We start from the raw sequence: 55,411 nt of genomic DNA, 5'->3' as shown, positions 1-55,411 counted from the left end.
AGCCCGTCGACACCGGCGTCGACGGCCTTCTTCGCGTGCTCGGTTCCGGCGACCACGTGCAGGCAGGTCGTCCCGGCGTCGTGGAAGCGCTCGAGGTAGCGTCGCGGACCGCCCTGCGAGGCGATCAGCACCGGCGGGCGGCGCGTGAGCAGCAACTCGATCACGTCATCGGCGCCCGCCCGGTAGAGCGGCAGGTTCACCGCCCACGGCGACTCGGTGCCGCCGGCCATTTCGTCGAGGGTGCGGGCCAGGTCCGGCAGCCGCATCGGCCCGGCGGCGACCACCCCGAGCCCACCGGCGTTGCTCACCGCGAGCGGCAGGGCCGAGCACGACGAGGCCCACGACATCCCCGCCTGCACGATCGGCAGCGCGATGTCCAGCAGTTCGGTGACCGGGGTGCGGATCCGCCTCATCGGACGGGTCCGAGCAGGGTGCGGGCATGCTCCGCGAGCTGGTTCTTCCGCACCTTCGAACTCGCGGTCATGCCGATTCCCTCGAAGCCATCGACGATCCGAAGATGGTGCGGCACCTTGAAACCCGCCATGTTCGCCTTCGCCCAGCGCAAGAGTTCCTCTTCGGTGACCGCGCCGGGTTCGCGGAGCACGACGAACGCGAACGGGACCTCGATCAGCCGCTCGTGCGGCACTCCGACCACCGAGGCCTGCCGGACCGCGGCATGACGGTGCAGGACGTCCTCGACGTCGGCCGGGGCGACGTTCTCACCCCCGACTCGGATGATGTCCTTGGTGCGCCCGGAGAAATGGAGCCTGCCGGAGTGGTCGAGCAGGCCGACGTCCCCGGTGGACAACCAGCCGCCGGCGTCGATCGCGGCGGCGGTCTGGCCGGGGTCGTCGAGGTAACCCCGCATGACGTTCCAGCCACGGACGAGGATCGCGCCCGGGGTGCCCGGCGCGCAGTCGTGGTCCCCGTCGAGCGCGCGGATGCGGACCTCCACCCCGGGTTCGACGGCCATCGCGCCGGAAGCCCGGAGCTCCTCGGGCTCCCACCAACACGACTGCGCGACGTTCGGCGACGCCTCGGACAGGCCGTATCCAGCGACGCATTCACGGGCGCCGAGTTCGTCGATCACCCGCCGGATCACCGTCGGCGACGCCGCGACCCAGGCACCGCGCAGGTGGAGTTTCCGCGCCGCGCGGTCCGGATGGTTGAGCAACATCATCGCGATGGTGTCGTTGCCCGAAAAATGGGTACAGCGCTCCTCTTCCAGCAGGCGCAAGGCCTCTGCCGCCTCGAATTTGGCCATGGCCACCAAGGTGACGGCGTGCTGCAGGCTGGCGAGCACCGAAAGCGTGCTTCCGGCGACATGGAAGAAGGGGCGGGCGCTGAGGAAGCGGTCGGCGGGACGGAACCCGAGCCGGGCGCCCGAAAAGTACGCGTTGGCGCACATGCTCCGATGGGTGAGCAGGACGCCTTTGGGCCGGGATGTCGTGCCCGAGGTGTACTGCACGAGCAGCACGTCGTCCGGTTCCGCGGTGGCCGGGGTGTCGCCGCCGGCCGCGGCGAGGAACGCCTTCCAGGACGTCACCCCCTCCGGCACCTCCGTGCCCAGGACGACCACGGAGGTCAGGTCGGGCAACGTGGCGCAGCGCCCGTCGGTCCCGAGGCCCAGCTCGCGCAGCATCGCGACGAAGTCGACACGCAGCAAGCGGTTCGCGACGAAGAGGGTGGACACCTTCGCCTTGGCGAGCATGTACCGCACCTCGTCGGCGGTGCACCGGGTGTTGACGGGCACGGTGACGGCGCCGAGCGAGCCGATCGCGACGAACAACGCGACCCAGCCGGGCCCGTTGCCGAGGCAGACGCCGACGCGGTCACCCCGCCCGACGCCGTGTGCCGCGAGCGCGGACCGGATCCGCGCGACGTTCGCGGCGAGTTCGCCGTAGGTGACGCGGGATTCGGCGGTGACGACGGCCTCGACGTCCGGCGCGGTCAGCGCGGCGCGCTCCAGCGCCTCGTGCGCGGTGAGCGGGCAGACGGTGCGCAGGTCCATCACTCTGCCTCCTTGGATGTCGCGGTGGCCGAGAAGCGCTCGACGCCGTCACGCCAGTCGCCAGTCTGCAGATTCTGCTCGATCGCGGCCATTTCAATGCGGATGCCGCGGTCGAGGTCGGTTTCGGTGCCGAGATCCACCGCGCGTTTGGTCAGCGCGAGGGCACCCGGTGGTGCCTTGGCGATCGACCGTGCCGTCTCGTCGCCGACGTCGGCCAGCTCTGCCAGGGGAACGACGCGGACGACGAGCCCGAGATCGCGGGCCTCTTCCGCTCCGACGGGGCGATTGGTGAACAGCAGTTCCTTGGCGCGGCGTGGCCCGATCGCCCTCGGCAGCCGTTGGGTGGCGCCGATCGTGCCCCAGTGCGGTTCGGGGAACCGGAACGTGGTGCCCTCGGCCGCGATGGCGAAATCGGCGGCGAGGGCGATCTCGCCGCCCGAGCCGACGACGGCCCCGTGCACCAGCGCGATCACCGGACGGCGGCACGCCGCGATCGCGGCGTAGGCGGCGAACGAGGCCGCGCGACGGCGGCGTACCCACGACGCGTCCTTGCCGGTGCGCTCCTTGAGGTCGGCGCCCGCGCAGAAGACCGGACCCTGCCCGGACAGCAGGACGACGCGGACCGACTCGTCGGCATCGATCTCGTCGAACGCCGCGCGCAGCTGAAGGCACAGCGGCAGGTCCACGGCGTTGCGGGCGGCCGGGCGGGCCAGTTGCAGCCGGGCGATCCCGGCGGTGACGTCGAGCAGGATCCGCTCGTCCACTCAGATCACTCCTTCGTCGCGCAGAGCGGCGATCTCGGCCGAGCCGAAGCCCGCTTCCGCGAGCACGGTCTCGGTGTCGGCGCCCAGCAACGGCGGGCTTTCCAGGTCTTCTGGCCGTGCCCCGGTTTCCCGCAGGGGAGTGCGGATCGCCGGGAACGTGCCCTCGGTGGGATGCGCGAAGGTGCCGACGACGCCGCGCGCCCGCGCGTGCGGATCGTCCAGTGCCTCTCGGACGCCGCGGACCTCGCCCACCGGCACGTCGGCCGCACGCAGTTCCTCGACCAGCTCGCCGCTTTCGCGGTCGGCGATCGCCGTGCGCAGCGCGGTCATCACCCGGTCCCGGTGGGCGACCCGCCCGGCGTTGTGCCGGAGTTCGCCGTCGGAGCCGAGGTCGTCGAGGCCGAGCACCCGGCACAGCGGCGCCCAGTGCTGGTCGCTGCAGCTGATGTGCACCCAGCGGCCGTCCGCGGCCTCGAAGGCGGCGGACGGGACGCGCCCGGGGTGCTGGCTGCCGGTCCGCGCCGGATCCTCGTCGAGGGCGAACAACCGGGCGGCGTTCAGCGCGTGCAGGCTGAGCTGGACGTCCATCATCGACACGTCCAGGTGGCGGCCGCGGCCGGTGGAGCCCCGGCCCGCCAGCCCGGTCAGCGCCGCGATGACCACCCAGAGCCCGGAGGTCAGGTCCGCCGCCGGGATCCCGGTCTTGACCGGCGGGCCATCCGGTTCACCGGTCATCGCCATGACTCCGGACAGGGCCTGGAAGACGGTGTCGTACCCCTTGCGGGCACGGTCCGGGCCGGTCTGCCCGAACCCGGTGGCGGACACGTACACGAGGCCGGGGTTGCCCGCGGCCAGCTCCTCGTAGCCGAGGCCGAGCCGGTCCATCGTGCCGGGCAGGAAGTTCTCCACGACGACGTCGGCGTCGGCGGCGAGGCGGCGGGCGACGTCGCGGCCGCGGGTGTCCTTCAGGTCGAGGGTCACCGAGCGTTTGCCCCGGTTGACGGCGAAGAAGTAGGCGCTTTCCCCGGCGGGGAGCCGGGGTTCGAAGCCCCGGGTCTCGTCGCCGGAGCCCGGGCGTTCGACCTTGATCACCGTCGCGCCCAGCTCGCCGAGGACCTGCGTGGCCATCGGGGCGGCCAGCACCCGGGAGAAGTCGAGCACGGTGATGCCTTCGAGTGGCGGAGTCACCGGCGGAACCCCCGCATCAGGGCGTTCACGTCCTGCCCGGCGCGCACGGCGGCGTCGGTCGGCAGGTCGGCGACCCGGTAGAACAGGTCCTTGGCGGCGCTCAGGGCGCGCGGCTCCACCGCCGCCCAGCCCGCGGCGATCTCCATCGCGGCGGAGAGGACGTTCTCCGGCTCGACGACGCTGTTGACCAGGCCGTGTTCGAACGCTTCGGCCGCCGTGAGCAGCCTGCCGGTGCTGATCAGCTCGAAGGCGAGTTTGCGGCCCAGGTGCCGCACCAGACCGGTCATCACCAGGGCCGGGACGAGGGAGTGCCGCAGTTCCGGGTAGCCGAAGCGCAGGTCGGTGCCCGCGACGACCATGTCGGCGCCGATCGCGAGGCCCGCGCCGCCGCCGACCGCCGCGCCGCGGACCGCGGTGACGACCGGGGTGCCCATCCGCTGCATCCGCGTCTGGAGCCCGGCGGTCAGCGCCGCTCGCTCCAGTACGGCGTCGGGCTGCTCCGGAGTGAGCGCGGAGAACTCGGAAAGGTCCGCGCCCGCACAGAATCCGCGGCCGTTGCCGGTCAGCACCACCGCGCGGACGCCGGGGTCGAGGTCTGCGTCATCGAGCGCGTCCCGCAGTGTGCGGGTGAGGGCGGTGTCGAGCGCGTTGAGCTTGTCCGGCCGGTTGAGGGTGAGGACGCGGACCCGGTCGTGGTCCTCGGTGAGCAGGATCATCGTCGGCTTTCTCCTTGCGTGCGGGCGAAACCGGCTCGCGCGACCATGCTGTGCAGCGGGCGGCCGAGTGCTTTCTCGCAGGCGGCGGACGACTCGGCGAGCGCGTCGGGGTCCAGTCCGGTTCGGACACCCATCGCGTGGAAGAGGTCGACGAGGTCTTCGGTGCAGACGTTCCCGGTGAGCCCGGCGCCGTAGCCGATCGACGCCGGGTGGCCGCCGACCCCGCCCATCGCGCTGTCGAAGTGGCGGCAGCCCGCGTCCAGCGCGGCCACCGCGTTGGCGATGCCCGCGCCCCGCGAGTTGTGGAAGTGCGCGATCAGCGGCAGTCCGGGATGGGCCCGGCCGAGTCGCTCGAACAGGGCGGTGACGGTCTTCGGCGTCGCCACCCCGGTGGTGTCGCCCAGGGTGACCGCGTCGGCGCCGAGGTCGGCGAACCGGGCGACGTCCTCGGCGACCCGGCCCGGGTCGACAGCGCCTTCGAACGGGCAGCCGAAGGCGACGGACACGACGCCGATCAGGCGGAAACGCTTGTCCGCCAACCGGATCATCTCCGCGACCCGCTCCCACTGGGCGGCGCGGGTGGTGCGCAGGTTCCGTTCGGTGTGGCTCTCACTGGCCGAGACCAGCAGGCTCAGCTCTTGGGCCCCGGCCCCGCGATCCAGGTCTTCCAGTGCACGCGTCACCGCGCGGGGATTGGGGCACGTCGCCTTGAACGCCACGCCCGGCCGGTGGGCGAGGGAGGCGAGCACCTCGCTCGCGTCGGCGAACGCCGGGACGCGCTCCGGGTGGCTGTAGCTCGTGGCTTCGATACGGGTGAACCCCGCGCGGGCGAAACCTTCCAGCAGGGCGACCTTCGTCGCGGTGGGGACGAACGCGGGCTCGTGCTGCAGCCCGTCCCTGGCGAAGCACTCACAAATCGTGACCCCGTCGGTCATCGAGTCACCTCCTACGGTGACTCCAGAACTACCCGCCGCGAGTTGATAATGTCAACACTTAGGGTTTCGTGTCACGCTCGCGCTCTTCCTGTTCGATGACGAGCGCGGCGTCGGCGAGCTTGTCGAGGGCGCGTTCGAGGATCTCGGCTTCGGTGGAGGTCAGGATGCCGAGGAAAGCGGCGTCGCGCTCGTTCGCCGCGACGATGAGACCCCGGTACACGGTGAGCCCGTCCTCGGTCAGCGCCAGGCGGGAAGTGCGGCCGGACGAGGCCGTGCGGTTCACCAAACCGCGCTCGACCAGCTTCGCCACCACCCTGCTCATCTGCGCTTTGTCCAAGCCTGCCCGCCGTGCCAGCCGGTTGAGCGTGAGTGTCGGGTCCGCGGCGATGAGGGCGATCGCCCGCCATTCGCCGAGGCTCACGTCGAACTCCCGGCGGTAGCGCAACGCCGCTGAGCGCGACAAGGCGGCCGACGTGCGGGAGAGTCGGTAGGACAGCAGCTGGGAGATCGGGACGAGCTCGTGTCCGTCCGGACGTTCGGTCATGCCGGGCATCCTACCCATCGGACACCGGGTGTTGACAGTATCAACACTTGCGGCGCATGCTCGCGTCGTCCCCGCCGCCGACAAGGGAGTCGAAGACCGTGGCCGATCCCAGTCCAGCCACCGAACAGTCCGCCGTGCCGGTCGACCGTCCCGCCACCTACCGGGCGATCGCGCTGCGGATCATGCCCTTGCTCGTGATCTGCTACATCGTCAGCTTCATCGACCGGACGAACATCGGGATCGCGCAGGAGGGCCTCAAACGCGATCTCGGTTTCGGCCCCGCGGTCTACGGCCTCGGCGTGACGGTGTTCTTCGTCGGGTTCATCCTCTTCGAGGTGCCGAGCAACGCTCTGATGGCACGGATCGGGGCGCGCAAGTCCCTGGTGCGCATCATGGCCTCCTGGGGGGTCGTGACCGTGGCGACGATGTTCGTCCAGGACGAGTACACGTTCTATGTGGCGAGGTTCCTGCTCGGCGTCGCCGAAGCGGGGTTCTTCCCGGGGGCGCTGTTCTATCTGTCCCGCTGGTTCCCGTCGGCGCGCCGGACCCGGATGACCGCGATCTTCTTCATCGGGGTACCGGTTTCCGGGATCGTGGGTTCGGTGATCTCCGGCGGCATCATGCACAGCCTCGGCGGTGTCGCGGGACTCGCGGACTGGCAATGGCTTTTCCTCGTCGAAGGGATCCCGCCGATCCTGCTCGCCCTCGCCGTGCTGTTCTGGCTCGCCGACGAGCCGGAACAGGTCCGCTGGCTCACTCCGGCGCAGAAGGCCGCGGTCCGCGCCGACCTCGACGCCGATCAGCGCCTCAAGGGAGGGGCGGGCGGCACGCGAACCCATGCCGGTCTCCGCGCGGCGCTGAGCGACCCCAAGGTCTGGATCCTCGGGCTGTGCGCGTGCGGCGCGTACACCCTCGCGAACGCGGTTTCCTTCTGGGCGCCCAGGATCATCGCCGACGCCGGCGTGGGCGACGTGCTGGACCTCGGCCTGTTCTCCGCCGTGCCGCCGCTGGCCGGGATCGTCGCCATGCTGATCGTCGGGCGGCATTCCGACCGCACCCTCGAGCGGCGCCGGCACGCCGCCACGGCCTGGATCGTCGCGGCGCTCGCGATGTTCGCGATTTCCCTTTTCCACGGCAACGTCTTCGCGGTCGTGGTGCTGCTCGCCGTCCTCGCGGCGGCGCACTACTCGGGTCTGACGGTGTTCTACTCGATCCCGTCGATCTATCTTTCCGACCGCGCGGCCGCGACCGGGATCGCCGTCGTGACCTCGATGGGCTCCTTCGCGGCGGCCGCGTCGCCTTCCCTGCTCGGGTTCATCCAATCAGCGACCGGGAGTCTCGGCCTCGGACTGCAGATCAGCAGCGGGATGGTGCTGATCGCGGTGATCGTCCTGCTCGTCGGCGTGAAGGCGGCCGACCTCAAGGAGAAGAAGTGAAGATCCTCGACACTTGATTCACGATCTGGATATGATCAGCTCGTGGTGCGATTCCACGGTGTGGCCGTATAGTCGGCCGGTTCTGCCGATGGGGCGGAACGACCCGGTGCGATTCCGGGGCCAGGCGGTGAGACCCCGCGTCCCCTGCGTCCGGCAATGACCGGGCTTTACTGGGGTACGCCGTCAAAACGGGGTGTCAATTCATGTTCACTGGACGAATCGGCGAGCTGGGTGCCGTCGAACAGATCAAGGCCGACGTGCTGCGTGTGCGCGCGCCGAAGAGCGCGGACCGCGTCAGCGAGGGCGGTTCCGTGTGTGTCAACGGCGTACGGCTCACCGTGCGGCCCCACGACGGCGTCCTGGAGGCGGTGATCACCGCCGAGACCCGTCGCCGGTCGACGTTCGACACGCTCGCCACCGGGGACGCGGTGAACGTCGAGACGCCGCTTCAGGTCGGCGACGCGCTGGACGGTCACCTGGTCCAGGGTTACGTCGACGCGGTCGGCAAGGTGATCCGGATAGATGACGAAGGCGGTGCCCGCCGGATCTGGCTCCGGCCTCCGGCACGGATGCTGGACAGGGTGCTCGCGAAGTCCCCGATCGCCCTCGACGGTGTCAGCGTGACCATCGCCGAAGTGCTGCGCGATCGGATCTCGGTCGTGCTGCTCCCGATGACCCGCTCGGCCACCACGCTCGGTGCGCTGAAGGCCGGTGACCGGGTCAACCTGGAACTCGACCTGGTCGGCCGTTTGGTGGAGAAAGCCCCTGTTTCGGCGGTGGGAAGAGCGTTGCCGCAGCTGCCGTGGGCCGGTCATGTCGACGGGCGCGCCGGTGTCGAGAAGGTGCTGCGCCAGCTCGCCGCGGGTGGCGGTGTCATCGTCTGGGACCCGGAAACCGAGGGCGAGGGCGACGTGATCTTCGCCGGGGCCCGGCTCCGGCCCGAGTCGTTCACCTTCCTGCTGACCCAGGTCTGCGGTTTTCCCGCAGTGCCCTGCGCGCCGGAAGTGTTGCAGCGACTGGAAATCGCGCCGATGCCCGGTGAGGGCGACCGGCAGGGAACGGCATGGTCGATACCGGTCGATCTGGCCGCGGGAACGGGGACCGGCGTGTCCGCGGCCGAACGTGCCGCCACCGTACGGAAACTGGCCGACCCGGCCGCGACGTCCCAGGACTTTCTGCGCCCCGGACACGTTTTCCCGCTCGCCGCACGGCCGGGCCTGCTCGCCGAGCGGTCCGGGCACACCGAAGCGACGGTCGCGCTGTGCGTCGCCGCGGGTCTCCCGCCGGTCGGCGTGTGCTGCGAGGTGATGAACCCCGACGGCACGATGGCGGGCAGTGCCGACCTCGAAGTCGCGGCGCTGCGCTGGGGGATGCCCGTGGTGGACCTGGCCGATCTGAAAGCGTGGCTCTGACGGTCGCGGCTCGTCGCGAGTGACTCCGACTTCGGTCTTGCAAGTTCTACTATGTGGAAGCTAACCTCCGCAGACTGAAATTGCCCGGAATCGCTCGCTGGTGCCGAGAGGCGGATCCATGGTGAAGAGGACGCAGGCCGAAGAGGGCGTCAGGCCCGAGGACGAACGGCTGGGGATCGGCAAGAGCTTCACGTACGGCATCCAGCACGTTCTGACGATGTACGGCGGGATCATCGCGCCGCCCTTGATCATCGGCGGCGTCGCGGGCGTTTCGCCCACCGAAATCGGGCTGCTCGTCGCGTCGTGCCTGTTCATCGGCGGGCTGGCGACGATCCTGCAGTCGTTCGGCGTGCCCTTCTTCGGCTCCCGGCTGCCGCTGGTCCAGGGCACTTCCTTCGCCGGCGTGGCGACGATGACGGCGATCGTGGCCGATGGCGGGCTACCCGCGGTGTTCGGGGCGGTGATCGCGTCCACGCTGCTCGGGTTGCTCATCACGCCGGTGTTCTCGCGGCTGGTGAAGTACTTCCCGCCGGTCGTCACCGGGACGGTGATCACGGTGATCGGGCTCAGCCTGATGCCGGTCGCGGCGCAATGGGCGATGGGCAACAACACCAAGGCCGCGGACTTCGGCTCGGTCTCCAACATCGGCCTGGCCGCCCTGACCCTGATGTTCGTGCTGGCGCTCAGCAAGGTCGCCGTCCCGGCGATCTCCCGGCTCTCGATCCTCCTGGCGATCGTGGTGGGCACCCTGCTGGCCGCCGTGCTCGGCAAGGCCGATTTCTCCCACGTCGGAGACGGCCCGATCTTCGCGGTACCGACACCGTTCGCTTTCGGGGTGCCGACCTTCGACATCGCCGCGATCCTGTCGATGTTCATCGTCGTGCTGGTGACCCTCACCGAGACCACGGCCGACATCCTCGCGGTGGGGGAGATCGTCGGGACACGGGTCAGCAAGCGCCGGATCGGCGACGGGCTGCGCGCCGACATGGCGTCCTCGGCGATCGCGCCGATCTTCAACGGGTTCACCCAGAGCGCGTTCGCGCAGAACGTCGGCCTCGTCGCGATCACCGGGGTCAAGAGCAGGTTCGTGGTGACCGCCGGGGGAGCGGTCCTGCTGGTGCTCGGGATGCTCCCGGTACTCGGCCGGGTGGTCGCGGCGATCCCGTACCCGGTCCTCGGCGGCGCCGGTCTCGTGCTGTTCGGCACGGTCGCGGCGTCCGGAATCAAGACGCTGTCCAAAGTGGACTACAACGGCAACCTGAATCTGGTCATCGTCGCGGCCTCCATCGGTTTCGGCATGATCCCGATCGCCGCGCCGGACTTCTACCACCATTTCCCGACGTGGGTCGGGACGATCTTCCACTCGGGCATCAGTTCCGCCGCGCTCATGGCCGTCGTGCTGAACCTGGTGTTCAACCATCTGAAACCGGGCAAGGCGGGCACCGACCCGTCGGTGTTCGCGACGGCGACCCGCGTGATCGACTACTCCGACCTCAAAGCCTTCTCCCAGCTGGAGGACGGCGACAGGATCGTCGACGGCAAGATCGTGGACGCAGACGGCAAACCGGTCCCGGTGCGGGGCGCGGACGGCCGCCCGGTGCAGTACCGGATCGGCGCCGAACCGGAAACGCACTGAGGCGGCACGTTTCGCTCAAGGCGGCGAAAAAATCCGTCCGGTGACCCCTTCATTCGCGGGAGGCGGGCGGCCGCAGCCCGACCAGGACGAGGGTGATGACACCGTCGGCCTCGGCCCGCCAATCGGGGCGGTCATGAGCCGCGCCGATGCCGTGCAGCGCCATCATGATCGTGCCGGGACCCACGTCGTCGCGGATGGCACCGTCCCGCACGGCGGCGGCCACCAGGTCGGTGACAGCCTGCTCCAGCGCCCGGCTGCCCTCGGCGAGGGCACCCGAGCGATCGGCCATGAGCGTGGCCAGTGTCCGGGCCAGGCCCTCGTGGGCGGCTATGTGGTCGACCATGTCGCGGAGGAAGGTCGCCAAGGCCTCCGCCGCGGGCAGCGTGTCCTGGAGCAGGCGGGCGCGGTCGCACAGTGCGGCGACTTCCCCGTGGTAGACCGCCTCGGCCAGTGCCTCCCTGGTGGGGAAGTGGCGGTAAAGCGTGCCGGTGCCCACGCCTGCCAGGCAGGCGAAGTCATCGAAGCGCAGCTCGAAGAAGCAACCGGCCTGGAAGATCTCTCTGGCCTTGGCGAGCAGGGCCTCGCGCTTGCGCCGGGCGTCGGCCCGCAGCGGCTTGTCGGCGGTCATACGCTCCCTTACGTTGACAAATGGAGATGACCTCCATATTTTCGAAAGTGGAGATGATCTCCAGATCGATCATACCTCGCGAGGTGCAGCGTGAAGATCCTGATGTTCGGCCGAGGCGTGATCGCCACCATTTATGGCCGGGTCCTGGAACGGGCCGGGCACGAGGTCGAGTTCTACGTCCGGCCGGGCCGTGCCGCGGCGTACGGGGACGCGATCGACCTCGACCTGTTCGATGCGCGGCGCCGCGTGTGGGGGCGGCGCGTCGCCGAGAAGTGGCCGGTGCGCTACCACGAGACGCTGGAGCCGGACCACGACTTCGACCTGATCGTGCTCAGCTTGCCGCACCATCGCCTCGCGGAGGCGTCGGCCTTCCTGGCTCCGCGCATCGGCGAGGCGACGGTGCTGGTGTTCGGCAACATCTGGACCGAGCCGCAGGCCGCGGTCGACCCCCTTCCCCTCGACCGGATCGCCTGGGGCTTTCCCCAGGCCGGTGGCGGTTTCGACGCGGACGGCGTGCTCCGTGGGGTGCTGCTGCCGTCGGTCTTCTTCGGGACCCTCGGCAGGCCTCCGACCGACCGGGAGCGCGCCGTGCGCCAGGCGTTCCGCGAGGCCGGGCTCCGGATCAAGGAGCGGCCCGACTTCCGCGGCTGGCTGTGGGTCCACTTCGTGTCGGATGCCGGCCTCCTCTCGCAGGGCCTGCGGCTGGGTTCCCTGTCCGAGCTGGCCGGGTCGGCGGGCGACCTGCGCGCGGGCTTGCTGACCGGCCGCGAGTTGCTGCCGCTCCTCGAGGCGCGTGGTATCGACCTGCGACGTCACCGGGTCGCTTTGCTGCCGTTCCGGGCGCCCACCTGGCTGACGGCCTCCGCTCTCGCCTGGCTGACCGCTCATGTCGCGCCGGCGCGCCTGAGTCTCACGGCGCACTCCGACCCCGACGCCGAGGAGCCTCGTGAGGTCTGCCGGGACACCCTGGCCGAAGCACGACGGTTGGGCATCCCGGTACCACGGCTGGAAGCGGCGGAACCGCACTTCGGTGCACGCGCGTATTAACGGAAGCGGGTCCGATAATACGACTTTCCGCGCACGCCGGATTTTTCAACGACAAGAACCAATCCTCAAGGAACCTTGACCGTATCCCTGTTCCGCCGTCCGGCCCAAATCCGGCCACCTCGTACGCGACTTTTCTTCCTTGTCACCCGATTGCGGGTCCTCACCCGCGAGGAGAAGCGGGAAGATCCATGCCGGACCGCGACGAAAGAGGATTCGGCGGAAAATGAGTACCGACGTCGCCGCGGCGGTCGGTTTGACGGATCGCCCGAGCGAGCGAAGCTGTTCTCGGCGAATGCGGGCGCCGCCCGGACCGGAGCGACCGCACGGCCCGGGTCGTCCTGGGCAACCGTCAAGCACCCCAAGGGGAACCATGAACCGCGTCACCACGCTCGTAGTAGACGATCAGCCTCTCATCAGATACGCGCTCAGCAGGCTGTTGCGGGATTCGGCGGGGGTGGGGGCGGTGGCCGAGGCCGCGAGCGAGCCGGAAGCGTTGTGGCAGTGCGAAAAACGTCATCCGGACATGGTCATCACCGAACTGTCGATCTGGGGTGAGCCTGCCGGGACCGCGATCTGCCGGTTCGTCAAGGAACATTTCGAGCGCGTGACCGTCCTGGTCTTCGCCGGTGACGCCTCGCCCTCGGCCATCGCCACGGCGCTGAACGCGGGCGCGGACAGCTTCGTGCACAAGTCGGCCAACGGCGGCCAGGTGATGTCGGCGGTACGCTCCACGCTCGCCGGGCAGCGGGTGTGCCTGCAGGCGGGCGGATCCCCGCCGGTGGTCGGCGAAGCCGTGCGGTACGCGAGCGCGATGACCAGGCGGGAGGAGGAGATCCTCGCGCTGATCCTCTACCGGTGGTCCAACGACGAGATCGCCGAAGAACTGCACCTCGCGACGCAGACGGTGAAGAACTACGTCAGCCGGATCCTGCAGAAGCTGGGCTTCGGCAGCAGGCGTGACCTGTTCCGGGCACTGCGGTTCCGGCCGGGCGGCAACCCGCTGCCCCGGTTGGAAACGACCCCGCACGAAGGCGAGCCGTTCGCCGCGGACCGGCTGGCCGGGTACCGCGGATAGGCCGGTCGGGTGGGCGGCGTACCGGAAGTACCGAGACCGGACCAGGTTCGGTACCCGCCGTATCCTGTGTCGCCGAGATCGTTTTCCTAGCGTTGCAGGCATGACGAAGTCGGGTTCCCTGTTCCTGATCCTCGCGCTCGCCGGAATCCCCGCTCCGGACGTGGTCCGGTCTTCGTCGGTCAAGATCCATGAGGTGCTCGGCGGCCCGGCGGGCTACATCGACCTGCGCAACACCGGCGCCACCACCCTCGACATCGGTGGCTGGGCCGTTCAGGCGTGCACCGGCGGAGCGGTGCCCCTCGAACTGGCCACCCTGCCCGCCGGGAGCGAGATCCCCGCCGGTGACCACTTCCTCATCACCGGACAGGGCTTCGGCGGGACCGTGCAGCACTTGGTCGTCGAGGCGATCGTCGGGGACGGCGAGATGCTGCTGGACCGGCGCGGAACCCGGGTCGACAGCGTCGGATGGGCGCCGTCGTCACCCTGCCGCGAGAACCAGGCCGCCGTCGGCTGTCCCGGTCTCGCCCAGGCAAGGGACGCCGTCAGCCGCGACACCGACAACAACAAGGCCGACTTCGGCTGTGTGCCACCGCTCGGCTGAGAGCCGGTTTGTCAGTCCGTTTTGGAATCCGTGTGCCTGTACCAGAAAGGTGCGGTCGTGGCCGCGAACGGCGAAGGCGGGGACGTGACCCCGCTGTCCGAACTGCTCACCGAACAGCGAATCGCGAGAGGCTGGTCGCAGGGTGACCTGGTCGCGAAGTTGCATACCCACTCCGGCAACGACAGCGTCACCCGAGTGGAGATTTCCCGCTGGGAAAGGGGAAAACGTATTCCCGGTCCGTATTGGCGGCAGTGGCTCGGCGACGTGCTGGACACGTCCTGCCGGGAACTCGAGGTCGCCGCCGCGGTTGCGAGAAGACGGCGGCGTAAAGACGCGCCCGGGCAGCGATGGACCCTTATCGACTGATGGGAAAGTACCGCAAAACTGGCCACTTCCCGGCGGTGCCCCGGTTCTCGGATACTTATCTGGTCGCCACCGGCCGAAAGGATTCCGGTCCGGCGAACAAAACCCCGGTAATCAAGCTGAAAGGATTTTCTCGTGCGACGAATTCTGGGCGTTTCGGCGGTACTGGCGATGCTCGCGATGGGAACGGCGGGCGGTGTCGCGAATGCGGCCGGTGAAGGCCACGAAACCGAGGCCGCGCCGCTTGTCTCGGGCTCCGTGGTCATCAACGAGGTTTCGACCCGCGGCGTGAACGGTCTGCTCGACGAGTACGTCGAGCTGCGCAACGTCTCGAACCAGCAGCAGGACGTAAGCGGCCACGTGGTCCGCATCTACTCGCCGTCGAACGTCGTGGTCGACACGATCGTCCTGCCCGCGGGCACGATCCTGCAGCCGAAGGGCAACGCAGGCCAGTTCGCGGTGCTGGTCGGGCAGAACTTCTCCGGCACCATCGCCGACCAGACGTACGTCATCCCGTTCACGCTGACCAGCGTCGAGGGCATCCCGACCCTCGGTGGCCTCTCGGTGCAGAACCTGGCCGGCGCGAAGATCGACGGTGTCGCCTTCAGCAACTCGGTGATGACCCCGCGTGAAGGCCAGGCGGCGACTCCGGAGAGCACCACCACCGATCAGCTCGACGCGGCGAACACCCGCAACATCCTGAGCACCGACACCGACAACAACCGGCAGGACTTCTCGCTGCAGCTGCGTTCCCCGGGTCTGTAGAACCGAAGAACCGACCCGTTCAGACCGGGCCCGGGCCGCCGTCGGCGGTCCGGGCCCTTCCATGGCGGTATCTCGCCAACGGCGACATACCGCCACCGAGAGTTATTTTCTTCCAGTAACTCCTGCCTCATCCTCGGGAAACTCCAACTTCGCGGCGGCCGTGACCACGGCCGCTTCTCACTATCCGAGGAGAGTCACTTGACGAGACGCCCACGGCACCCCTCGGCGATTCTGGCGGCCTCCGTACTGGTCGCCCTTTTCCCGTTGCCGGTGACCGCGACCGCTGCGACCGCTGCCCTGTCCGGACCCGCACCCGCCGCCGGGCGGCCGGACGTCCATCGCGTCACGTTGCTCACCGGCGACGTGGTGACCTACGAACGAGACGGCGCCGGGCACGACACGGCTCAAGTCGAACCGGCGGTAAGGCCGGACCGGCCGAGCCCGGCGTTCCAGATCACGACCACGGCGGACGGACTGATGGTGTATCCGTCGGACGCGCTTCCGTTCGTGGGCAAGGGATTGCTCGGCCGGGAGCTGTTCAACGTCACCGCGCTCGTCGGAGACCGGCGTGACGACGCGGCGAGCGCCACGATCCCGGTCATCGTGCGTTACGCCGACCGGTCGGGTCTGTCCGCGCGGTCCTTGGACGCGAAGGCGAAGGCACTCCCGCAGACCCAGCGGCCCACTCCGCTCGTCACGGCCAACGGGGTGGGAGTGCAGGTCAAGAAGGCGGGGACGGCCGAGTTCTGGCGTTCGCTCGTCGCGTTCGACCCGGGCGGGAAACCCGTGCTGAACCAAGGGATCTCGCAGGTCCGGCTGGACAGGAAGGTCCGGGTGACGCTGGACAAGAGCACGGGCCAGGTCGGTGCGCCGTCGGCGTGGAGCGGCGGGTGGACCGGGAAGGGGACCACGGTCGCGGTGGTGGACACCGGGATCGACGAGAAACATCCCGATCTGGCGGGCAAGACGATCGCTTCGGCGGATTTCAGCGGAGAAGGCGACGTCGTGGACCGCCATGGCCACGGCACCCACTGCGCGTCGATCGTCGCCGGCACCGGCGCGGCCTCGGGCGGCCGGTACAAGGGCGTGGCACCGGACGCGAAACTGGTGGTGGCCAAGGTCTTCGACGCCTCGGGTGAGGGTGACACCGCACAGGTCATGGCCGGGATCGACTGGGCCGTCGCGCAGGGCGCGAAGATCGTGAACCTCAGCCTCGGCGCCGGCGTCAGCGACGGAGCCGACCCGTTGAGCGAACAGATCGACACGCTTTCGGCGAAGTCGGGCACGCTGTTCGTGGTCGCGGCCGGGAACTCCGGGCCGGGTGACCGGACCGTCACGACGCCGGGGGCGGCGACGTCCGCGCTCACGGTCGGGGCGGTCGGCAGGGACAACGCGATCGCATGGTTCAGCAGCCGCGGCCCGCGACTGCGGGACGCCGCGGTCAAACCGGAGATCACCGCGCCGGGCGTCGGGATCGTCGCCGCCCGGGCCGCGGACACGGCGATGGGCGAGCCGGTGGACGACTCCTACACCGCCGCGTCGGGTACTTCGATGGCGACACCGCACGTCGCGGGCGCCGCGGCGATCCTGCTGCAGCAGCAGCCGGGGATCACCTGGCAGGAACTGAAGAACACGCTCGTCACCACGGCCAAGGACGTCGGCCTCCGGTGGTACGAGCAGGGAGCCGGAGTCCTCGACGTCGCGCGGGCCGTCTCGCAGAAGGTGACCGGCACCGCGGTCGCGAGCTTCGGCCGCAACGAGCGGACGGCGAACAGCGCGGCTCAGGTCGTCCGGCAGCTGTCCTACACCAACGCCGGGGACCGGCCGCTGGCACTGAACCTGAAGCTGACCGTGCAGCCCTGGGACGGCGGCGCCAAGCCCGTCACCGGGATGCGGCTGGCGAAGACGGATCTGTCGATCCCGCCGAAGTCCAGCATCACCGTCGACCTCGTCGTGGACCCGAGCGAAGGGGTGGCGGGCGTCTACGGCGGCGCCGTGGTGGCCACGACCGCGGATGGGACAAGCTCCGTGCGGACGGCCGTGAGTACCTACAACGCGGCCCAGTTGTTCCCGGTGACGATCCGGGTGCGGGACTCGGCGGGTGGTCCGGCTCAGGTCGCGTCGGCCCAGCTGATCGACGACGCGGCCGGTGCCGGCAACCGCAACGACCCGTTCCTCGACCAGGTCAGCCAGCAGATCGGCCTGGTCGACGGGGTCGGCCGGGTGCTCGTGCCCGCCGGGCGCTATTCGGCACTCGGCTGGGTGATGGAGCGCGGGCTGGCGGTGCGTCGCTGGTCGGCGATGAGCGCGACCCAGGTCTCGGTCACGGCTCCGGCCGAGATCGCGCTGAACGCGGCGAGCGCCGTTCCGGCGGGGCTGGTCACGCCCACCCCCACCGACCTGCGGGACCGCACGGTGATGCTGCGGCGCGTGATCCCCGGCGGAGCGGGAGTGAACGGCTTCGTCGGCGAAGCCGGGCTGACCGCGGGCTCGGGCTGGGACGTGCGCGTGACACCCGCGGCGGCCACCTCGGCAGGCGCGATTTCGTTGCAGGACAGCGCGACGCTGTCCCAGACCGCGGTCGAGATGCGGGTCACCGGCGGCTCGGTCGCGTTGAATCCCGCGTACGACGTGCCGACGTTGACGGCGAGGTCACCCGGTGAACGGACGCTGCCGGTCGTGTTCGGCGGCGCGGGTGGCGCGAGTGACCTCGCCGGTCTCGACGTCCGCGGAAAGGCGGTCCTGGTGCGGATCCCGGTCCAACCCGGTTCGCCGGACCCGGTCGGCGGCGTCACCACCGGCATCGCCAACGCGGCACGCGAGGTGGCCGCCGCGGGTGGGGCGGCGATGATCCCGTACGCCGGTTCACCGGGTTCGCTGAGCATTCCGGGGCTCAGCAGTGCGGTGGTGCCGACCCTGTCCCTCGGCTGGGACGAAGGTGAGGCGCTGCGGACCGCGGGTGCGGTTTCGGTGCGGTTGCTGGTGCGCGCGGCTCCGGACGCGATGTACAACCTCAGCTACCTCGACGCCAACGGGGTGCCGAAGGATCTCGTCCGGCGTGTCGACCCGAAGTCGCTGGTCGCCACGAAGACCGGCTACCAGGCCGAAAAGCCGGGGCTGACCGGGCAGAAGAACTGGTACGCCTTCCCGACCGGCCTGTGGAAGACGCAGGCGGTGCAGGGCACCAAGATCCCGGTGCCGGGCACGTGGACCGAGTACACCGGCCCGGCGAACGATCGGCTGGTCTGGAAACGGGTGGTCACCCTGTCCGGCGCCGACACCGCGGGCCGTCGCGCGGCGCTGAGCATGAACGCGCAGAACATCTACCGCGCGGGCGAGCGGTCGAGGCCGGACGAGTACTGGTTCCGCGCACCGATGCACAGCGGGTCGGTCGAACTGCCGTCCGACCATCCGGCTCGCTACCCGGCGACGGCCACCGGCTGGGCGGCGCTGTGCTCGATGTGCCGCGGCGGCGCGGACCCCGACCTGTTCGTCCCCGCGGTGCAGTGGATGGACGGCTCGGCCGGTGCCGGTTCGGGCGGGCACTACACGAATCCCTACGAGAACGCGCGGTACTTCGCGACGACCACGGTGCGGTTGTACCGGGACGGGACCGAGATCCCACGCTCCAATGTGGACGATCCGCTCGCGCTCGTCCCGGTGTTCCGGCTCGCGCCCGCACCCGCCACGTACCGGCTGGACGTGACCGACGTGATGCCCGGCCAGGCACAGGTCGGTGCCGCGAGTGGAGTGCTGTTCCAGAACGCGCCGCGGACCGACGCGTCGTGGACGTTCGCCTCGGCACGGTCCACTGCCGCGTCACCGCTCGGGTTCAACTGCTACGAATCGGGCAGCGCGTGTTCCTTCCAGCCGCTCATCCAGCTGGACCACCGGCTGCCGCTGGATCTCGGCGGCCGGGCACCGGCGGGACGCCCGTTCACCTTCGACGTGTTCGCCGGGTCGCACAGCGGCGCACGGGGCGGCGGGCCGGTGACGCAGCTGCGGGTCTCGGCGTCGACGGACGGCGGCCGAACCTGGACGGCGGCGGCCGCCCGGCCGAACGGAACCGGGCTGTGGTCGGTGACGGTGGCGCACCCGCAGCTCGCGGCGACCGACGGGTTCGTCTGGCTGCGTGCGGACGCGCGGGACGGTTCCGGAAACACCGTGACGCAGACGGTCCAGCGGGCCTACGCGCTCACGGAGGTGGCGAAGGTGAATCCGCGCCTTCGGTGACGTCCTCCTCGCGCGGGGGTTGGGTCGCGGGCAGGGTGACCCAACCCCGGGTGGCGACCTGAAGCCCGGCCTGGAACCGGGTGGTCGCACCGAGCGCGGTCATGAGGTCGCGGAGGCGTCGCTGGAAGGTCCGGTAGCTCATGCCGAGCTGTTTGGCGATGCTCCGGTCGGGCAGCCCGGTGGTGAGCAAGGCGAGCAGGCGGGCGTCGTCGGAAGGCGCGACGTCCGCCTGCTCGGCCGACCCGGGCAGGTACAGCGGAAGTCCTTTCTGCCAAAGGAAAGTGAAGACGGCGCTGAGCGCGTCGAGCAGGGCGCACGGATGGATCACCAGTGCCGTGTCGACTTCGGGGAGATCGGAACGCAGCGGCACCAGTCCGATGCGCTGGTCGATCACGATCATCTTCAGCGGGGCGGCGGTGACCACGCGGGCCTCCTCGCCGAGGGCGAGGCCCGCCTCGAGATCGGAAGACAGGTCGTGCAGTTCCAGCGCGCTGCGCTCGTAAACCCCGCGAAACCGCACACCCCGGCCGAGGAGATCACGTTCGGCGGGGTGCAGCACACTCGGCGTTCGCGCGTAAGGCGGTTTGTCGACGAAGGCGACCTCTTGCTCGGCCGAACGCAGTAGTTGATCGGTCCGGTCGGCGATGAGCGCGTTCCCGTGGATCACCTCGATGAGGTCGACCGGGCGCTGACCGGACGTCGCCCGGTACCGCTCGCGCAGTCTGTCGGCGACCAGCCGCGCACTCGCGAGTTCCTGCTCCTTTTGCCGGAGCATCGCTTCCAGCGCGATCTCCGGTCGCACCGCCGAATATGCCTCCGCCGGGCCGGGAAGCCTGGTGAGCAATCCTTTTCCGGTCAGCACGCGCAGAACCGGGAGCAGCCGCTGGTGAGGCACTCCGGTTCGTTGCCGGATTTCGGCGACGGTCATCGAACCGGTGCCGGCGAAAGCATCGTAGACGTCGACGTCGATTTCACTCAGGCCGATGATGTCCAGCATTTGCTCTCCCGCCGCAGGCGCGGTCGCTTTCACCCGACCCTACCGGCTTCGGCCGGTAAAAGGGACCGCGCCTCATCGCGGGATTTTCCTCACGTTTGTGCGGCGAGGGGAATGGTGATGCTGGAGGGCTGATCCGCCGTGCTCGAGATGGTGAGCGTGGTGGTGTCCGTGTTGGCGTCGGCGAGGAATTTGTCCTTGGTGTCCACGACGAGTCGCAGGAATCGCCCGGCGCGGATGAGGTAATTGGTCAGTTGGAAAGGTACGTCGATCGTCACCGGAACGCCTGCTTCACCGTCCAGGACGGTATAGGCGGCGCTGGTGATGATGCGGTCGAAGTTCTTGCTCGGGGGGATGGTGAAGGGTTCCGCGGTCGCGTCGAACAGGTACGCGACGATGGTCGCGTCCTTGTTCTGCGGTGTCACCGTGAGCCTCAACCGCACTTCGCCGCTGATGCGCTGGTTCTCGCCGAAGGGCGGGCAACTCCAGATCGCGGCGTTCTTCCTGGAGATGTTCCTGGTGCTGTAGCGATGGAACTGGGCGAGGCGTTCGCTGATTCCTCTCTGTATCAAGGTGTCGGCTATCTCGGCCGAGGTCTCCTCGACCTGGACGGTGTGGCTCCAGGAGGATCCGGTCTCTTGGGGGTCGAGGCTGCCGTCGGCATCGAGGCTGGGTGCGTGGAGGTGGAACCGCACCGGCGCGTTGGTGAAGTCCTCCCAGGTGCGGTAGCGACGCGCGTCGGCGTAGGGATAGGGCATCGTCTCCACGACGACGGGATCGGTCTCCTGTTCGCCCTCGTCCCGCAGGTGCAGGTCGAACCAGTTCATGGCGGCGACGGTGGGCCTGCTGTACTCGCCGGCGAGGCCGGTGCCCTCGGCGTTGCCGTGGTCGCCGACCTGGACGATGAGTTTCTTGGCGTCGATGGTCAGGCCGTTGAAGAGATCCACCACGCTGTTGTTCGAGAAAATGGTCTCGTGCCAGTAGGTGCAGAGCAGGATCGCCAGATCCGGCCGGTTCAGTTCGTCGAGGAACTCGGGCTGGATCGGCGAGCGCTGGTCGGCGAACGCCCGCAGTCGTCCGATCTCGACGTTGTCGACGATGTGCTGGAAGACCTCTTCGGTTTCGGCATTCAGCCTGCTCACCCCCGGCATCGGATCGGGCTGCGGCTGAGGTGGGAAGGAGGGGAGGGAGGGTGGGCCCGGCCAGGTCTGGAACAGGCCTCGGAGCGCGTGGAAGGCTTTGATGTGCCTGGTCTCGTTCTCGTAGAGCGATTTGAACAGGTCACCCCACGCGCTCATGGCGACGACCGCCTTCACGCGCTTGTCCTTGGCGGCGATCAGAAGACTCTGCCCCGCTCCATAGGAGGCGCCCGCCAAGCCGATGCGACTCAGGTCGGCTGCCTGGATGTGCTCGGAGACCCAGTCGATCACCGCCGTCCCATCCGCCTGATCACGCGGGCCGGCGACGTCGATCTTCCCGCCGGAGTGGGAAAGACCGCGCTCGCTGTAGGCGACGACGACGTATCCTTTCGCCGCGAGATTGGCCATGAAGCCTTTCTTCAGCAGAGGATAGAATACGGCATAAGCCCGCCAGCCGATCGGCGCCAAGGGCGCGGGCAGGACGATCAAAGGATATTCGGCGGGCTGGGCATTTTCCGGTAAGGCGACGCAGGCATCGAGTTCCACGGCCCTTCCGGGGAATTCGGGGTCTTCGGCTACTTCGATCTTGACGGGATGGAAAGAAACCGGGATATCAGCCGTGGGTATTGTGCCGAACACCGCATCGAAATCGGACAAGAGTTTCCCCTTCGCTTCGTCACGCCCGTTCGAACCGAGAACTCCCATACTGGTCGGTGCTCGTCACGACGGGCAAGGAACCGTTCGGGTGGCTTGCCCGTCGACGGCCATTAATCGGCGTCGCCCGCTCCTGAAATAGATCGAGGCGTGGATGTGGCCGTAGTGGCGGCCGGAGGCGGGATCGGCCAGACGTCGCGCGAAACAACGACAGCGAGGTCGAGGATCTTGCCGTTCTTGTCGAAGAGTTCGTTTCAGACAGGTCGAACTCGCCTTCGAGAACGAGACGCGACACATCGCGGTCGGTTTTCGAATCGCGCGAGCGCCTATTTACCAACGGACGACCAGATCGGCAAGCGACGATGTTCGTGTCACCGATCCCGCCCATTCCGTTGCAGGTAACCGTGTGAATGTGAGAATTTCCGTTTTCTTAAGGTTTGGAAAGATCGAAAGTCCACCACACCGGCGACCTGCTGCGCTGGACCGCCGATGGCGAACTGGACTATCGCGGCCGGGCCGATCACCAGGTCAAGATCCGCGGGTTCCGCAGCGAACCCGGCGAGATGGAAGCGGCCCTGATCGCCCACCCCGACCTCGAGACGGTACTGGTCGCAGGTCCGGGGCGTCGACCGGGTCGGCGTCGAGGACAACTTCTTCGGCCTCGGCGGCGATTCGATCCTCGGCATCCAGGTCGTCGCGGCGGCCCGGCAGGCCGGGCTGACGTTGTCGTCGAAGGACCTGTTCCGGAACCAGACCATCGCCGAACTCGCCCACGTCGCCCAGCCCGAGGCGCCTGCCGAGCACGTCGAAGAGGCAGACCGCGGCCCCGCCTCGCTCGGCCCGATCCAGTCCTGGCTGTTCGAGCGGATGGACGATCCGTGGCGGCGGACGCGGACAGCATCCTCGGGCAGGTCGATCTGTCCGAAGTGGACGATGCGGCGGCGGCCATGCACACCGAGGCGGTGCGGGCGCAGACCTCGAACGCGCGTACCTCGGCGAATCCCTCGACCAGGTGCGGACATCGTTCACCCATTGGGCTCATTCTCTGGCCGAGAACGTGAAAATGGGACGCCTCGACAAGGAAACCGCGTACTGGGAAAGTTCTCTGCGTGGTGCGCGGGCGGAGATTCCGGTTGACCGTCCGGGCCGTAACGCCGCGAAGTCGGAGCGCGGTGTCTCGGTGTCACTTGGCCGGGCCGAGACCACCGCGCTCCTCGTCGACGTTCCCGGTGCGTACCGCGCGGAGGTCAACGACGTCCTGATGAGCGTGCTCGGCCGCGTGCTGACCGCTGGGCGGGGTCGCGGGTCGTGATCGCGATGGAAGGCCACGGCCGTGAGGAAATCGCCGGGCCGCTCGACCTTTCGCGGACGATCGGCTGGTTCACCGCGCAGTACGCGATCGCGCCCGTAGTGTCCGAAGGCGACTGGGGCGACGTGCTCAAGTCCGTCAAGGAACAACTGCGCGCGGTTCCGAACAAAGGCGCCGGTTACGAAGCGTTGCGGTATCTGGGGGCCGAAGATACGCCGGGTTCCGCAATGCGCGAGATACCCACGCCCGGATCTCCTTCAATCACCACGGCCGCTGGGACATGGGCGGTCACACCCCGTCCGAACCACTCGAAGCGGAAATCACCGGAAAATAAGGAGGGAAACCCGATGGGCGACAACACCACGTTCCAGGTCCTGATCGACGACGAAGAGCAGTACTCCCTGTGGCCGTCGGACAAGGAGGTCCCGGAAGGCCGGGGACGGTGGCCCACCGTCCCCGGGAGCCCGGCTTCTCACCCTTCGGCAGCGGGATGGGCATCGCTGATCGCGTTGGCCCGGTCGATCCCGGCCATGTTCTCCTCGGCCCAGGTCCGGAGCGCCGCCAACGGGACTTCGAGGGACAGGCCCAGTTCGGTGAGCCGGTAGTGCACGCGCGGCGGCACGGTGGGCTCCACCCGGCGGGCGACCAGGCCGTCGCGGACCAGGCTGTGCAGGGTCACGGACAGCATTTTCTGGGAAACGCCGGGAATCCGGCGCCGCAACTCGGCGAAACGCACCTCGTGCGGGGCCGCCTCCGCGAGCACCTTGACCGCCATCGACGTCCATTTCGTGCCGATGCGGTCCAGAAGCCGCCGGGTCGGGCACTCGGGGTCGAACAGATCGCCTTTCTTGGGGGTCACCTGGAGCTCACCACCTGAGGGGAAAGTGCCGTCTTGGCGGCATCGCGGAAGTTACCTACGGTTTTCTGGTAACCAATGGTAACCACCGCGGAGGCGACGTGCCCGGCACACTGCGACAGATCACCGTCAACGGCATCCAGGTCAACCTGGCCATCGCCGGCTCCGGACCCGCGGTGCTGCTGCTGCACGGGTTTCCGCACACCTGGCGGCTCTGGACCGAGATCATCGGGCCGCTGGCCGAGCATCACCGGGTCATCGTCCCGGACCTGCGCGGACTCGGCGCCAGCACCCGCGCCGCGGAAGGCTATGACGCGGGCACGCTGGCCGCAGACGCCGAAGGCATCCTCGACGCCCTCGACGAACCCACCGCGGCCGTGGTCGCGATCGACGCCGGCACCCCGGCCGCGTTCCTGCTCGCCATGCGGCGGCCGGAGCGGGTGCGGCGACTCGTGGTGATGGAGTCGCTGCTGGGGTCACTGCCCGGCGCCGAGGACTTCCTCGGCGCCGGCCCGCCGTGGTGGTTCGGGTTCCACGCCGTGCCCGGCCTCGCCGAAACGGTCCTGCTCGGACACGAGGCGGAGTACCTCGACTGGTTTCTCGCCGCGGGCACCCTCGGTCGCGGTGTGCCCACGGAGATCCGCGGCGCCTTCGTCGACGCCTACACCGGACAGGACGCCCTGCGCTGCGCTTTCTCCTACTACCGCGCCATGCCGGCCACGGCCCGCCAGATCGGCGAGGCCGTGGCGGCGGGCAGGCTCACCATGCCCACGATGGCGATCGGCGCCCATCCGGTCGGCCGCGCGCTGGAACGGCAGCTGCGTCCCGTCGCCGACGACCTCACGGGTCACCTCGTGGAGGACTGCGGTCACATCATTCCGCTGGACCGGCCCGCGGAACTGCTTCGTCTCCTCACCCCGTTCCTCGACGCCGACCTCAGCAGAAGACTTCGGTGAGCAGCTTGCGGTACGCATCGCCGGGGTCGCCCGCGGTCGGCGCGCTCGTGGCCGAGAGCTCCAGCCGCTTCGTGGTGTCGGGCGTGGTCAGCAGTTGCGAGGAGTAGCCGGGAATGCCGCCGCCGTGGCCCCACACCTTGGTGCCGCACGGCAAGGTCTCCACCTGCAGGCCCAGGCCGTACTGGGGGCTGACCGCGGTCGTCTTGCTGATCTCCTGCTGCTGCGCGGGCCTGAGCAGCTTGCCGCTCGCCAGCGCCACGCCGAACGTGTCCAGGTCGCGGGTCGTGGAGATCACCTCGCCCGCGGCCCAGGCGACCGACGGGTTGATGCGGGTGACGTCGTTCGGCTTGCCCGCCACGGTCACGTAGCCGTGGGCGTGCGGGCCCCTGATGTCGACGTTGTCGCCGGGAACCTCGGTGTCGTCGAGGCGCAAGGGCTTGAGGATCCGCTGCTCGACCGCCTTCGCGTACGGCCTGCCGGTCAGCTTCTCCACCAGCAATCCCACGACCACGTAGTTGGTGTTGGAGTAGCTCCACCGAGTGCCGGGGTCGAAGTCGAGCGGCTTGTCGGTGGAGATCTTGAGCAGTTCCCGGGGCGTCCAGTGCTTGTAGCGGATCTTCTCGAACTCGTCCGGGTCGAGCGGCAACCCGTCGGTGTAGTTGTAGAGGCCGCTGGTGTGCTGAAGGACCTGGCGCACCGTGACGCGGCTGTCGATCAGACCGGGCAGGTAGCGGACGACCGGCGCGTCCAGGGCGACCTTGCCTTCGCCCGAAAGCTGCAGCAGGACCGTCGACACGAACGTCTTGGTGATGCTGCCGACGCGGAACCGGCCGTTCTCCGGCACCGGGCGGTTCGAACCCAGCTCCGCCTTGCCGGAGCGCGCGGTGAAGCGCTGATGGCCGTCGGTCACCCTGGCCTGCGCGCCGAGCGCCGCGCCGCTCGTGGTGAACTGGTCCAGCGCCTCCTGCACGACCTTGCGGTCGGCGCTGGTGTCGGCGAGCGCGGTGCCCGTGGTGGCGAGCAGTCCGGCCGCGGTGAGCGCGGCCGCGAGTCGAATCCTCTTCAAAGGCCGAGGCAAGGTTCTTTGCATAATCGGAAAAACTCCCCTCGAAGCCCGAAGGCTCTCCCCAGGCGGCGGTCCACCGCCGGCCCGACCGACGCTAGCGTCCGGTGATCAGCACCCCCAGCACCGGAAATCACAACCACTCGAACAGAGCAGAACACCCGGCACCGGATGATCCAGCCGGCGCGTCCTTCTGCCTTGGCCGCGTCCGCCGGCGACGCGTAGGCCACCAGGGTGGTTTCGATCGGACTTGTCGTGGCGTCGGGTGGGCGGCGGCAGACTGGCGCGAGGATGCGTACGCCAGCGGGCTGTGCGGAGGGGACGACGGGGATGAACGCGGAGAACATCAAGATCCAGGTGTACCTGGCCGACAACGATGGGATCGGATCGCTGCAGTCATGGCTGCAGGATGTGCCCGGAGTCTCGGCCGAGCCGGTGGCGGGCGCGTCGCGGACAGGCGAACAGGGTGACGCGTGGGACTTCCTGAGTGTGCTGTGCGGCACCGGCGGCGCGGTGACCGTCATGGTGAACGCCTTGACCACGTGGATCGAGTCGAAGGTGACCCACGCGCGAGTGGTGGTCGGCCAGACCGAGGTGGAGTTGCGCGGACCTGATCCCGAGGCCCTGGCGCGGCTGGTGCAGGCGGCCGGTGAGATCGAGGCTCGTGGCGGGCATGAGCGCGATTGACTTCTCCCGGTCACGGGTGATCCTGGTCGGCACCTCTCACTACACCGCAGGGCTCGAGCAGATGCAGGCCGCGGCCAACAGCCTGGCGGAGATGCACGCCTTGTTGAGCGGCCCGCTGTGCAACTGGCCGAAATCCCGCATCACGTCACTGCTGAACAAGAGCACCCGCGATGGTGTGGACCAGCAGATCGCCACGCTCATCCACGACACGGCCGATGTACTGCTGTTCTACTACGTCGGCCACGGCCAACTCCTGGACGGCGAGGACCTCGGGATGGCCCTGGTCGACACTCACCGAGACCCCCGTATGCGCTACACCACCTCGCTCCGGCTGAGCCACCTGCGCCACGAGCTGAAGTACCGCTGCACCGCACGGGTCCAGGTCGTGATCCTGGACTGCTGCTTCGCGGGTCTGGCCACCCGCAACAGCCAAGGCGACGACTTGGCCGAACAGGTCCACCAGATCACCAAGATCGAGGGCGCCTACACACTGGCCGCCTCCCGGGCTTCCCAGAAGGCCCTGCACCAGGACGGCCCGGACGGGCTGACTTACTTCACCAAGATCCTCACCGAGGTCGTCCACGACGGCATCCCCGGCGCGGGCCCGCACCTGGCCCTCAACGACCTGCACACCGAGATCAGTATCCGCTTCCGGCACCTGGAGCTACCCGAAGAGCACCTGCGGCCAGAACCGACGACGCTCGCCGTGGACACCGCCGAAAAACTCCTCGTTGCTCGCAACGCCGCCTGGACCCAGCCGCGCCCGAGGCCCGCCACACCAGGACCGCATTCCCTCGGCTCGCGCCACCGGCCACCCCAGCCCCAGGAACACGCCAAACCCCGGCCCGCCGACATACACGCGGCTCCCGTGACGCTCACGCGCTCCAGATCGGATAACGTAGGAACCGGCGCCAAAATCGGCTTCTTTACAGCCTTGCTGTTCCTCGGGATCATGATCGGCTTCATGGCTCTGAGCTCCGAAATCTTGTGGGGGCCTCGGTATACGGATCAGGAGTGGCGAAGCTTGCCCGCGATCATCGCTGGTTTCGCATTCGGATCCGCCCTCATCGGGATGGTGTTGGGGTCCTGCCATCACCGTGTCGTCCTGACGATCGACCCGGACAAGCTGGCTATCGAGAAAAGGACGATGCGACGGTCCACGAGCACCACCATGGCAATCCGCTGGAACAGCGTGCACCACGTCAGCCTCCTGGGTGGCGGCCGCGGCTCGATCCTCGTGGCCTGGACCGAAAACGGCCATCCGCCCCACCCGGCTATCCTCCTGAACCACCGTGTCGAAGGCGGATGGTTGCTCTGCGCCATGTCTGCGGTGACCGTCAGCGGCGGGGGCGACAAGCAACTCGCTTATATCCGTGATGCGCTTTCCTACTTTGGCGGAGACAAATACACGCAGCCGTAATCGCCTCGGACTCCCTGCATGAATGAGGGGGACGTTCAGTCGTTGCGGTGGCGTGTCACGAGGTCGATCAAGTCTTGGTGGGTGTCGGGTCGGAGGCGGCGACCAGCCCCTGGACGCCGGAGTGCACCGCTCGCCCGGCGAGGTTGGTCACCACGCAGCCGGCTGCCTGGCACAAGGCGATGCCGCTGGTGAAATGGACGCTGTCCCGCAAGTGCCCGTCGGTGATGTAGGCGGCCCGACGTCCGGCGGCGACCCAGACCAACGCCAGTGTCGTGGACATCACGCGGGGACGGAAGTGACCGGTGAAGGCATCGTCCAACAGCATCCGTGCTGTGCGGAACGACGCGGCGTTGGGGAATGGCGGGGCGAGATTGACATCTACGAGGTGGTCGCCCGCCCCGGGCAGCAGGGGCTCGTCGCGGCCTTCGCGGCGGAGGAACGCGCCATCGCCACCGGTCCAGAAAACCTCACCGGACAAAGGATCCGCCGACACCGCCGCAGTCACGCCGCTCCCAGCCCGCAGCGCGACGTTGACCGCGACCAATGGCGTCTGTGCCGCGTAGTTCACGGTGCCGCACAGCGGGTCGACCAGCCAGGTCCGCGACCCGTCCCCGGTGTCCGCGCCGTACTCCTCACCGAGGATCACATCGTGCGGGTACGCCTCTCGGAGAACTCTCCGGATCACGCGCTCCGCGGCGAGATCCACCCCAGTGGCGAAGTCTCTGTGGCCCTTCTCGAACCGCTCGAGAGGGCCGCCATAAGAACGCCGGATCACCTCGCACGCTGCGTTGACCGCGCGGATCGCCACCTCCACGTCGGAGCCAGCCCTCATCGTCGTGACCGTTTCAACCAAAAATCAGATTCTTCCATCTGCGGATATCACCTCGTCGGTACGAGCGCGCAGTCAACAGGACGTCCGTCGCCAGTATGTCCGATCACGCTTTACCGATCGGAATGGATCTCGCGTCGAAGATGCATGGTGAAGGTCTGGAGAGCCTTCACGACATCCGCCTGCTTCGGCACGTTCTCGGTGTCCTTCGCGCGCCATCCCGTGCTCGCGAATTTGTCGGCGGATTCGCGTGTCTCCGCTGCACTCTTCAGCTTCTGATCCCGCAGCCAGCTCCGGTGTTCGTCGCGCCCTTTGACCCAAGTGCCGAGCAACACACCCGCCAATCCGACCACCGCTCCCACAGCACCCGCCAAGACGTTTCCCACCTGAACCACCCACTTCGCAAGGTTCCAGGAACCCAATCTTCCTACCTCATCCTGGACACCGTCCGCGCGCTCATCGGATGACCGCGCGCCTGGTCGCTGCATATCGACCGCCTCGCGGTATGAGCGGTCGCTCACTCTCACGCGAATTGCAAGCGTCCTGCTTCAGACAGGCTTCGCAGGTCATGGCTTGTCGATGAAGTTCCCGACGTCGAAACACTGTGGCAGGCGAAAGTGACTTCTCGGCGGAGTGGTGTCATTGGGTTCCGCGCGACGCGGGCCTGCCGATAGCTACCGCCGCGGTGACCGTGGCTGGCATCCGCAGTACGTATCGTTGGCAGGAAAACTGGATCTCTCACAGCTGGGCTCGCTACGCCGTCGAACGCCAGATCGCCCACTTCAAGCACCGCGTCCCGCCCTACGACGCCACTGCCGTTCTGGTCAAGGTGGTAGAGGCCATCGCGGAGGCCGAAGGGCACGCCTGGGAAAACAACCGGCGCTCACTTCCTTCACGTCGATCTGCCAACGCTTGCGTTGCCCGGCTGGTGGAGTTGCCGCTCCGTGGTTGGCGTGGGTTCCCGTCAGGGTGCCGGCGCGGTGGGGTTTGTCTGCTCCGTGGGCCAGGTTCGCCTCAGGCTGTCGATCACGTTGGTGAACAAGGCGAAGGTGTTGTCGATGCGTTCGCGGTCGTTGGTGGTGAGCAGGTCGAGTTGCAGGCCGCGGGCTTGGGCCACGATCATCGATGCCACCAGAGGTGCCTGTTCCTCAGGACAGCCGTCCGCTGTGACCAAACGTTGCATCAGGGCCAGTGAGTCGTGCACGACCTGCCGCAGGAAGCGTTCGTAGCGTTCCGGTTGTCGTGCGGCCTGAGCGAAGACCTCGAACAGCAACCGGTAGACGGGCAGGCGTTCCGTGGTCGTCGAGTTCCGCCACCAGGTCGGAAGGTCGGCCGGCTGGGTGGTCGAGTCGGCCACGCCGGCCACGTTGGCCAGTCGACGGCGCAGCAGGTCGATGACCTCGGTGACCAGATTCTCCTTCGAGCCGAAGTGGTGCAGCAGCGTCCCATGGCTGACGTTCACCGCCGCGGCCAGCGGCCGCATCGCCAGACCGGCCAGACCGTGTGTCAAGACGTAGTCGGTCACCGCGTCGAGCAGTTCGGGCCGCCGGTGCTGATAACGGACGCTGCGGCCGTCGGTGTGCTCCTCCATCGGCCGGACGATACGGCAACACCAGATAGATTGACCGATTGGTCGAACTACTTTTAGGGTGGCTGCATGGCTTCCGAGATCACTCGCCTGCACCACGTCGGCCACGTCGTCCGGGACATGTCGGCCGCGCTCGACCTCTACCGGCGTCTGGGCTTTGTCGTGCCGGCACCCGGTTATCCCGCGATGCCACCCCGAGAGGGTGCCGAGCCGGAGCCGTTCGGTGCGGCCAACACCCACGCCGACTTCTCGTGCGACTTCCTTGAACTGGCCACCGTGGTTCAGGCCAAGGGTCGCGTGCCGGCGAACGCGCGGCTCGTCCCGCTGCAGGCCCCGCCCGACGTGCTGCCGACATTGCTGGAGCGGATCCACGCCACCAGCGTGAACCTGGCGGAATGTCTGGACCGCTTCGAGGGCCTGCACATCCTGATGTTCTCCTCGGCCGACATCGACGCCACCGCCGCACGGTTGACCACCGCCGCGGTACGGCACGGCGGGGTGAACACCGTGCGGCGACCTGCCGGCACCCACGTCGAGACCGTCCGCTACCTGGAGATCGACGGAGTACGGCCAAGCGTGGAGGCGGAAGGCAGAATCGGCGTCGTCGCGGAGCTGGACCCGCGGATCCAGGCCGCCCGGCTGGCCGACCACCCCAACGGCGCCGTCGGCCTCCTTGATGCCACGCTCTGCGTCGCCGACACCGAGTTGGACGCCGCCCAGTCGCGCTACGAGCGTTACCTCGGCCGGACACCTCGCACTGAAGGATCCACCCGGATCTTCGATCTCGACGGCGCGACCCTCACCCTGCTGACCACCTCCGGTCTCGCCACACTGTTCCCCGGCGAGCAACCCCCCGCGCTGCCCGCTCTCATCGCTTGCACGATCGCCGTCGACGACCTGACCGCAACGAAGAATCTGCTCCGGGACAACGAGGTCCCGCTGCGTCAGACCCCGCTCGGAGATGTCTTCGTGCCGGCCACCACCGCCCTCGGCGCCATCATCGCCTTCCGGCAAGCGAACCAACCCGCCACCATGACGACCACGAACTGAACAAGCCGAACAGACCACCACGGACGGACCGCGATCGGTCAACCGCACATCGGCATGTGCGGACCACGTGTCCGGAAAACCGTTGGCACCACCCGACAGCGGTCGTACCCTGGCCTGTTCCGCGCCAGGCGGACCCGCGATCGCGGCGAGCGGACCGGAGTGTGGAGTGGACGAACGAACCCGAGGCATCGTGCTCGGCCTGAGGGCGAATCCGGCTTTGCCCGATCACCTGCGTGCCCGCCTGCCCACCCGGCCCGCGGTACCACCGCGCGACACCACCTGGCACGTCGACAGTGCCATCGAGCGCGCCGCTGATCCGGTCACCTCGCTGGACGAGGTGACCGCCCTGCTGGACCACGACGACATGGCGATTCGATGGACACTCGCCGACCGGCCGGATCTGCCTCCCGACGCCCAACAACGGCTGGCGGTCGACCACATTCCCGGTGTCCGTGCAGGCCTGGCCGCCAACCCCGTGGTGACAGAAACGATCCTGCGCAAACTGGCGAACGACGAGTCTGCGGACGTACGGCGAGGCGTGGCGCACAACCCGTCTGTCCCGCTGGACGTGCTCACGCACCTGGTCGAGTCGACCAGGGTCGGGCCAGTCCGTTGGCCCCGCGTCATGGCGGCGACAGACGGGGAGTTGCGTCTTCTCGCGGCATCACCGTCTCCACGAACCCGGATGCCGGCCGTCCAGCGCACCGCGCTGCCCGCGGACGTCTTCGAACCGCTCGTCGCAGACGACGACATCCATGTCCTCAAAGGGATCGCCCCGCATCCCGCCCTGTCCGAAGTTGGCCCGGTAGCCGCTCATTGTGGGACGCTGGCCATCAGGGGCCGGGTTGCAGCCAGCCGTCCCACCCGCAAGGCGATGGGTTCGTGAACGATCTGCAGGAGGACGCATGCGCGGGCCGGAACGTTCCAGGAACGCTGCTTACCTGGCCCGAAATGATCCGCGGACCTACGTGGCCCATGTGGGCCAGCACTACGCCGAATGGCTACTCAGCCTGGACGAGCCATCGGGCATTACCCGTGAAGGCAAGGCGGCGGTAACCCTCACCGCCGCCGCTGTGGCGTACATGCAGCAACGCCCGTATCTACACGATTGCCACATCATTGCCGCCATCACACAGATTTTCTTCGAAGGTGAGCCGTATCCCGTGAGCCAATGCTGACACTTCGTTGATGTGACCGAGTCAGCCGTGATCCACGATCACCCGGCGGTAACGATAGTGGATGCTGATCGCGCCTGACGCATTCAGCGGTTTCTCCACCCCAACACAGGCGATTTCCGGCGCCTTCGATTTCCCGGTTCGACCGGGGCAACGGCAAAGCTGAACACCCGCTCTGCGGCAGTTGGGTACGTCCTGCTTCGATTGCGGCCTTGGGGAACATGGGTACAGTCGTTGGCGCTGAGATTGATCATGGTCGTACAGCACGCCGGCCGGCGGTTCCACCAGGGTTCGTCGAAGGTCGATGCTCGCGGGCGTGATCACACCGGGCCGTGGTGATTGGCGTGCTGCCCGTACGGAATGTCCCTCTGGCCCCGAAATGTCAAGCCGTGGAGCTCGGCAGCGGCGAGAACTTGGTGTGTGCCCACTGATCGTCGGCATGACCGTCCCGATCGTGCGGGCGTGGCCGAGTGCCAGTGATCGCCTGCAGCACCCGCTGGAGGCTTCCATTTTGCCTTTTCGGCAAGGAAGTTTGCGGTCGGCGACTGGCCCCTGCACCGTTGCCAGCATGAGCACCCACGACGTAGTCATCATCGGTGGTGGACCAGCGGGCCTGGCGGCGGCTGTGACGTTGGGCCGTGCCCGGCGTGACGTACTGGTCATCGACGCAGGCACGCCCCGCAACGCGCCCGCCGCCCAGGTTCACAGCTATCTCGGACGCGAAGGTGTCGATCCGCGCGAATTGCTGGCCATCGGCCGATCGGAGGTCGGGCAGTACGGCGGCATCGTCCGCGACGACACCGTGATCGGCGTGGAGCGTGTCAGCGAGGATGCCCTGCGGGTCACTCTTGCCGACGAGAGCACTGTTGACGCAAGGCGGGTACTGGTGGCCACTGGTGTCGTCGACGAGCTGCCCGACATTCCCGGCGTTGCCGACCGCTGGGGCGTGGACGTGCTGCACTGCGCCTACTGCCACGGCTATGAGTTCCGCGACAAGGCAATCGGGCTGATCGCCAGCGGCGTCGCCTCCCTCCACCAGGTACAGCTGTGGCGTCAGTGGAGTGAGAAGGTCACCCTGTTCACCAACGAGTCCGTGGAATTGACCGCGTCGCAACGCACCGAGCTCGCAGCGCGCCAGATCACCGTGGTGCCCGGCCGGGTCACCGGCGTCGAGGTCACCGACGACGCACTCAGCGGCGTCCGGGTCGGTGACAGCGTGACCGAAGTCCAGGCCGCCGTGGTCTTCCCCGTATCGGTGGCCAAGGTCGACACTCTGCTCGCAGACCTGGGCCTGACGGCCGAGGTCAAGGATATGGACGGCCAGCTCATCGGCGCGACGCTGCCCGCTGACCCCCAGATGGGTGCGACCTCTGTTCCCGGGGTGTGGGCGGCCGGCAACGTGCGAGGCCACCGGGCGCAGGTCATCGACGCTGCCGCACAGGGTGGGCTGGCCGGGGCGATGATGAACATCGACCTGGTCACCGAGGACGTGCGCCGCGCCGTCGCGGCACATCCCGCCACGCTCTGAACTTCTCGTGAGTCCAGCGCGCAGGAGCTCGCTTCGACAGCCGGCCACAGGCAAAGGGAAGGCGTTTGAGATGACAGAACACCGGCCGCTCAGCGACGAGGAGACGGCCGCCATGTTCGAGCCGCACGGCTGGGACGAGCGTTACGCCGGCCAGGAGCAGGTCTTCAGCGGACAGCCCAATGTGCAGCTCGTAGCCGAGGCGGCCGGGCTGACACCGGGTAGCGCTCTCGACGTCGGCTGCGGCGAAGGAGGCGATGTGATCTGGCTGGCCCGGCAGGGCTGGACGGTCATCGGCGCTGACTTCTCCGCAGCCGGCCTGGCACGCGCTGCCCGGCGCGCCGAGCAGGACGGCGTCGCCGACCATGTCGACTGGTGGCAGATCGACGCTCGCGTCTTCACCGCAGGCGGCCGATCCTACGACCTGGTCACCAGTCACTACCTGCAGCCGCCGGACGGCGGGATGACACAGGTGACCCGCCGGCTCGCCGATGCCGTCGCCCCCGGTGGCCACCTCCTGATCGTGGGCCATGCCCCGATGGGGTCGTCCGCCCCACTGACCGTCGGCCAGCGCGCGGCGATGTTCTCTGCCAAGGACCTGCTGCCCGGCCTGCCGGACGATTTCGACGTCCTCGCGGTCGAACAGCGGCCACGGACCTTGATCCGCGCCGGAACGCCGATCCACGCCGCCGACTCCACCCTGCTTGCCTGCCGCCGTCACAAGAACGGTCGGTAGGCTGAAACGGCCTCATGCTCCTGGGGTGACTGCTGGTCTGCAACCTTCTTGCGGTCAGCCACAGCAGAACAGGTTGTCGCAGGGGGTGCCGACTTCGCTGCCGTAGGCCTTGAAGTTCCGAAGAGGCGCGAGCGCCTGCTGGACGATCTCGGCTTCCATCAGCGGTTGCCCGAAAGGTCGGCTCCAACTGGACGGGGTGTCGTCGAGGTCTGTTGAGCTGACCTGCGCGATCTTGTTCGTCAGCAGCCTTGGAAGTGCTTGTCGGCCGACCAGCCCGCATTGGCCCAGCTTTCCGCCGCCGGGGGAGCGAAGCCCGGGATCACCGCAGCCAAGCCGGTGAGCAGCCAGCTGGTGAAGCGCGCGGCTCCTTGAGGACAGGTATGGATGCCGTCGGCGCTGCGATCGGCTTTGCCGTCCTTCGTCTGCTCGTAGGCGCTGCCCCACACTTCGGCGGCGTCGAGCACGACGGCCTTGCCGCCGGATCCGGCCGCCACCGCGCGGGCGACGTCCGGGGTGCGCTCGAGTTCTGCCATGTGCGGCTTGTAGAAGTCGTCCGGGTTCAGCGGGGGCATGGTGACGAAGACCAGTTTCGCGCCGGCGCCCGTCGTGGTGCTCAGCAGTTTCTCGTAGGCGGTCTGCTGCTCTTGCTGGGTTCCCCAGTCGTAGGTGGCTATCTGGTAGACGACCACGGTGGGCTTGGCGGAGGTGATCTGTTCCGGCAGTTTCTTCCAGTTTTCGTCGGCGAACGGGCCGACGACATTCCCGCCGCCCTCCGCGGCTATGGAGGTGAAACCGGTTCCACCGGCTTTGAACGCGGCGGCCAGCGGCAAGGCCTCGCCGACGGCGATGGAGTCGCCGAGGAAGAGCACCTTGGCCTGTTCCGAACTGGCCGCTGGGGTCGGGCCTGGGGCGGCCTGGGTCGAGCAGGCCGAGGTCGCCAGGACCAAACCGGCCAGGCCGAGCATGATTTTTCGGTTCTTGGTCATGTCTTCGACCGTGCCGTCGCCGCGTCCCGGGCGTTCCGCGATCGTGTCCCGGTTGTGTCGCAGAAGATCGCTTGACCGATGAGACGGCCCGGGGGAGTCCATAATGGACACGTGGTGGCGATATTGCTCATCGAGGACGATCCGCTGGTCAGGCGCGGCCTTCAGCTGGCGTTGTCCAGACACGGACACGATGTGCGGACCGCGGAGACCGGTGAGGACGGGCTGGAGCAGTTCCACGTGTCCGCGCCGGACCTGGTCGTGCTCGACCTGATGTTGCCGGGGATCGACGGATTCGAGGTGTGCCGCCGGATCCGGGCGGCGGGCGAGGTGCCGGTGATCATGCTGACCGCGCGGGGTGACGACTTCGATGTCGTCGGCGGCTTGGAGGCGGGCGCGGACGACTATGTGATCAAACCGGCGAGGCCCTCCGTGCTGGACGCGCGGATTCGTGCGGTACTCCGCCGTGGAGCCGTTCCGGCCGATGGCGTGCGGGTGCACCGCGACCTGCGGATCGACACCGCCGCGCTCGCCGTGTCCGTGCGCGGTGAGCCGGTTTCGCTGACGCCGACGGAAATGCGGCTGCTGTTGACGTTGTCCCGGTCGCCCGGCCGGGTGTTCAGCCGTAGCCAGTTGCTGGAAGAGGTGTGGGAGCACGACTACCTCGGTGATTCCAGGCTGGTCGACAACTGTGTGCAGCGGCTGCGGGCGAAGGTCGAGAACGACCAGGCGAGTCCGGTGTACGTGCAGACCGTCCGAGGGTTCGGCTACCGGTTCGGGCCGGTATGAGTGCCGGTCGGCTGTTGCCGCGGGGGCTTCGCGCCCGCTTGCTGGTCGCTTTTGTGCTGGTCGCCGTGCTCGCGGCGGCCGCGGTCGCCTGGTCGAGCGCCCGGTCGGCGAGCGCCGCGCTGGTCGCGACCACCCAGCAGCGGCTCGCCGGCACCCTCACCGGGCAGATCACCGCGGTCGCGCCCCAGCTGACCTACCCGCCGACTCAGGACTCGCTCGACCGGCTGCGCGCGGCCCTCGGCGCGAACACGCTGGTCACCTACGGGGATCTGCGCTCCGCGGACGGGGCCGACCTCGGCACGGACTCGCTGCGAGCGGCCGTGCGCGGCGAGAAACGGCTGGTCACGCAGCGGCTCATCGCGGGTGAGACCCCGTGGTTGCTGATCGGCACGCCGGTCATGCTCACCGCCCCGGACGGCGCCCGTGCCCCGTCCGGTATCGAGGTGTACTCGGCGCACGATCTCACCGGAGTCGAGGAGCAGATCGATCGCCTCACCCGCTCCGCGGCGATCACCGCCGCGATGGCGTTGCCTCTGGCCGTGCTCCTGGCGCTGCTCGCGGCGGGCAGTGTCCTGCGGCCGGTGCGGAAGCTCCGTGACACCGCGCGCCGGCTCGCGGCGGGTGATCTCGACGCTCGCACACCACCGCGGGGCGCCGACGAACTGGCCGACTTGACCGTCACCGTCAACGAGATGGCCGAGTCTTTGCAGCGCATGCAGGCCGACGCCAAACGGTTCGCCGCGGACGTCTCCCACGAACTGCGCACCCCGCTGAGCACGCTGACCGCGGTGGTGGAGGTGATGGCGGCCACGGCGGACACGATGGAGCCGGACGCCCGGGAATCGGCGCAGCTCGCGATCACCGAGACCCACCGGCTGGTCCGGCTGGTCGAGGATCTGATGGAAGTGTCCCGTTTCGACGCAGGGACCGCACAGATGCGGTGGGAGGAGACGGACGTCGCGGCCGCCGTGCGGGACTGCCTCCGGTCCCGGGGCTGGCTGGAGCAGGTCGAGCTGCTGGTGCCGGAGGAGATTTCGCTGCGGCTGGACCGTCGCCGCCTGGACGTCGTCGTGGCCAACCTGGTCGGCAACGCGCTGCGGTACGGCGCGCCACCGGTGCGCGTGCGGATCTCGGTGCTGCCGGACCAGGTCCGCGTCGAGGTGACCGATCACGGCCCCGGCTTGCCGGAGCACGTGCTGCCGAAGGTGTTCGACCGCTTCTACAAGGCGGACACCGCGCGCACGCGAACGCCGGGCAGCGGGCTCGGACTGGCGATCGCGCGCGAGAACGCGCGCCTGCACGGCGGCGACCTCACCGCGGACAACACCGTCGACGGTGGCGCGCGGTTCGAGCTGCGGCTGCCACGGAACCTGGAGGACCGGTGAAACGCATCCGGCTTGTCGCACTGGCCGCCCTGTTGCTGGCGGGCTGCGGAGTCGCACCCTCGGGACCCGCCGCCGACGGTGACGCCCCGACCGGGGTCGCGCCCGGGGTGACGCTGTACTTCGTCGACGCGCACCGTCGGCTCCAGCCACAGCTGAGGGAGACCCGGCGACTCGGCACGATCAACGAAGCGGTATCACTGCTGCTCACCGGTCCCGGTGGGGCGGAGCTGGACACCGGGATCGCGTCGACACAGGTCACCCAGGTCGTGGTGACCACCGAACCCGGCCTCATCCAGCTTCTGGTGCCGCTGACCGACCGTGAGGTCACGCCGCTGGGCATCGACCAGATCGTGTGCACGGCGCTCGGCGTCCACGTGCAGAGCGGTGGATCGAAGGCCACCAAGGTGCGGATCGGTTTCACGCAGCCCACCCCGGAGTCGGATGTTCAGCGGACCTGCCCGCTGAACAGGTGATCAGCGGGCACTTCCGAGCCGGGTGATGTCGATGCCGGGCGGTTCGGGGGCGGGAAGGGCAAGCCACAGCAAGGCAAGGGCGACCATGACCGCCGCGAACGCGAGCACCCCGCCACGGCCCCGTGCCCACTTCGCGCGGAACCGGATGGGGTCTTCGACCGCGTACTTCGACAACGCGGCCAACCCGATCGACAGGACGCAGACCAGCACGGTCCGGCGCCATCCGCCGATCCCGGTCCACTGCTCGGACACCAGCACGAAAACGGGCCAGTGCCACAGATAGAGGCTGTAGGAGATCAGCCCCATCCAGCGCAGTGGCCGCCAGGCAAGGAGCTTGGCGGACACCGTTCCCGGTGCCCGGACACACAACCCGATCAGCACCGCGGCGGCCAGCGAGTGCGCGAAGAGCCCACCGGTGAACAGCCACGGCGAGCCCACACCGTCGGCGAACCACCACAGCACACCGATTCCGGCGGTCAAGAACGCCAGCACCACTCCCGCTGTCCGCGCAGTCGAGCGGGCCAGGACGTCGCGCACCGGACCGGTGGCGACCATCGCGCCCAGCAGCAGGGAGAACGCCCGCGTGTCGGTGCCGGTGTAGACCCGGGTCGGATCGGACGGCGTCAGCAGCGTGATCATCAGAATCAGTGAGACCACCGAGGCCGCGAGCGTGATCACGGCGACCCGCCGGTGCAGTAGCCGTCGCCCGGCCAGGGCCAAGATCAACAGCAGCGCCGGCCACACCAGATAGAACTGCTCCTCGACCGCGATGCTCCACAGATGCTCGAAGACCCGGGCAGAGCCGAAGCGGTCCCAGTACCCGGACGACTCCGCGATCAGGTGCCAGTTGACCAGGTTCAGCTGCACCCAGGGGCCGTCCCCGAGCGTCGTCCGCACCACGTCCGGTGACGCCGCGAGCCACACCACGACGGTGACCACGGCGAGCATGGCCGCCAGGGCGGGAAGCAGCCGCCGGATCCTGCGGCCCCAGAAAGCGGTCAGTGACACCGTTCCGGTCGCCTCGGCCTCACGCAGGATCAGGTCGGTGATGAGGTAGCCGGACAAGGTGAAGAACAGGTCCACCCCGAGGAAACCGCCGGGCAGGAGATCGGTGTGGAACAGCAGGACGCCGAGGATCGCGATCCCTCGCAATCCGTCCAGCGCGGGGACGTGCGTCCCGCGTCCGGCGTCCGCGCGAACCACCGGGGCCTGGTCGATGTTCGTCATGATCCCGACTGTGCTGCGGCGATGTCGGCCGCCGGTCCCGGAAAGGTCGCAGTCCTGTCGCAGGCAGGCTCATCTCGAGTGAAGCGGATTCTGGCCGAACGAAGCCAATGTGCGCCGGGGACGGGTCGCCGGTTCATCGAGGCGGCACGGGCAAAGCCCAGCACTCTCTGATCTCTGCATAGCCGTTGGCGACTGCGGTGCCCCGGCTGGGATAGTCGGCTTGTGCCGAACCTCGACTTCTACGCCGTTGACGATGATTGGGCCGCGGTCCTTGAGACCGTCTTCGATCTCGGCTTGTTCCGTGTCTTCGAGTCGGACTCGGAGCCGGACCGTGAACTGCGCGAGTTCCACGCTTCTGCGGAGGTCCCTGACGGCCGGGCGGGACGAAGCCTGGCGTTGTTCGCCATCGGGTCGGGGCCGGGGCCACTCGCGAAGAGGATCGAGTTTCTTCCAGGAGTGCATCCCGACGCCACCTTCCGGTACTGCTGCGAAGGCTGGGGGCTCATCCAGCTTCACCATGGCTGGGTGTCCGGGACGCAGCAGCTGCGGTGGAGCCATACGAACCACAACTCGGAGAAGCGGGCTGCGGCCTGGTCCACGACCTTGCAGCGACTCGGTGACCCCGCCGAGTGGAACTGGGCGACGGTCACCAGCGCCTCCGGCAGGCTCAACCGCGCCATTCGGCGGATGGCCGTGACCAAGATCGGCTCGCACCCGGTCCTGCCGGACGCGGCGCGTTTCATCGACCACAACGGCTTGCGCTACGAGTACGGCACGGGCGTCCACGCGACTCCGGTCGCCGGCATGAGACGGCCGTGACCGGGCACTCGCGCCCAGGTTCCTGTTCGGCGGTGGTTTCAGGCCGCTGCTCGGCAGGCGGGACGTGTCACCGGTGGGGGAGTGCGCCTCCGCTGTAGCTCGGTGCTCAACGGGGCGCTTCGGGCGTCAACGGGTTTTTGAGCGCTTTCCCGAGCGAGGCCAGCGCTGGTCCCGCGGCGGTCAGCTTGTCTCGTTCGTCCGGAGAAAGGTTCTCCAGCACGACGGCGAGCAGCTCGGCCCAGGAGCTCTCGATCCGTGCCATGCCGTGCTGTGCGTTCATCGTCGGAAACAGCCGTACCGACCGTCGGTCGTCCGGGTCGGGCTCGCGTTCCACAAGCTCGCGAGCGACCAGGTTCCGCACCACGACGCTGGCGTTGCTGGTCTGCAACCCGAGCTCACGCGCCATCGTGCTCAGGGGAGTGCCCGGGGTGTCCATCACGTAGCGCAGCACTTCCAGCTCCGATGGCGGGAGTTGATACAGCCCCGTCTCGGCGACTCCTCGCAGCCGTAGTGCACGGGACAACCCGTACAGGCCGGGTACCAGGCCTCTCGCCTGCTTGAGTCGCGCGGCGTTGTCATCGGTCACGGCACCAGTGTACCGTTAGTTATACTTATATAAATATAACTAGCTGGGAGACTTTGGATGCCCCCCGTCAAACCCGCCGGCGCGCTCATCGCGGTGCTGGCCCTGTTGTCCTTCGTGCTGCCGATGGCCACCGACCTGTACCTGTCGGCGTTCCCGCGGATGGCCGAGGAACTCGGCACCGATGCCTCCGGTGTGCAGCTCACACTCACCGCGTTCTTGATCGGACTGGCGGCCGGGCAACTCGTCCTCGGCCCGCTGTCCGACCGGTACGGACGCCGGGGCCTCCTGCTCGCCGGAACCGCCATATGCGCGGTGAGCACGGCCCTCTGCGCTCTCGCTCCGACGCTGGAGTGGTTGGTGGCACTGCGTTTCGTCACCGGTTTCGCCGGCGCGGCCGGGGTGGTGCTCGGTCGCGCCGTCATCTCCGACATCGCCACCGGCGCCGCCGCGGCCCGCCTGTTCGGCATCCTGATGGCCCTCGGCGGCATCGCGCCGATCGTCGCGCCACTGGCAGGCGGAGCGGTTTTCGAGGAATTCGGCTGGCGCGCCGTCTTCTGGCTGCTGGCCGCGGTGGTGATGTCGATGTTCGCCGCGGCGTTCTTCCTGATCCCGGAAACCCTGCCGCGAGAACGACGCCACGCCAAGGGAATCGCGACTACGGTGCGCGCGGCGGCCGGAGTGCTGGGCAACCGGGTCTACCTCGGGCACACCCTGGTCTTCGTCTTCGCGTCCGGAGCGCTGTTCTCCTATATCTCCGCCTCGCCCTTCCTGTATCAGAAGATGCTCGGCATGAGTGTCCAGGAGTATTCGGTCATCTTCGCCGCAGGGGCACTGATTGCCACCCTTTCCAGTGGTGCCAGTGCCAAACTGGTCGGCCGCGTCCATCCGTCGGTGCTACTGCGGATCGGTTTGGTGGCCATGTCGGGCTCCACGGCGGTGTCCTTGCTGATCGCGACCATCGGGAAATTGACCCCGGTCAGCGCGTTGTCGCTGCTGGCGATCACCGGTGCCGGCCTCGGCCTGGTATTCGGCAACGCCACCGCACTGGCGATCGAAGCGGTCCCCGAATCCGCCGGAACCGCGTCGGCAATGTTGGGAACACTCCAAAGTGGCTTGGCGCACTCGCCGCGCCCCTGGTCGGACTCGGCGGCCAGCACACCGCGATTCCCCTCTACCTGGCCATGACGGTGTGCTCGGTCGCGGCCCTGCTGTGCGGGTCGTTCCTGGTGGGAGAGAAGGCGAAGCGGTCGCAACCCGTGCGGTTCACGCCCGCATCTTGAGGTGACACTCGTTCGGACGTCGCAGGGCGGCGATCGACCGCGGTGATCGACGGTCTGTTCGACGACACCCGTCGAGCGGCCCGGGCCAGCGCGAACATCGTCGTATGGTCGGAGAACGCGGCCAGATCTCCGCGGCAGGAGCACATCTACCTGCTCGTCGCGGACTACGTCCATCTGCCGGATCCCGCCTACGGGCGGGACGAGACGCATCTCATCGCCCCGGATGGCACGATCGCGTGGACCTACGAGAAGGCCCATCCGATTCCGGTGCTGGAGGGCTATACACCCCGGTGACGCGACAGTGCCCGTGGTGAGTACGGCTTACGGCCGAATCGCCGGCGTGATCTGTTACGACGCCGACTTCCCCGACATGATGCACGTGGACGCCGACCTCATGATGGTGCCCGGAGGCGACTGGCCAGAGTTCGGCCGGGTACACACCGAGATGTCGAGCCTGCGCGCGCTCGTCGGCGACATCTTCGCCTGGCTGTGCCTGGCGGGCACGATCGCCCTGATCGGCCTAGGCGTCGATCCCCGTCGCTGATCAGCCGAGCCGGAAACAACGTCATCACCGTGCGAAGCGAATCACCCACTCACGCCGTCGAGCGGGCGTCAGTGGCAAACGCCCGCTCATGCCGATGACATGAGGCCGCTCCGGCAGGATGACGGCATGTCAGAACACAGGTACATGCCGAACGAGTTGCTGGGGAGGCTGGTCGGGTCGCGGCTGTACTCGGTGAACTTCGTGTACGACTACGTCCAACTGCACTTCGACCGACCCGCTGGTGACCAGCCCATTCTCACCTGCGACGCCATGCCGACGGTCATCGTCGTCAACGGCACGTACACCGACGGCAGTCCCGGCTACGCCGACGCGCTACGGTCCCTGATCACCGCAACGGTCGTCTCCACCGAGGAAGCCACCGGTACGGGACTGAGCCTCGAACTCGAAAAGGGCAGTCTCGCCCTGCACCCGACGCCGGCCGAACTCACCGGACCCGAGATCGCGAACTTAACCGGCTTCACAGACGGCAAATGGATGTGCTGGCGCCCTGGCGAGGACTCCTTCGAAGACCTCGCTTGAATCAGCCACGTCATCAGCACACGCCACGGGGGAGTTACGGAGACCGCGCCATCGCTACCGGGCAAACATCCGTTCATGCCGCTGAGCGAATAGTCGCGCTGCTGGTCGCGGACGACTTCCTTAAGGTCAGTGAACAGCGCGGTAGGTGAACTGTCCGTTGGGCGCTAACTCGAGCAGGCGATCCAGGGTGTGGACGGTCTGCCGGCCCCACATCTTGGACAGCAGCCAGGTGGTCTCGCCGTCGTGCAGGGGATGTTCGGTGAACCAGCGTCCCAGGTTGTTGTGGAACGCCGAGTACTTCCCGCTGAACTTCTCGACAAGCTCGTCGCCGGTGAGTACTCCGTCAGCCGAGATGAACCTTGAGTTCGGCAACGCCTCTACCAGAGCAGGCATCGAAACGCCCGCGGTGTGCAGCGCGGACACCATTTCCAGTACCGCCCAGCGCTTGCGCAACGGCTTCGATTCGCCGTCCGGGCTTGACACCACGTACTGAGTCCAATCCCGCCCATCGCTGGACGCGCGAACCGCCTGCTCGCGCCGACGAAGTTTCACGGTGAATTCTTCCGCTTCCGGCAAGGGAACCAGCTGGGTGATGTCCAGCAGCAGACGATCCCCCACTCGATGCGGAACCAGCCGGACGCAGGTGATGTCAAGGTTGTAGGTCGTGGTGAGCCAGAGAACCGTGGTGGTGATCTCGCTTCCAAAGCCGGCGGAGACCAGCACGATGCGCACGTCCCCGGACAGCGCCGCTTCGTCGCCGTCCGCGTCCTCCAGCCAGGCGGCCAGCGTGTCACGGGCGGCATCCTGTTGGGTCGGATCCACCCGGGCCAAGTGCCGCTCGAAAACCTCGACCAGCTGCTCAAAGATCATCGACGAGACCATTGCCGCGTACCGGAGGGCCTGAAGGTCCATATGCCCGCCGTCATGGGTGCGTTTGAGCTCCACGACGACAAGACGGCCTTCCCTGTCAACGCACAACAGGTCGATGCGCCGATCGCTTCCTTCGAAGTCACCGAACTCCTCGGCAACTACCAGCAGCGTGTCGTCGATGGTGGCGATGTTGTCCCGGAGAAGCCGCTGCAGATCCCGGCGCTCCCACACACCCTCCGTGGCGAAATCGGTCGCCGGTACCGCGACCAGCTCCTCAGCAGTCATCTCGAACAACGTCATACGCTCCGCCTTCACTACATACGTCACGATCCGCTAAGTACGTCGCTGACGAGCAGCACCTTGCAACAGGACGAGTAGTGTCAGAGGGATCTCGACGTGCACCTGTGTGGAGAGAAGGGGTTCGATGGGCCGTTTTCCTTTCGGGCAACCCGCGACGCGCAGGCCACCGCGGGTCCCGGCGTCCGGCTCTGCCGCTGTGATTGTGTTGGGTGTCTATCCCAGCGCTTTGCACGTCCAGTGGCGGCGGCCCGACGGCGTGACAGTGGGTGCGCTGGCCGTGGACGATGAACCAACGGTGTTCTGGGACGGAGCAGACGAGACCTCGCGCATCAAGAGTTGGCAGGACGCCGTGGGATGGACGCCGCGTTGGGGATCAGTGGCCGCAGCGGGTGGGAACGGCAGCTCCGGGCGACATGTTGTCGACCACGTCTTGGCCCCGCTTGTTGTCACTCCCGACGAGGTCTGCTTCACCGACTGCCTGCCGACCTACTTCGTCAAATCCGGCGCCTCGTCTCAGGCCGCTGCCATACACAGCGCTTACGACCCGTTCGCCATCGAACAGAACCCACCGCTGCCGCGCGCCGATCTGCCTTCACGCCCAACTCCGGCCGCACTGGTTCGCCGCGCGGTCGCCGAGGAAGGGTCCACACTTCGGGCGCAGATCACAGACGCTGGCGCACCGACGATCGTGACGCTCGGCCAAGAAGCCGCGGATGTTCTGGCCGCGATCACCTACACCGAACGCATGAGGCTCACGATCAACGCGGACTACGGCCGCGCATGGGCGATTACCGTCAACGGACGGCAGATGCGATGGCTGCCACTGATCCACCCAGGAAATCGCAGTCAGAGCTGGAAAACCCGGCACCAGCAGTGGACGCAGGCGATGGCCACCGATGGGCCGCAGAACAACTCAACCGCCGTATAACCAACCCCTATCTCACGACACTCCCGAACACCTACACCGCAACACCACCACGGTTGCGGAACGCACGCACATGCCGCGATGAGAGTGATAGCCGGGAAGCGGGTAGCCTGCCCTCGTGGAATTCGTTGTTGCCGATGACGACGTGTGACTCTCCGCGTTCGGCGTTTTCCTGAAGGCCGAAGAGGCGTCGGGCGACGATTGGGTGCGGGAAGTGCGGGTACCCCCTCCGCGGCCGGGGAGCTCCATTTCTCTTGGGACGTGCTTCAGCAGAGCGTCCGCGTCCGGTACACGCGGGCATCGGACCTCATTGTCGACGTTTACCGCAACAAGCGACCCTTCTCACGGTCGGCGACCGCAAGACCGGTCCAGTCGTCGTGTTGGAGTACTACGCGGAAGGTTGCCGCGGCCGAGCATTCGTGAGGACGCAACCAACGCTCGCTTTGACCGACACATTCCTGCGGACCTGACTGTCCGCTCACGCCGCGGGGCGGCCGACGGTCGACCAGGCTCGCCCGGGCCGATCCGAGGATGGACGATCGCTGTAACGCCGGTGCGGTAGTGCAGGATAGAGTCCCCGTGGATGTCCTGGCATGGCTCTTGGCTGCACAACCATCTACCTCGCCGAGCGGGCCGAGTCCCACGTTGGGTGTATCGACCGCATCGGGCTGGGTTCCAGCAGCGACCCTTGTAGCAGCTCTTATCGCGGCGATTGTGGCCTGCATAGGTGCTTTCCTTCAGCGAAGGTCGGGGCGTGAGGCAGCAGAGGCAGCCCACCTCTCCGCGGCTGCTTCTCAACGTGCGGCGGAGGCGGCCGAGGCGTCTGTAGAGTTGAACGACCGGGTCTCCACAGGTAATGCATCTCGAACTGAGGCCGACTCACTCGCAAAGCGTTACCAGGACGCCGCGAGCCAGCTCGGCCATGAGAAGGCGATAGTTCGCCTGGCCGGAGTGGTTGCGATGGCGCGGCTGGCTGACGACTGGCCCCAGCAGCGGCAGATGTGTGTGGACGTACTTTGCGGCTACCTGCGGATGTCCCCATCTGCGATAGTGGAAAATAAAGCTACGGAACGCGCCGAACACGAAGTTCGAGCGACAGCTATTCGGCTTATTTCCGCGCATACTTCCCGATACGGTCGGCACGATGAATTTGCCGTGCCCAGTTGGTCGACGTGCGAGTTCGACCTGTCTGGGGCTGCGATTCGCGATCTGGACTGGATTGGCCTCTCATTTGAGAAGCGTGTTAATCTCACCGGGGCGACCTTGATCGGGGAATGTCGAATCGTCAATTGTCAATTTGAATACGCCGGTATTCTGCTTGACAAGCTTGCAATCAAGGGAAACCTTGAAATGTATCGGATTGGTGCGCGCGAGTGCGGCGTTTCGCTTGACCGAACTTCGATTCATTCGACGGGACACCTTTTGATCAGCCTACAGGGAGACCCTGCAGCAAAATGGGAAATGCGCAACATTAGAATTAGCGGACAGCTGACAGTCTACGTTAGTCCTGATGTGCACAACGATAGTGTTGTACTGCGTGACGCGGAGGTGCAAGGGGGAGATGTACTACTCCACTGCGGCGGTCACGAACTGAACGTAGAGTACTGCAACAAGTTTGACGCGCCCCACTTGGATTTCTCGGGATGGAATGTTCGAAGCGGAGGGAGCGTGCGAATTGACAGTCAACTGATGGATATCTGGTCTGCCAAATGGCAACCGCGAGAAATTGACCAAGACGCCAACGTACTGCTGGCCGCCAAACTCGCAGGCCCCGAATAGGGTGACGGTGATACTGCCCCTCGGCGAGATGCACTTGTCTGCCGACGAGCGGATGTTCGGTCCCACCATCGGCAGGTTCCGTAACGGATCGATGGTGTCCGCCAAGCCGGGCGAGCGGGTGTACCCGGTGTGCCGGGGCTGACTTTCCCTGGGGTGCGGCATAGCCACAAGACCTGGCTGATTGCCAGATCGAGCACTACCTGCCCCGGCCATGCTCGGCTCGGTGATCCGAAGATCGTTCGTCTCGCTCCTCCCTGATCCGCCGCGTTGCTAACGTGGCCGAATGGGAATTCTGGACCGGATGCGTCGTACCCGAACGCGATCGGCCGCGGCCGAACCGTCGATCGACGACCTGTATCTGACCCTGCGGGCTCCCGTCTTCCGTGACCCTCACAGCGGCGACCCCGGCCCGCTCGACCCGCACGGCGACCTCATCAGGACCGCGGTGCTCGGGGGCGACACCGCGGCGGCCTGGCGGTTCCGGCCGGAACTCGATCTTTTCCAGCCGTGGCTGGTCTTCGAGGAACCGAGCGGTGAGAACCATGTAGTCACGCCGGAACTGCTGGAGAAACTGGGCGTGGACCGGGAGACCGCGATCGAGCGGGCGCGGGCCACCACCGCCGGACTGCTCGGCGGAACCGGCGGGGCCGAGGTGAAGATCGGTGACGGCGGTCCGGCGAAGAGCTTCGCCGCGCGGTCCGTGCGGAGTTCTCGCCGCACCATTCCGCTCGTGGCCCGGCCATGCTGGAGCCGTGGCGGAATCGGGTGCCGGGTGAACTCATCGTACTGCCCGCCTGCGACGACGACATCATGATCATCGGTGCGGACGGCGAGTATCTCGAAGCCATGGTGAGCAGTGCGATCGGCCACTTCCGGTCTTCAGGACCCCGGCGGCTGTCTCCCGCGCCCTACGCGATCGTCGACGGCGCACTCAGCCCGTGGCGGCCGCCGGAGGATTCACCGGCATACCCGACGGTGCGCGACGCCGAGGTGATCCAGCGGGTCGTCGCGTACGCCGATTTCATCGAGTACCTCCGTGAGCACCTACACGGTGTCGAAGCGGACGTCGCGGCGGCGCAACGGGGCGAGAATGCAAAGACCTCGCTCCCGTTCAGCTACAGCTCCACGACCCTGGTCGGCCCGACCCAGTATCTTCCGTTCGTCGAGTACGTCGGGTTCGAAAACCTGGACCCCCAGCAGGACGACTGGGCCTGGATCCCCTTCGGCAGGCTTCGCGACCTTCCCGGCGCGACGATGACGCCCGCCTGGCAGTACGGCCTGCCGGTCGTCCGCTTCGAGCCACCCGCGGACCCCGGCACCCGGCGGCAGATCTCGGCCGCGCTTCGCGAGTACGCCGAAAATCCTTGGTGACGTCGTAGGTTCAGGAACGGGTGGTCCCGTCGGTCGAACTGGCCGGCTGGCCGCCCAGTTCGACCGCACGGCGTACGTCGTCGGAGTAGGCCTCGGGTTGTTCCCAGGCTGCGAAGTGACCGCCGGCGCGGTGTTCCACGTAATCGCGGATGTTCAGGAGCGCCTCGGCGTGTTCGGGCGCGTCGACTGTTCGGCGATGTACCCGCCCTCGGTCCGGAACCACCGCGCCGACCGGTCGAGGTAGGCCACCGCGTCCGGCGCGAGCGTCGCCGGGTCCGCTGTGAGCGCACGCCGCGGAGCGACGTTCGTGAGATGCAGGGCGGCTACCCGGTCCGGGTGTTCGCCCGCGAGGATCTCCGCGACGGTGCCACCCACGCCGCCGCCGGACACCGTGTACCGCGAGTAGCCGAGCTTGTCCAGAGCATCCGCGACGATCGCGGCGATCCGGTCGACCGCCATGCCGGGAACGGTGAGCGGGGCCGCGAACGGGAAGCCCGGTAGCGCGGCGACCACCACGTGCATATCCGCGAGCAAAGGCAGGACGCGCTCGAACCGCAACACCGAGTCCGGCCAGCCGTGCAGCAGCACGACAACCGGAGCATGGGGATCGGCGGACCGCTGGTGGATCACCCGCAGGTCGGTGCCGCCCGCCCGCACCGTCACCCACGGAAACTCGCCGATACGGCGCTCGTGCACGCCCCAGTCGTAGCCGTCGGCCCAGCGTTCGAGCAGGTCGTCGATGTGGGTGCCGGTGATGCCGCGTGTCCCGTCGTCACAACGCCAGTTCGCCCAGTACGGGTTCACGGTCAAAGGCGTTGCCGACGCGGCCGGGGTGTCGCCCAACCTCATCACGCGCTACTTCGGTGGCAAGGATGGCCTTTTCCTGGCGGCGACCCGAGTGGAGATCCCGGTCTCCGACTCTTTCGACGGCGACCGTTCCGCGTTAGGTTAGGTTCGCGCTTCGCGGCGAGCATCGTCGCACGCTGGTTCGATGGGCCCGGGGAAGATCCGCCGCTCGCGCTGCAACGCGCGTCCGGCGAACGCCCGGAGGCGGCGGAGGCGCTGGCCGCCTTTCTCGACACGAACTCGTTGGAGCCGCTGCACCGCTACCTGCGCGATAGTGGCGTGGCCAACGCCGACGCCCGCAGCCGAGCCGCCGCGATCGACGCCTTCGTGCTCGGCGTCTCGACCCGCCGCCGGATCCTGCGTGCCGAACTCGGCGACCCCGCCGATCTTCAGGCCTGGCTGAGCACCACCATCCAACGCCTCGCCGACGGGCGCTGCACGACAGCGGGAAGTGCTGGGACTTCGCTTCCTGTCAGCATCCGCGGTCGGGTCGGCGACATCTGGCAACTGCCGTGGTTCAGATGGGCCAGCGGGCGCGGACGATTCCGTCGTCGTCCGGTCGCACGGCCACCAGCAGCGGGTTGTGGTCGTCGGTGATGAGCGACAGGAGGCTGGCCGCACGTGCGCCGGCGAACTTTTCGGCCAGGACCGCCCGGTCATCTCCGTCGGCGTAGAAGCCCTGGACGCGGCCGTCCGCGTGCTCAATGACGGCCCAGCCGAGGAATTCTGGCGACATCGTGCGCAGCACTGCTGGGACATCGGTGGACAGGTCCGGCCATACGTTCATCAGGGCGCGCGGACCCACGGTCGGCACGGTGTCGGCTGTGAGCCGATGCCAACGGGAGTGGTTGCCGACGACCTGCTCTTCCAACAGGACCCCGCCGCGCTGCGCCACGAGTGCCGCGACCTTGGCCCAGAACGCCGCGTCCGCCGGACGCGATTCGCACGGCTCGCCGTCATCCGGGTCGTAGGGCGAGCCGTCCACCGGTTCGGCGAACAAACCGTTCGCGGTGGTCAGCGCGACCGCACGTCCGCACGGTTGGTCGCTTCCGATGTACAGGTATTGGTCGTAGCCGACGTGGACGAAGAACCGGTCTTCGGCCTCGAGTCGGCACCAGGCGCCGTTGTCGCGCAGCATGGCGCGCACGAGTTCACACCCGACGTCCAGGGTGATCTGTGCGCCGTCGTGGTAGCCCGTGAGGTCGGAGGGGAACAGCCCGTGTAGTCCGTGGCCGTCGACAGGCGGCTCTACCCCGAAGTGGACGAATCCGCTGACCGCGGGTTCGCGGATATTCAGCAGGGTCACGCCGGTGTCCTCAGCGAAGGCCGTCACGGCGGCGAGGTAGGCGGCCTCCACCGGACCATGGTCGCTCGACACGTCCTCGGACCCGCGGTACGCGCCCCGGTCGTCGCGATCGGCTGGGTCGTATTTGGTGATCCGGTGGACGTACGACGTGCTCATGATCGGCTGGGCCGTCCTTCGAAGCGCGGATGATCGATTCGGCCACGTTAGCCGCGCCACCACGCCGACAGCGACCCGATAAACAGCAAGCCCCGAGTCCTGTCATGCCGATGAGTCACAGCCGGGTGGGAAGAAGAAACCGGCCGACGGCGAAGTGGTGGTGAAAGCTGACCGTCGACGGGAAGGATCCACATGTCAGAGGCGGACATATGACGGCGGGAACGGGCGAGCAGGTGACCGATGCCGACCTGGCCGCCCGGTTGCCTCAGGACCCGGAGCTGTTCACCGAAGTGCACGATCGCTACTTCGCGGCGATCTACCGGTATGTGGCCGGCCGGCTGGACGCGCAGACCGCGGAGGACATCGCCGCGGAGACGTTCCTCGTCGCGTTCGACCGGCGCGGCACGTTCGACGCCGAACGCGGTGAGGTGCGGGTCTGGTTGTTCGGCATCGCCACGAATCTGGTGGCCAGGCACCGCCGCAGGGAGGCTCGCCACTATCGGGCGCTGGCACGGGTGAGCGTCGCGCCGGTGGTCGAGGGGCACGAGAGCAGGGTGGTCGCGTCGGTGGCCGCCCGGCGGCTGCTTCCTCAGCTCGCGAACGCGCTGTCGCGGCTATCCGCCGGGGAGCGGGACGTGCTGCTGCTCGTGGCGCTCGGCCAGCTCGGATACGAGGAAGTGGCCGCGGCGCTCGGTATCTCCTCCGGCACGGTCGGTTCCCGGCTCAACCGCGCACGCAAGAAGCTCAACTTCATCCTCACCCCGGAGGCACTCGATGAATGACCTGCAGACGCTGCGCGCCGCGCTGGCCACGGACGAGCCGTCCCAGGACGTGGTCGACCGCAGCAGGCACCGGCTCCAGAACCGGATCCGCGGCGGCCGGGTTTCCCGGCGGCGGACCGGATGGCTGATCGCGGGGGCCGGGCTCACGGCGGCCGCCGCTGCCGCCGTGGCGATCGCGGCCATGCCGGCCGCACCGGTCGACGGTCCGCCGGTGCGAACGGTCAGTGGGCAGGAGATCCTGCTCGCGGCCGCCACCGCCGCCGAGCGTTCCCCCGAGGGGGCTGGCACCTACTGGCACGTGAAGGTGACCGAGGCGGACGGCGCCGCTGCTTCGAGTGGGTACGAGTACTGGATCAAGCCGGACGGTCAGTCGTGGATGCGGGGAGCGAAGACGGGAGGCAAGGTCACGCCGATCGGGGCGCATTCGGCCACCCCGTTCTCGCTGGTCGCCGTCGACCTGACCCTCGAGCAGTTGCGTGCCCTGCCGTCGGACCCGGACGCGTTGAAGGCCTGGATCGCCGAGGCCCTCGAGCGCAGCGACGCCAGGACGAGCGCGGGCAGGCTCACCGCGAGCGACCGGGAACAAGCCGGCTTCCAGTCGTTGATCTCACTGGTGTCCACACTGCCGGCCACGCCGGAGGTCCGGGCCACGGCCTTCCGCCTGATCGCCGCCTATCCAGGTGTCGAAAACCTCGGTGCGGTGCCGGGCGGGCATGGCCTGTTGCTGCCCGAGGGCGAGCGGCTCGTCGTCGATCCGGCGACCGGACGGGTGAACGGGACGTCGGTCTTCGTCACCATGGACGGGGCGGTGTACAAGGTGGCCAACCCCGCCGGCGTCGGGATCAACGCCGAGTGGACCGACACCCTGCCCGGGTAGCGGATCGGTGGCCGGGAGCGTATTCCGCTCCCGGCCACTTCCGCACCCCGCATGCGAAATGAGTTGCCTCCCCGCAACTCGGTAAGTGAAAATGGTGGCTGTTGTTGTACTTTCTCATCCTGGACCTCATAAAGTCGTAGGCGAAATGCCGTAGTAGCGGTTCGAGAATTTGGCCCATCAAAGATACTGCTCAGTTCGAAGTATGATGCGCCAGAGTGAACTTTCTCGACAGTGGACTGGCCATGACGGACAATCGGATCCGCGCGGCACCCTGCGGCAAGCTCTTGTCGCGCTCAGTTCCCGCTCCCATCATTCGGCGAAAAGGAAATCTATGCATGACGATGATGAGCCGGTAGGTCGTGTGCTCGGTAGGCGGCAGGCGTTGATTCTGCTCGGCGCCGCCGGTGCGACACTCGCCGCCGCTGGATCCGCGACGGCGAGTGCCACCACCACCTCCACCGCAGGCGCACCCGAGATCTGCACGCTGGATTGCGTGGTCAAGCCAGAGCAAATGGAGGGCCCATACTTCGTGGACGAGCGGCTCAACCGCTCCGATATCCGCAGTGAGCCGGCCACCGGACAACTGGTTCCCGGCACCGCGCTGGCAATCAACTTCACCATTCAGCAGATTCGCCAGCAGGTGTGCACGCCACTGCCGGGAGCGATGATCGACCTCTGGCAGTGCGACGCGTTCGGGCTGTATTCGGACATTCCGTCGCAGGGAAGTTCCGGCCGCCGATTCCTGCGCGGCTACCAGAATACCGACCAATCGGGGGTTGCCCGGTTCACCACCATTCTGCCAGGCTGGTATACGGGACGTACGCTGCATATCCACGTCAAAATTCGTACCACCGGAACCAACGGTCGGCCGTACGAGTTCACGTCGCAGCTTTACTTCACGCCCGAGTTCGGCGCGGCCTATCTGCGGACCGAACCGTACCGGCGGAAAGGTCCGGCCGACACGACCAACAGCCGCGACTCGATCTACCGCAGTGGCGGAGCTCAAATGCTGTTGCGACCACAGCAGGTCGGAACCAGCTATACGGCGGACTTCGCGGTCGGGCTCGACCTGGCGAACACCCAAGTCGGCCGTCCCGACTAGCGCGAGTCCTGCTCTGCACCTGAGAGGTCACAGCGGACATGCCGTCCGCCGCGCAGCCACGGGCTGATGCGGCGGACGGCATGTCCGTTCTTCGGATCGAAGGAGACCAGGCGAAAGCTGAATCCGGCCGCGCTCGATGCGTGGCCGGAGCGGGGGCAGGCCCCGGTCCGATCGAGCGTGGACCGGGGCCATCAGTGGGAAGGGCCGGCTCAGAACCAGTGGGCGCGGCCGCCCACCTTGCGTCCCGTGCCGCCGAGGATCGCGAGAACGACACCCACGACGGCGAGTACGGCGCCGATGGTGGTCAGCACGGGAATGCCGACGATCAGGCCGATCACGAGGATGATGACTCCGAGCACGATCATGGTGACTCTCTCTTTTCTTTGCGCGGCCGGAACGAATCCGCCGCCACGATTGGGGACCGTTGCCTACCTGTTCCCCTGCCTGTGCCGCGCCAAACATCGGAGCGGGAGGTTTCGTCCGTCCGCCGGTGGGTAGATGTCGGGGAGTCGTCGTGAAGTTTCGTTGGAGGATCTTCGTGCTGTTTCGCAGGAAAGCACTCGTGCCCGTTGGTGATGTCGAGCGAGCGATCGCCGTGCTGATCGCTCGTGGGGTCAGTCGTGGGCGGGCGGGCGCCGAGTTGAGGGAGATGGCGCGCCGGCGGCACATCTCGCTGTCACGCTGTGCGGCCTTGGTGGCGCGATCCGCGTGTGCGGTTTGAACCACTCGCCCCCGTGGTACTGAAGGAGATCATCGCTGTCTTCCTGCGGAGGGGTGCTCGTGCAGATCCAAGTCAACACCGACCACAACGTCCACGGCGGCGAACGCCTGGCCACCTACGTGAAGACGGATCTGGAGAGCAGCCTGTCCAGGTTCGTAGGGTGGTTGACCCGGGTGGAGGTGCACCTCAGCGACAACGGAGGTGCCAAGGCGGAAGACAAGAAGTGCGTGATCGAAGCGCGCCCCGGAGGTAAACAACCCGTCGTGGTCACCCATCATGCGGCGACAGTGGACGACGCGTACGCCGGTGCGGCGCACAAACTGAGGAGTCTGCTGGATTCCCAGCATTCCCGCGCCCACGACCACAAGGGCAGCGAAAGCATTCGCCACATGGCCGCCCCGGAAGATCCTGAACA

At 67.8% G+C, this 55,411-nt stretch carries 57 protein-coding genes and 2 pseudogenes (2 of these 59 only partly in view); 37 read left to right on the top strand and 22 right to left on the bottom strand.

All coding sequences use genetic code 11. From position 1 onward, the window contains the following. The 7 genes in view from ACZ5IK_RS16855 to ACZ5IK_RS16825 are tightly spaced (at most 58 nt apart) and all read right to left on the bottom strand, a layout consistent with a single transcriptional unit that may run on beyond the window. Positions 1-413, bottom strand: the start of a protein-coding gene (locus ACZ5IK_RS16855) for an NAD(P)H-dependent flavin oxidoreductase (RefSeq protein WP_465488497.1). It extends 541 nt beyond the left edge of the window; only the first 413 of its 954 coding nucleotides appear in the window; its start codon is at positions 411-413; its stop codon lies off the left edge, out of view. Next, on the bottom strand, positions 410-2,011 hold the full coding sequence (locus ACZ5IK_RS16850; protein ID WP_465488496.1) for an AMP-binding protein: 1,602 nt from the start codon (positions 2,009-2,011) through the stop codon (positions 410-412). Before ACZ5IK_RS16850 ends, ACZ5IK_RS16855 begins: the two co-directional genes overlap by 4 nt. Continuing rightward, complete coding sequence (locus tag ACZ5IK_RS16845) at positions 2,011-2,775, bottom strand: enoyl-CoA hydratase/isomerase family protein (protein WP_465488495.1); 765 nt, start codon at positions 2,773-2,775, stop codon at positions 2,011-2,013. Before ACZ5IK_RS16845 ends, ACZ5IK_RS16850 begins: the two co-directional genes overlap by 1 nt. After that, positions 2,776-3,963, bottom strand: coding sequence for a CaiB/BaiF CoA transferase family protein (locus ACZ5IK_RS16840; protein ID WP_465488494.1), 1,188 nt, complete (start codon positions 3,961-3,963; stop codon positions 2,776-2,778). Beyond that, the gene (locus tag ACZ5IK_RS16835) at positions 3,960-4,679 is read right to left on the bottom strand and encodes an enoyl-CoA hydratase/isomerase family protein (RefSeq protein ID WP_465488493.1); all 720 of its coding nucleotides are present in this window, start codon (positions 4,677-4,679) and stop codon (positions 3,960-3,962) included. Before ACZ5IK_RS16835 ends, ACZ5IK_RS16840 begins: the two co-directional genes overlap by 4 nt. After that, positions 4,676-5,614 (bottom strand): hydroxymethylglutaryl-CoA lyase, encoded by a 939-nt coding sequence (locus ACZ5IK_RS16830; RefSeq protein WP_465488492.1) that lies wholly within the window; start codon positions 5,612-5,614, stop codon positions 4,676-4,678. The genes ACZ5IK_RS16835 and ACZ5IK_RS16830 overlap by 4 nt, the downstream gene beginning before the upstream one ends. Positions 5,615-5,672: 58 nt before the next feature. Further along, entirely contained in the window at positions 5,673-6,158 is a 486-nt protein-coding gene (locus tag ACZ5IK_RS16825; protein ID WP_465488491.1) for a MarR family winged helix-turn-helix transcriptional regulator, read from the bottom strand. A gap of 56 nt (positions 6,159-6,214) precedes the next feature. Here ACZ5IK_RS16825 and ACZ5IK_RS16820 point away from each other — a divergent pair, with 56 nt between their 5' ends. The 3 genes from ACZ5IK_RS16820 to ACZ5IK_RS16810 all read left to right on the top strand — a co-directional run bounded on the left by ACZ5IK_RS16820 (position 6,215) and on the right by ACZ5IK_RS16810 (position 10,642). Next, positions 6,215-7,594, top strand: a complete 1,380-nt coding sequence (locus ACZ5IK_RS16820; protein ID WP_465488490.1) for an MFS transporter — start codon at positions 6,215-6,217, stop codon at positions 7,592-7,594. Positions 7,595-7,797: 203 nt separating this feature from the next. Further along, positions 7,798-9,006, top strand: coding sequence for a riboflavin synthase (locus tag ACZ5IK_RS16815; protein WP_465488489.1), 1,209 nt, complete (start codon positions 7,798-7,800; stop codon positions 9,004-9,006). Positions 9,007-9,124: 118 nt separating this feature from the next. After that, positions 9,125-10,642, top strand: coding sequence for a nucleobase:cation symporter-2 family protein (locus ACZ5IK_RS16810; protein WP_465488488.1), 1,518 nt, complete (start codon positions 9,125-9,127; stop codon positions 10,640-10,642). Positions 10,643-10,691: 49 nt separating this feature from the next. Here ACZ5IK_RS16810 and ACZ5IK_RS16805 read toward each other — a convergent pair whose 3' ends face one another. Beyond that, entirely contained in the window at positions 10,692-11,270 is a 579-nt protein-coding gene (locus ACZ5IK_RS16805) for a TetR/AcrR family transcriptional regulator (RefSeq protein WP_465488487.1), read from the bottom strand. 90 nt (positions 11,271-11,360) lie between these two features. Here ACZ5IK_RS16805 and ACZ5IK_RS16800 point away from each other — a divergent pair, with 90 nt between their 5' ends. The 6 genes from ACZ5IK_RS16800 (at position 11,361) to ACZ5IK_RS16775 (ending at position 19,354) form a co-directional block, all read left to right on the top strand. Continuing rightward, positions 11,361-12,317, top strand: coding sequence for a ketopantoate reductase family protein (locus ACZ5IK_RS16800; protein WP_465488486.1), 957 nt, complete (start codon positions 11,361-11,363; stop codon positions 12,315-12,317). A gap of 370 nt (positions 12,318-12,687) precedes the next feature. Continuing rightward, positions 12,688-13,392: a response regulator transcription factor gene (locus ACZ5IK_RS16795; protein WP_465488485.1), complete on the top strand. Its 705-nt coding sequence runs from the start codon at positions 12,688-12,690 to the stop codon at positions 13,390-13,392. Between the two features lie 100 nt (positions 13,393-13,492). Next, positions 13,493-13,993 carry a lamin tail domain-containing protein gene (locus tag ACZ5IK_RS16790; RefSeq protein WP_465488484.1) on the top strand — a complete coding sequence of 167 codons (501 nt, stop codon included), beginning with the start codon at positions 13,493-13,495 and terminating at the stop codon, positions 13,991-13,993. A 57-nt stretch (positions 13,994-14,050) separates the two neighbouring features. Continuing rightward, positions 14,051-14,359: a helix-turn-helix domain-containing protein gene (locus tag ACZ5IK_RS16785; RefSeq protein ID WP_465488483.1), complete on the top strand. Its 309-nt coding sequence runs from the start codon at positions 14,051-14,053 to the stop codon at positions 14,357-14,359. 132 nt (positions 14,360-14,491) lie between these two features. Further along, entirely contained in the window at positions 14,492-15,121 is a 630-nt protein-coding gene (locus ACZ5IK_RS16780) for a lamin tail domain-containing protein (protein ID WP_465488482.1), read from the top strand. A 198-nt stretch (positions 15,122-15,319) separates the two neighbouring features. Further along, complete coding sequence (locus ACZ5IK_RS16775; RefSeq protein WP_465488481.1) at positions 15,320-19,354, top strand: S8 family peptidase; 4,035 nt, start codon at positions 15,320-15,322, stop codon at positions 19,352-19,354. Here the strand turns inward: ACZ5IK_RS16775 and ACZ5IK_RS16770 are convergent. Together ACZ5IK_RS16770 and ACZ5IK_RS16765 are read right to left on the bottom strand one after the other, a co-directional pair. Next, on the bottom strand, positions 19,317-20,351 hold the full coding sequence (locus ACZ5IK_RS16770) for a helix-turn-helix domain-containing protein (protein WP_465488480.1): 1,035 nt from the start codon (positions 20,349-20,351) through the stop codon (positions 19,317-19,319). The genes ACZ5IK_RS16775 and ACZ5IK_RS16770 overlap by 38 nt on opposite strands. Before the next feature lie 89 nt (positions 20,352-20,440). After that, on the bottom strand, positions 20,441-22,144 hold the full coding sequence (locus ACZ5IK_RS16765) for a CocE/NonD family hydrolase (RefSeq protein WP_465488479.1): 1,704 nt from the start codon (positions 22,142-22,144) through the stop codon (positions 20,441-20,443). A 470-nt stretch (positions 22,145-22,614) separates the two neighbouring features. Between ACZ5IK_RS16765 and ACZ5IK_RS16760 the strand changes: the two are divergent. Further along, positions 22,615-23,650, top strand: a pseudogene (locus ACZ5IK_RS16760) (condensation domain-containing protein); the annotation flags it as partial. A gap of 27 nt (positions 23,651-23,677) precedes the next feature. After that, positions 23,678-23,872: pseudogene (locus ACZ5IK_RS16755) on the top strand (MbtH family NRPS accessory protein); the annotation flags it as partial. Between the two features lie 50 nt (positions 23,873-23,922). Here the strand turns inward: ACZ5IK_RS16755 and ACZ5IK_RS16750 are convergent. Next, entirely contained in the window at positions 23,923-24,309 is a 387-nt protein-coding gene (locus ACZ5IK_RS16750; RefSeq protein ID WP_465488478.1) for a winged helix-turn-helix transcriptional regulator, read from the bottom strand. A gap of 98 nt (positions 24,310-24,407) precedes the next feature. Here ACZ5IK_RS16750 and ACZ5IK_RS16745 point away from each other — a divergent pair, with 98 nt between their 5' ends. Continuing rightward, positions 24,408-25,262 (top strand): alpha/beta fold hydrolase, encoded by an 855-nt coding sequence (locus ACZ5IK_RS16745; RefSeq protein ID WP_465488477.1) that lies wholly within the window; start codon positions 24,408-24,410, stop codon positions 25,260-25,262. Here the strand turns inward: ACZ5IK_RS16745 and ACZ5IK_RS16740 are convergent. Next, positions 25,243-26,352 carry a serine hydrolase domain-containing protein gene (locus ACZ5IK_RS16740; RefSeq protein ID WP_465488476.1) on the bottom strand — a complete coding sequence of 370 codons (1,110 nt, stop codon included), beginning with the start codon at positions 26,350-26,352 and terminating at the stop codon, positions 25,243-25,245. The two genes, ACZ5IK_RS16745 and ACZ5IK_RS16740, sit on opposite strands and share 20 nt — an antisense overlap. Before the next feature lie 264 nt (positions 26,353-26,616). Here ACZ5IK_RS16740 and ACZ5IK_RS16735 point away from each other — a divergent pair, with 264 nt between their 5' ends. Continuing rightward, a complete protein-coding gene (locus ACZ5IK_RS16735; protein ID WP_465488475.1) occupies positions 26,617-27,012 on the top strand; it encodes an effector-associated constant component EACC1 in 396 nt (131 codons plus the stop codon). Continuing rightward, the gene (locus ACZ5IK_RS16730) at positions 26,999-28,432 is read left to right on the top strand and encodes a caspase family protein (RefSeq protein WP_465488474.1); all 1,434 of its coding nucleotides are present in this window, start codon (positions 26,999-27,001) and stop codon (positions 28,430-28,432) included. The genes ACZ5IK_RS16735 and ACZ5IK_RS16730 overlap by 14 nt, the downstream gene beginning before the upstream one ends. A gap of 67 nt (positions 28,433-28,499) precedes the next feature. Here ACZ5IK_RS16730 and ACZ5IK_RS16725 read toward each other — a convergent pair whose 3' ends face one another. From ACZ5IK_RS16725 to ACZ5IK_RS16715, 3 genes are all read right to left on the bottom strand, one after another. Next, positions 28,500-29,264: an inositol monophosphatase family protein gene (locus tag ACZ5IK_RS16725; RefSeq protein WP_465488473.1), complete on the bottom strand. Its 765-nt coding sequence runs from the start codon at positions 29,262-29,264 to the stop codon at positions 28,500-28,502. A 110-nt stretch (positions 29,265-29,374) separates the two neighbouring features. Further along, the gene (locus ACZ5IK_RS16720; protein WP_465488472.1) at positions 29,375-29,647 is read right to left on the bottom strand and encodes a hypothetical protein; all 273 of its coding nucleotides are present in this window, start codon (positions 29,645-29,647) and stop codon (positions 29,375-29,377) included. Positions 29,648-30,225: 578 nt separating this feature from the next. Beyond that, positions 30,226-30,852: a TetR/AcrR family transcriptional regulator gene (locus ACZ5IK_RS16715; protein WP_465488471.1), complete on the bottom strand. Its 627-nt coding sequence runs from the start codon at positions 30,850-30,852 to the stop codon at positions 30,226-30,228. A 66-nt stretch (positions 30,853-30,918) separates the two neighbouring features. Here ACZ5IK_RS16715 and ACZ5IK_RS16710 point away from each other — a divergent pair, with 66 nt between their 5' ends. The 5 genes from ACZ5IK_RS16710 to ACZ5IK_RS16690 all read left to right on the top strand — a co-directional run bounded on the left by ACZ5IK_RS16710 (position 30,919) and on the right by ACZ5IK_RS16690 (position 35,335). Continuing rightward, positions 30,919-31,899 carry a VOC family protein gene (locus ACZ5IK_RS16710; RefSeq protein WP_465488470.1) on the top strand — a complete coding sequence of 327 codons (981 nt, stop codon included), beginning with the start codon at positions 30,919-30,921 and terminating at the stop codon, positions 31,897-31,899. Positions 31,900-32,065: 166 nt separating this feature from the next. Next, positions 32,066-32,785, top strand: coding sequence for a hypothetical protein (locus ACZ5IK_RS16705; protein ID WP_465488469.1), 720 nt, complete (start codon positions 32,066-32,068; stop codon positions 32,783-32,785). Between the two features lie 19 nt (positions 32,786-32,804). Further along, on the top strand, positions 32,805-33,077 hold the full coding sequence (locus ACZ5IK_RS16700; protein ID WP_465488468.1) for a hypothetical protein: 273 nt from the start codon (positions 32,805-32,807) through the stop codon (positions 33,075-33,077). A gap of 565 nt (positions 33,078-33,642) precedes the next feature. After that, entirely contained in the window at positions 33,643-34,602 is a 960-nt protein-coding gene (locus ACZ5IK_RS16695) for an NAD(P)/FAD-dependent oxidoreductase (protein WP_465488467.1), read from the top strand. A 70-nt stretch (positions 34,603-34,672) separates the two neighbouring features. Further along, entirely contained in the window at positions 34,673-35,335 is a 663-nt protein-coding gene (locus ACZ5IK_RS16690) for a class I SAM-dependent methyltransferase (RefSeq protein ID WP_465488466.1), read from the top strand. 239 nt (positions 35,336-35,574) lie between these two features. On the opposite strand, the gene ACZ5IK_RS16685 is transcribed toward ACZ5IK_RS16690, so the two are convergent. Next, complete coding sequence (locus ACZ5IK_RS16685; protein WP_465488465.1) at positions 35,575-36,321, bottom strand: SGNH/GDSL hydrolase family protein; 747 nt, start codon at positions 36,319-36,321, stop codon at positions 35,575-35,577. Positions 36,322-36,432: 111 nt separating this feature from the next. On the opposite strand from ACZ5IK_RS16685, the gene ACZ5IK_RS16680 reads away from it, so the two are divergent. Genes ACZ5IK_RS16680 through ACZ5IK_RS16670 form a run of 3 tightly spaced genes read left to right on the top strand, consistent with a single transcriptional unit; the run spans position 36,433 to position 38,965 of the window. Further along, a complete protein-coding gene (locus ACZ5IK_RS16680) occupies positions 36,433-37,107 on the top strand; it encodes a response regulator (RefSeq protein ID WP_465488464.1) in 675 nt (224 codons plus the stop codon). Then, entirely contained in the window at positions 37,104-38,492 is a 1,389-nt protein-coding gene (locus tag ACZ5IK_RS16675; RefSeq protein ID WP_465488463.1) for a sensor histidine kinase, read from the top strand. The genes ACZ5IK_RS16680 and ACZ5IK_RS16675 overlap by 4 nt, the downstream gene beginning before the upstream one ends. Continuing rightward, complete coding sequence (locus ACZ5IK_RS16670; protein WP_465488462.1) at positions 38,489-38,965, top strand: hypothetical protein; 477 nt, start codon at positions 38,489-38,491, stop codon at positions 38,963-38,965. Before ACZ5IK_RS16675 ends, ACZ5IK_RS16670 begins: the two co-directional genes overlap by 4 nt. Here ACZ5IK_RS16670 and ACZ5IK_RS16665 read toward each other — a convergent pair whose 3' ends face one another. Continuing rightward, positions 38,966-40,192 (bottom strand): acyltransferase family protein, encoded by a 1,227-nt coding sequence (locus ACZ5IK_RS16665; protein WP_465488461.1) that lies wholly within the window; start codon positions 40,190-40,192, stop codon positions 38,966-38,968. A gap of 222 nt (positions 40,193-40,414) precedes the next feature. Between ACZ5IK_RS16665 and ACZ5IK_RS16660 the strand changes: the two genes are divergently transcribed. Next, on the top strand, positions 40,415-41,011 hold the full coding sequence (locus ACZ5IK_RS16660) for a hypothetical protein (RefSeq protein WP_465488460.1): 597 nt from the start codon (positions 40,415-40,417) through the stop codon (positions 41,009-41,011). Positions 41,012-41,117: 106 nt separating this feature from the next. Here the strand turns inward: ACZ5IK_RS16660 and ACZ5IK_RS16655 are convergent, their stop codons facing one another. Further along, entirely contained in the window at positions 41,118-41,597 is a 480-nt protein-coding gene (locus ACZ5IK_RS16655) for a MarR family winged helix-turn-helix transcriptional regulator (RefSeq protein WP_465488459.1), read from the bottom strand. Between the two features lie 57 nt (positions 41,598-41,654). On the opposite strand from ACZ5IK_RS16655, the gene ACZ5IK_RS16650 reads away from it, so the two are divergent. The 4 genes from ACZ5IK_RS16650 (at position 41,655) to ACZ5IK_RS16635 (ending at position 43,961) form a co-directional block, all read left to right on the top strand. Then, positions 41,655-42,782: a multidrug effflux MFS transporter gene (locus ACZ5IK_RS16650; RefSeq protein WP_465488458.1), complete on the top strand. Its 1,128-nt coding sequence runs from the start codon at positions 41,655-41,657 to the stop codon at positions 42,780-42,782. A 137-nt stretch (positions 42,783-42,919) separates the two neighbouring features. After that, the gene (locus tag ACZ5IK_RS16645) at positions 42,920-43,171 is read left to right on the top strand and encodes a hypothetical protein (RefSeq protein ID WP_465488457.1); all 252 of its coding nucleotides are present in this window, start codon (positions 42,920-42,922) and stop codon (positions 43,169-43,171) included. 16 nt (positions 43,172-43,187) lie between these two features. Then, complete coding sequence (locus ACZ5IK_RS16640) at positions 43,188-43,421, top strand: hypothetical protein (RefSeq protein ID WP_465488456.1); 234 nt, start codon at positions 43,188-43,190, stop codon at positions 43,419-43,421. Positions 43,422-43,547: 126 nt separating this feature from the next. Then, positions 43,548-43,961 (top strand): hypothetical protein, encoded by a 414-nt coding sequence (locus tag ACZ5IK_RS16635; RefSeq protein ID WP_465488455.1) that lies wholly within the window; start codon positions 43,548-43,550, stop codon positions 43,959-43,961. 126 nt (positions 43,962-44,087) lie between these two features. Here the strand turns inward: ACZ5IK_RS16635 and ACZ5IK_RS16630 are convergent, their stop codons facing one another. Next, positions 44,088-45,131, bottom strand: coding sequence for a hypothetical protein (locus ACZ5IK_RS16630; RefSeq protein WP_465488454.1), 1,044 nt, complete (start codon positions 45,129-45,131; stop codon positions 44,088-44,090). Positions 45,132-45,408: 277 nt separating this feature from the next. Between ACZ5IK_RS16630 and ACZ5IK_RS16625 the strand changes: the two genes are divergently transcribed. From ACZ5IK_RS16625 to ACZ5IK_RS16610, 4 genes are all read left to right on the top strand, one after another. Beyond that, positions 45,409-46,059 carry a hypothetical protein gene (locus tag ACZ5IK_RS16625; RefSeq protein ID WP_465488453.1) on the top strand — a complete coding sequence of 217 codons (651 nt, stop codon included), beginning with the start codon at positions 45,409-45,411 and terminating at the stop codon, positions 46,057-46,059. Between the two features lie 828 nt (positions 46,060-46,887). After that, on the top strand, positions 46,888-47,835 hold the full coding sequence (locus ACZ5IK_RS16620) for a hypothetical protein (protein ID WP_465488452.1): 948 nt from the start codon (positions 46,888-46,890) through the stop codon (positions 47,833-47,835). Positions 47,836-48,136: 301 nt separating this feature from the next. Beyond that, complete coding sequence (locus tag ACZ5IK_RS16615; protein WP_465488451.1) at positions 48,137-48,649, top strand: hypothetical protein; 513 nt, start codon at positions 48,137-48,139, stop codon at positions 48,647-48,649. Continuing rightward, positions 48,601-49,206, top strand: coding sequence for a hypothetical protein (locus ACZ5IK_RS16610; RefSeq protein WP_465488450.1), 606 nt, complete (start codon positions 48,601-48,603; stop codon positions 49,204-49,206). Before ACZ5IK_RS16615 ends, ACZ5IK_RS16610 begins: the two co-directional genes overlap by 49 nt. Before the next feature lie 153 nt (positions 49,207-49,359). On the opposite strand, the gene ACZ5IK_RS16605 is transcribed toward ACZ5IK_RS16610, so the two are convergent. Continuing rightward, on the bottom strand, positions 49,360-50,055 hold the full coding sequence (locus tag ACZ5IK_RS16605; RefSeq protein WP_465488449.1) for an epoxide hydrolase family protein: 696 nt from the start codon (positions 50,053-50,055) through the stop codon (positions 49,360-49,362). Between ACZ5IK_RS16605 and ACZ5IK_RS16600 the strand changes: the two genes are divergently transcribed. Together ACZ5IK_RS16600 and ACZ5IK_RS16595 are read left to right on the top strand one after the other, a co-directional pair. Beyond that, positions 49,961-50,158: a helix-turn-helix domain-containing protein gene (locus ACZ5IK_RS16600; RefSeq protein ID WP_465488513.1), complete on the top strand. Its 198-nt coding sequence runs from the start codon at positions 49,961-49,963 to the stop codon at positions 50,156-50,158. The two genes, ACZ5IK_RS16605 and ACZ5IK_RS16600, sit on opposite strands and share 95 nt — an antisense overlap. A gap of 20 nt (positions 50,159-50,178) precedes the next feature. After that, positions 50,179-50,649, top strand: coding sequence for a TetR/AcrR family transcriptional regulator (locus ACZ5IK_RS16595; protein WP_465488512.1), 471 nt, complete (start codon positions 50,179-50,181; stop codon positions 50,647-50,649). Here the strand turns inward: ACZ5IK_RS16595 and ACZ5IK_RS16590 are convergent. Then, complete coding sequence (locus ACZ5IK_RS16590) at positions 50,570-51,514, bottom strand: RNA-binding protein (RefSeq protein WP_465488448.1); 945 nt, start codon at positions 51,512-51,514, stop codon at positions 50,570-50,572. The genes ACZ5IK_RS16595 and ACZ5IK_RS16590 overlap by 80 nt on opposite strands. Before the next feature lie 209 nt (positions 51,515-51,723). Between ACZ5IK_RS16590 and ACZ5IK_RS16585 the strand changes: the two genes are divergently transcribed. From ACZ5IK_RS16585 to ACZ5IK_RS16575, 3 genes are all read left to right on the top strand, one after another. Continuing rightward, positions 51,724-52,296, top strand: coding sequence for an RNA polymerase sigma factor (locus ACZ5IK_RS16585; RefSeq protein ID WP_465488447.1), 573 nt, complete (start codon positions 51,724-51,726; stop codon positions 52,294-52,296). Beyond that, positions 52,289-53,173: a CU044_5270 family protein gene (locus ACZ5IK_RS16580; protein ID WP_465488446.1), complete on the top strand. Its 885-nt coding sequence runs from the start codon at positions 52,289-52,291 to the stop codon at positions 53,171-53,173. Before ACZ5IK_RS16585 ends, ACZ5IK_RS16580 begins: the two co-directional genes overlap by 8 nt. Before the next feature lie 331 nt (positions 53,174-53,504). Next, entirely contained in the window at positions 53,505-54,275 is a 771-nt protein-coding gene (locus ACZ5IK_RS16575; protein ID WP_465488445.1) for a dioxygenase family protein, read from the top strand. Between the two features lie 209 nt (positions 54,276-54,484). Here ACZ5IK_RS16575 and ACZ5IK_RS16570 read toward each other — a convergent pair whose 3' ends face one another. Beyond that, a complete protein-coding gene (locus ACZ5IK_RS16570) occupies positions 54,485-54,640 on the bottom strand; it encodes a hypothetical protein (protein ID WP_101607226.1) in 156 nt (51 codons plus the stop codon). Positions 54,641-55,055: 415 nt separating this feature from the next. Here ACZ5IK_RS16570 and ACZ5IK_RS16565 point away from each other — a divergent pair, with 415 nt between their 5' ends. Beyond that, positions 55,056-55,411, top strand: partial view of an HPF/RaiA family ribosome-associated protein gene (locus ACZ5IK_RS16565; protein WP_465488444.1) — the 5' portion only. The gene runs 46 nt beyond the window's last position; only the first 356 of its 402 coding nucleotides appear in the window; it begins with the start codon at positions 55,056-55,058; its stop codon lies off the right edge, out of view.

This window comes from Amycolatopsis sp. NPDC031561, from assembly GCF_055580625.1.
This window is presented reverse-complemented; position numbering and strand designations above follow the sequence as displayed.

Excerpts from the sequence above, each read along its gene's own strand:
- ACZ5IK_RS16850 (WP_465488496.1), bottom strand. The coding sequence starts at position 2,011 with ATGGACCTGCGCACCGTCTGCCCGCTCACCGCGCACGAGGCGCTGGAG.
- ACZ5IK_RS16835 (WP_465488493.1), bottom strand. The coding sequence starts at position 4,679 with ATGATCCTGCTCACCGAGGACCACGACCGGGTCCGCGTCCTCACCCTC.
- ACZ5IK_RS16830 (WP_465488492.1), bottom strand. The coding sequence starts at position 5,614 with ATGACCGACGGGGTCACGATTTGTGAGTGCTTCGCCAGGGACGGGCTG.
- ACZ5IK_RS16825 (WP_465488491.1), bottom strand. The coding sequence starts at position 6,158 with ATGACCGAACGTCCGGACGGACACGAGCTCGTCCCGATCTCCCAGCTG.
- ACZ5IK_RS16820 (WP_465488490.1), top strand. The coding sequence starts at position 6,215 with ATGCTCGCGTCGTCCCCGCCGCCGACAAGGGAGTCGAAGACCGTGGCC.
- ACZ5IK_RS16815 (WP_465488489.1), top strand. The coding sequence starts at position 7,798 with ATGTTCACTGGACGAATCGGCGAGCTGGGTGCCGTCGAACAGATCAAG.
- ACZ5IK_RS16810 (WP_465488488.1), top strand. The coding sequence starts at position 9,125 with ATGGTGAAGAGGACGCAGGCCGAAGAGGGCGTCAGGCCCGAGGACGAA.
- ACZ5IK_RS16805 (WP_465488487.1), bottom strand. The coding sequence starts at position 11,270 with ATGACCGCCGACAAGCCGCTGCGGGCCGACGCCCGGCGCAAGCGCGAG.
- ACZ5IK_RS16795 (WP_465488485.1), top strand. The coding sequence starts at position 12,688 with ATGAACCGCGTCACCACGCTCGTAGTAGACGATCAGCCTCTCATCAGA.
- ACZ5IK_RS16790 (WP_465488484.1), top strand. The coding sequence starts at position 13,493 with ATGACGAAGTCGGGTTCCCTGTTCCTGATCCTCGCGCTCGCCGGAATC.
- ACZ5IK_RS16770 (WP_465488480.1), bottom strand. The coding sequence starts at position 20,351 with ATGCTGGACATCATCGGCCTGAGTGAAATCGACGTCGACGTCTACGAT.
- ACZ5IK_RS16740 (WP_465488476.1), bottom strand. The coding sequence starts at position 26,352 with ATGCAAAGAACCTTGCCTCGGCCTTTGAAGAGGATTCGACTCGCGGCC.
- ACZ5IK_RS16735 (WP_465488475.1), top strand. The coding sequence starts at position 26,617 with ATGCGTACGCCAGCGGGCTGTGCGGAGGGGACGACGGGGATGAACGCG.
- ACZ5IK_RS16730 (WP_465488474.1), top strand. The coding sequence starts at position 26,999 with ATGAGCGCGATTGACTTCTCCCGGTCACGGGTGATCCTGGTCGGCACC.
- ACZ5IK_RS16725 (WP_465488473.1), bottom strand. The coding sequence starts at position 29,264 with ATGAGGGCTGGCTCCGACGTGGAGGTGGCGATCCGCGCGGTCAACGCA.
- ACZ5IK_RS16715 (WP_465488471.1), bottom strand. The coding sequence starts at position 30,852 with ATGGAGGAGCACACCGACGGCCGCAGCGTCCGTTATCAGCACCGGCGG.
- ACZ5IK_RS16710 (WP_465488470.1), top strand. The coding sequence starts at position 30,919 with ATGGCTTCCGAGATCACTCGCCTGCACCACGTCGGCCACGTCGTCCGG.
- ACZ5IK_RS16700 (WP_465488468.1), top strand. The coding sequence starts at position 32,805 with ATGCGCGGGCCGGAACGTTCCAGGAACGCTGCTTACCTGGCCCGAAAT.
- ACZ5IK_RS16695 (WP_465488467.1), top strand. The coding sequence starts at position 33,643 with ATGAGCACCCACGACGTAGTCATCATCGGTGGTGGACCAGCGGGCCTG.
- ACZ5IK_RS16690 (WP_465488466.1), top strand. The coding sequence starts at position 34,673 with ATGACAGAACACCGGCCGCTCAGCGACGAGGAGACGGCCGCCATGTTC.
- ACZ5IK_RS16685 (WP_465488465.1), bottom strand. The coding sequence starts at position 36,321 with ATGACCAAGAACCGAAAAATCATGCTCGGCCTGGCCGGTTTGGTCCTG.
- ACZ5IK_RS16675 (WP_465488463.1), top strand. The coding sequence starts at position 37,104 with ATGAGTGCCGGTCGGCTGTTGCCGCGGGGGCTTCGCGCCCGCTTGCTG.
- ACZ5IK_RS16665 (WP_465488461.1), bottom strand. The coding sequence starts at position 40,192 with ATGACGAACATCGACCAGGCCCCGGTGGTTCGCGCGGACGCCGGACGC.
- ACZ5IK_RS16650 (WP_465488458.1), top strand. The coding sequence starts at position 41,655 with ATGCCCCCCGTCAAACCCGCCGGCGCGCTCATCGCGGTGCTGGCCCTG.
- ACZ5IK_RS16635 (WP_465488455.1), top strand. The coding sequence starts at position 43,548 with ATGTCAGAACACAGGTACATGCCGAACGAGTTGCTGGGGAGGCTGGTC.
- ACZ5IK_RS16630 (WP_465488454.1), bottom strand. The coding sequence starts at position 45,131 with ATGACGTTGTTCGAGATGACTGCTGAGGAGCTGGTCGCGGTACCGGCG.
- ACZ5IK_RS16615 (WP_465488451.1), top strand. The coding sequence starts at position 48,137 with ATGCGTCGTACCCGAACGCGATCGGCCGCGGCCGAACCGTCGATCGAC.
- ACZ5IK_RS16600 (WP_465488513.1), top strand. The coding sequence starts at position 49,961 with ATGCCGCGTGTCCCGTCGTCACAACGCCAGTTCGCCCAGTACGGGTTC.
- ACZ5IK_RS16605 (WP_465488449.1), bottom strand. The coding sequence starts at position 50,055 with ATGAGGTTGGGCGACACCCCGGCCGCGTCGGCAACGCCTTTGACCGTG.
- ACZ5IK_RS16590 (WP_465488448.1), bottom strand. The coding sequence starts at position 51,514 with ATGAGCACGTCGTACGTCCACCGGATCACCAAATACGACCCAGCCGAT.
- ACZ5IK_RS16585 (WP_465488447.1), top strand. The coding sequence starts at position 51,724 with ATGACGGCGGGAACGGGCGAGCAGGTGACCGATGCCGACCTGGCCGCC.
- ACZ5IK_RS16580 (WP_465488446.1), top strand. The coding sequence starts at position 52,289 with ATGAATGACCTGCAGACGCTGCGCGCCGCGCTGGCCACGGACGAGCCG.
- ACZ5IK_RS16575 (WP_465488445.1), top strand. The coding sequence starts at position 53,505 with ATGCATGACGATGATGAGCCGGTAGGTCGTGTGCTCGGTAGGCGGCAG.
- ACZ5IK_RS16570 (WP_101607226.1), bottom strand. The coding sequence starts at position 54,640 with ATGATCGTGCTCGGAGTCATCATCCTCGTGATCGGCCTGATCGTCGGC.